The 53,420-nt window shown below is 70.2% G+C and carries 41 protein-coding genes and 3 pseudogenes; 25 read left to right on the top strand and 19 right to left on the bottom strand.

The features are described from left to right. From QMK34_RS28065 to QMK34_RS28050, 4 genes and pseudogenes are all read right to left on the bottom strand, one after another. Window positions 1–1,186, bottom strand: a 1,186-nt coding sequence (locus QMK34_RS28065; protein ID WP_326417487.1) for a glycosyltransferase family 39 protein, incomplete at its 3' end; no start/stop codon positions are given. 3 nt (window positions 1,187–1,189) lie between these two features. Next, window positions 1,190–2,446, bottom strand: a complete 1,257-nt coding sequence (locus QMK34_RS28060) for a dolichyl-phosphate beta-glucosyltransferase (protein WP_326417486.1) — start codon at window positions 2,444–2,446, stop codon at window positions 1,190–1,192. A gap of 148 nt (window positions 2,447–2,594) precedes the next feature. Next, on the bottom strand, window positions 2,595–4,454 hold the full coding sequence (locus QMK34_RS28055; protein WP_442785235.1) for an ArnT family glycosyltransferase: 1,860 nt from the start codon (window positions 4,452–4,454) through the stop codon (window positions 2,595–2,597). Window positions 4,455–4,533: 79 nt separating this feature from the next. Continuing rightward, a pseudogene (locus QMK34_RS28050) lies at window positions 4,534–6,067 on the bottom strand (sensor histidine kinase). A gap of 170 nt (window positions 6,068–6,237) precedes the next feature. Between QMK34_RS28050 and QMK34_RS28045 the strand changes: the two are divergent. Then, complete coding sequence (locus QMK34_RS28045) at window positions 6,238–6,777, top strand: hypothetical protein (RefSeq protein WP_326417485.1); 540 nt, start codon at window positions 6,238–6,240, stop codon at window positions 6,775–6,777. A 132-nt stretch (window positions 6,778–6,909) separates the two neighbouring features. On the opposite strand, the gene QMK34_RS28040 is transcribed toward QMK34_RS28045, so the two are convergent. Further along, the gene (locus tag QMK34_RS28040; RefSeq protein WP_326417484.1) at window positions 6,910–7,089 is read right to left on the bottom strand and encodes a hypothetical protein; all 180 of its coding nucleotides are present in this window, start codon (window positions 7,087–7,089) and stop codon (window positions 6,910–6,912) included. Further along, window positions 7,089–8,825, bottom strand: a complete 1,737-nt coding sequence (locus QMK34_RS28035) for a fatty acid desaturase (protein ID WP_326417483.1) — start codon at window positions 8,823–8,825, stop codon at window positions 7,089–7,091. Before QMK34_RS28035 ends, QMK34_RS28040 begins: the two co-directional genes overlap by 1 nt. 121 nt (window positions 8,826–8,946) lie before the next feature. Between QMK34_RS28035 and QMK34_RS28030 the strand changes: the two genes are divergently transcribed. The 7 genes from QMK34_RS28030 to QMK34_RS28000 all read left to right on the top strand — a co-directional run bounded on the left by QMK34_RS28030 (window position 8,947) and on the right by QMK34_RS28000 (window position 15,507). Next, window positions 8,947–9,534, top strand: a complete 588-nt coding sequence (locus QMK34_RS28030) for a TetR family transcriptional regulator (RefSeq protein WP_326417482.1) — start codon at window positions 8,947–8,949, stop codon at window positions 9,532–9,534. Between the two features lie 150 nt (window positions 9,535–9,684). Beyond that, on the top strand, window positions 9,685–11,085 hold the full coding sequence (tig, locus tag QMK34_RS28025; protein WP_326417481.1) for a trigger factor: 1,401 nt from the start codon (window positions 9,685–9,687) through the stop codon (window positions 11,083–11,085). Window positions 11,086–11,266: 181 nt separating this feature from the next. Continuing rightward, the gene (locus tag QMK34_RS28020) at window positions 11,267–11,872 is read left to right on the top strand and encodes an ATP-dependent Clp protease proteolytic subunit (RefSeq protein ID WP_326417480.1); all 606 of its coding nucleotides are present in this window, start codon (window positions 11,267–11,269) and stop codon (window positions 11,870–11,872) included. 29 nt (window positions 11,873–11,901) lie between these two features. Further along, window positions 11,902–12,555, top strand: coding sequence for an ATP-dependent Clp protease proteolytic subunit (locus QMK34_RS28015; RefSeq protein ID WP_326417479.1), 654 nt, complete (start codon window positions 11,902–11,904; stop codon window positions 12,553–12,555). 220 nt (window positions 12,556–12,775) lie between these two features. Next, window positions 12,776–14,074, top strand: coding sequence for an ATP-dependent Clp protease ATP-binding subunit ClpX (gene clpX, locus QMK34_RS28010; RefSeq protein WP_326417478.1), 1,299 nt, complete (start codon window positions 12,776–12,778; stop codon window positions 14,072–14,074). A gap of 68 nt (window positions 14,075–14,142) precedes the next feature. Next, window positions 14,143–14,520: a hypothetical protein gene (locus QMK34_RS28005; RefSeq protein WP_326417477.1), complete on the top strand. Its 378-nt coding sequence runs from the start codon at window positions 14,143–14,145 to the stop codon at window positions 14,518–14,520. A 60-nt stretch (window positions 14,521–14,580) separates the two neighbouring features. Beyond that, a complete protein-coding gene (locus QMK34_RS28000; RefSeq protein WP_326417475.1) occupies window positions 14,581–15,507 on the top strand; it encodes a sensor histidine kinase in 927 nt (308 codons plus the stop codon). A 147-nt stretch (window positions 15,508–15,654) separates the two neighbouring features. On the opposite strand, the gene QMK34_RS27995 is transcribed toward QMK34_RS28000, so the two are convergent. Then, the gene (locus tag QMK34_RS27995; RefSeq protein WP_326417473.1) at window positions 15,655–16,623 is read right to left on the bottom strand and encodes an alpha/beta hydrolase; all 969 of its coding nucleotides are present in this window, start codon (window positions 16,621–16,623) and stop codon (window positions 15,655–15,657) included. 31 nt (window positions 16,624–16,654) lie between these two features. Beyond that, window positions 16,655–17,404, bottom strand: a complete 750-nt coding sequence (locus QMK34_RS27990) for a TetR/AcrR family transcriptional regulator (protein ID WP_326417472.1) — start codon at window positions 17,402–17,404, stop codon at window positions 16,655–16,657. A 71-nt stretch (window positions 17,405–17,475) separates the two neighbouring features. Here QMK34_RS27990 and QMK34_RS27985 point away from each other — a divergent pair, with 71 nt between their 5' ends. After that, the gene (locus QMK34_RS27985) at window positions 17,476–18,930 is read left to right on the top strand and encodes a carotenoid oxygenase family protein (protein ID WP_326417471.1); all 1,455 of its coding nucleotides are present in this window, start codon (window positions 17,476–17,478) and stop codon (window positions 18,928–18,930) included. Here the strand turns inward: QMK34_RS27985 and fdhD are convergent. After that, window positions 18,927–19,751 (bottom strand): formate dehydrogenase accessory sulfurtransferase FdhD, encoded by an 825-nt coding sequence (fdhD, locus tag QMK34_RS27980; protein ID WP_326417470.1) that lies wholly within the window; start codon window positions 19,749–19,751, stop codon window positions 18,927–18,929. The two genes, QMK34_RS27985 and fdhD, sit on opposite strands and share 4 nt — an antisense overlap. 107 nt (window positions 19,752–19,858) lie before the next feature. Between fdhD and QMK34_RS27975 the strand changes: the two are divergent. From QMK34_RS27975 to QMK34_RS27960, 4 genes and pseudogenes are all read left to right on the top strand, one after another. Next, a pseudogene (locus QMK34_RS27975) lies at window positions 19,859–21,220 on the top strand (L-lactate MFS transporter). Next, on the top strand, window positions 21,217–21,342 hold the full coding sequence (locus tag QMK34_RS27970; protein ID WP_326417469.1) for an MFS transporter small subunit: 126 nt from the start codon (window positions 21,217–21,219) through the stop codon (window positions 21,340–21,342). The pseudogene QMK34_RS27975 and the gene QMK34_RS27970 overlap by 4 nt, the downstream one beginning before the upstream one ends. A 64-nt stretch (window positions 21,343–21,406) precedes the next feature. Continuing rightward, window positions 21,407–21,946: an ArsR/SmtB family transcription factor gene (locus QMK34_RS27965; RefSeq protein ID WP_326417468.1), complete on the top strand. Its 540-nt coding sequence runs from the start codon at window positions 21,407–21,409 to the stop codon at window positions 21,944–21,946. After that, on the top strand, window positions 21,943–23,190 hold the full coding sequence (locus tag QMK34_RS27960) for an MFS transporter (RefSeq protein WP_326417467.1): 1,248 nt from the start codon (window positions 21,943–21,945) through the stop codon (window positions 23,188–23,190). The genes QMK34_RS27965 and QMK34_RS27960 overlap by 4 nt, the downstream gene beginning before the upstream one ends. 39 nt (window positions 23,191–23,229) lie before the next feature. Here QMK34_RS27960 and QMK34_RS27955 read toward each other — a convergent pair whose 3' ends face one another. Further along, the gene (locus tag QMK34_RS27955) at window positions 23,230–23,919 is read right to left on the bottom strand and encodes a GntR family transcriptional regulator (RefSeq protein ID WP_326417466.1); all 690 of its coding nucleotides are present in this window, start codon (window positions 23,917–23,919) and stop codon (window positions 23,230–23,232) included. Between the two features lie 66 nt (window positions 23,920–23,985). Here QMK34_RS27955 and QMK34_RS27950 point away from each other — a divergent pair. From QMK34_RS27950 to QMK34_RS27940, 3 genes and pseudogenes are all read left to right on the top strand, one after another. After that, window positions 23,986–24,415, top strand: a pseudogene (locus tag QMK34_RS27950) (VOC family protein). Further along, window positions 24,412–25,173, top strand: coding sequence for an SDR family NAD(P)-dependent oxidoreductase (locus QMK34_RS27945; protein WP_326417465.1), 762 nt, complete (start codon window positions 24,412–24,414; stop codon window positions 25,171–25,173). The pseudogene QMK34_RS27950 and the gene QMK34_RS27945 overlap by 4 nt, the downstream one beginning before the upstream one ends. Before the next feature lie 55 nt (window positions 25,174–25,228). Then, window positions 25,229–26,641 carry an LCP family protein gene (locus QMK34_RS27940; RefSeq protein WP_326417463.1) on the top strand — a complete coding sequence of 471 codons (1,413 nt, stop codon included), beginning with the start codon at window positions 25,229–25,231 and terminating at the stop codon, window positions 26,639–26,641. 147 nt (window positions 26,642–26,788) lie between these two features. On the opposite strand, the gene QMK34_RS27935 is transcribed toward QMK34_RS27940, so the two are convergent. The 4 genes from QMK34_RS27935 to QMK34_RS27920 form a co-directional block, all read right to left on the bottom strand. Continuing rightward, entirely contained in the window at window positions 26,789–29,101 is a 2,313-nt protein-coding gene (locus tag QMK34_RS27935; protein WP_326417462.1) for an FdhF/YdeP family oxidoreductase, read from the bottom strand. Then, on the bottom strand, window positions 29,091–30,458 hold the full coding sequence (locus tag QMK34_RS27930; RefSeq protein WP_326417490.1) for an MFS transporter: 1,368 nt from the start codon (window positions 30,456–30,458) through the stop codon (window positions 29,091–29,093). The genes QMK34_RS27935 and QMK34_RS27930 overlap by 11 nt, the downstream gene beginning before the upstream one ends. Before the next feature lie 47 nt (window positions 30,459–30,505). Further along, window positions 30,506–30,940 carry a MarR family winged helix-turn-helix transcriptional regulator gene (locus QMK34_RS27925; protein ID WP_326417461.1) on the bottom strand — a complete coding sequence of 145 codons (435 nt, stop codon included), beginning with the start codon at window positions 30,938–30,940 and terminating at the stop codon, window positions 30,506–30,508. Between the two features lie 112 nt (window positions 30,941–31,052). Next, window positions 31,053–31,388: a hypothetical protein gene (locus tag QMK34_RS27920; RefSeq protein ID WP_326417460.1), complete on the bottom strand. Its 336-nt coding sequence runs from the start codon at window positions 31,386–31,388 to the stop codon at window positions 31,053–31,055. Window positions 31,389–31,509: 121 nt separating this feature from the next. Between QMK34_RS27920 and QMK34_RS27915 the strand changes: the two genes are divergently transcribed. Further along, on the top strand, window positions 31,510–34,143 hold the full coding sequence (locus QMK34_RS27915) for a valine--tRNA ligase (RefSeq protein ID WP_326417459.1): 2,634 nt from the start codon (window positions 31,510–31,512) through the stop codon (window positions 34,141–34,143). Window positions 34,144–34,204: 61 nt separating this feature from the next. On the opposite strand, the gene QMK34_RS27910 is transcribed toward QMK34_RS27915, so the two are convergent. Then, entirely contained in the window at window positions 34,205–35,578 is a 1,374-nt protein-coding gene (locus tag QMK34_RS27910) for a sensor histidine kinase (protein WP_326417458.1), read from the bottom strand. Further along, the gene (locus tag QMK34_RS27905) at window positions 35,575–36,276 is read right to left on the bottom strand and encodes a response regulator transcription factor (RefSeq protein WP_326417457.1); all 702 of its coding nucleotides are present in this window, start codon (window positions 36,274–36,276) and stop codon (window positions 35,575–35,577) included. The genes QMK34_RS27910 and QMK34_RS27905 overlap by 4 nt, the downstream gene beginning before the upstream one ends. Before the next feature lie 221 nt (window positions 36,277–36,497). Here QMK34_RS27905 and QMK34_RS27900 point away from each other — a divergent pair, with 221 nt between their 5' ends. Together QMK34_RS27900 and QMK34_RS27895 are read left to right on the top strand one after the other, a co-directional pair. Next, window positions 36,498–37,745, top strand: coding sequence for a glycosyltransferase (locus QMK34_RS27900; protein WP_326417455.1), 1,248 nt, complete (start codon window positions 36,498–36,500; stop codon window positions 37,743–37,745). Beyond that, on the top strand, window positions 37,742–39,838 hold the full coding sequence (locus tag QMK34_RS27895) for an ArnT family glycosyltransferase (protein ID WP_326417454.1): 2,097 nt from the start codon (window positions 37,742–37,744) through the stop codon (window positions 39,836–39,838). The genes QMK34_RS27900 and QMK34_RS27895 overlap by 4 nt, the downstream gene beginning before the upstream one ends. Window positions 39,839–39,966: 128 nt before the next feature. On the opposite strand, the gene QMK34_RS27890 is transcribed toward QMK34_RS27895, so the two are convergent. Next, window positions 39,967–40,848, bottom strand: coding sequence for an SGNH/GDSL hydrolase family protein (locus QMK34_RS27890; RefSeq protein WP_326417453.1), 882 nt, complete (start codon window positions 40,846–40,848; stop codon window positions 39,967–39,969). Between the two features lie 118 nt (window positions 40,849–40,966). Beyond that, complete coding sequence (locus QMK34_RS27885) at window positions 40,967–41,596, bottom strand: class I SAM-dependent methyltransferase (RefSeq protein WP_326417452.1); 630 nt, start codon at window positions 41,594–41,596, stop codon at window positions 40,967–40,969. Window positions 41,597–41,665: 69 nt separating this feature from the next. Here QMK34_RS27885 and folC point away from each other — a divergent pair, with 69 nt between their 5' ends. Beyond that, the gene (gene folC, locus QMK34_RS27880; protein ID WP_326417451.1) at window positions 41,666–43,375 is read left to right on the top strand and encodes a bifunctional tetrahydrofolate synthase/dihydrofolate synthase; all 1,710 of its coding nucleotides are present in this window, start codon (window positions 41,666–41,668) and stop codon (window positions 43,373–43,375) included. Window positions 43,376–43,440: 65 nt separating this feature from the next. Further along, the gene (locus tag QMK34_RS27875; protein WP_326417489.1) at window positions 43,441–43,800 is read left to right on the top strand and encodes a DUF4233 domain-containing protein; all 360 of its coding nucleotides are present in this window, start codon (window positions 43,441–43,443) and stop codon (window positions 43,798–43,800) included. 71 nt (window positions 43,801–43,871) lie between these two features. Here the strand turns inward: QMK34_RS27875 and QMK34_RS27870 are convergent, their stop codons facing one another. Beyond that, window positions 43,872–46,289 (bottom strand): penicillin acylase family protein, encoded by a 2,418-nt coding sequence (locus QMK34_RS27870; protein WP_326417450.1) that lies wholly within the window; start codon window positions 46,287–46,289, stop codon window positions 43,872–43,874. 149 nt (window positions 46,290–46,438) lie between these two features. Here QMK34_RS27870 and QMK34_RS27865 point away from each other — a divergent pair, with 149 nt between their 5' ends. From QMK34_RS27865 to QMK34_RS27850, 4 genes are all read left to right on the top strand, one after another. Beyond that, window positions 46,439–47,995 (top strand): alkaline phosphatase D family protein, encoded by a 1,557-nt coding sequence (locus QMK34_RS27865; RefSeq protein WP_326417449.1) that lies wholly within the window; start codon window positions 46,439–46,441, stop codon window positions 47,993–47,995. Between the two features lie 55 nt (window positions 47,996–48,050). Beyond that, entirely contained in the window at window positions 48,051–48,461 is a 411-nt protein-coding gene (gene ndk, locus QMK34_RS27860; protein ID WP_326417448.1) for a nucleoside-diphosphate kinase, read from the top strand. 67 nt (window positions 48,462–48,528) lie between these two features. Then, window positions 48,529–49,290, top strand: coding sequence for a maleylpyruvate isomerase family mycothiol-dependent enzyme (locus tag QMK34_RS27855; protein WP_326417447.1), 762 nt, complete (start codon window positions 48,529–48,531; stop codon window positions 49,288–49,290). A gap of 450 nt (window positions 49,291–49,740) precedes the next feature. Beyond that, window positions 49,741–53,115 carry a phosphodiester glycosidase family protein gene (locus QMK34_RS27850; protein ID WP_442785234.1) on the top strand — a complete coding sequence of 1,125 codons (3,375 nt, stop codon included), beginning with the start codon at window positions 49,741–49,743 and terminating at the stop codon, window positions 53,113–53,115. Window positions 53,116–53,420: the final 305 nt, after the last annotated feature.

Raw genomic sequence — 53,420 nt, 5'->3', positions numbered from 1 at the left:
GGTTCGCCCTGCCCTGCCACAGCGACCGGGCCGAAATGGCGACCACCGCCGCGATCGCCGGGGCGAGCGCCACCGAGTAGTACGGGTGGACGGTCCCGCTCATGTAGCTGAAAACCAGGCTCGTCACCAGCAGCCAGCCGCCCCAGACGATCAGGGCCGTCCGCGTCCGGTCGGTCCTGGCGGCCCGGCGGGTGAACCAGAGCCCGGCGATCAGACCGATCAGCGCCGCGGGCAGCAGCCAGGAGATCTCGACGCCGAAGCTTGCGCCGAACATCCGGCCGAGGCCTGAGGTGCCGCCGAAGCCGACGTTGCCGCCGCCCGTGACCACGCCGCTTTGGCCGCCACCGAAGATCCGGCCGAGCCCGTTGTAGCCCAGCGCGAGGTCAAGCAGGCTGTCGCCGGTCGAGCCGCCGATGTAGGGACGTGCGCCGGTCGGCCAGAGATCGACGAGTGCGATGAACCAGCCCGCGGACACGACGACCGCCACGACCGCGCCCGCCAGGTGCAGCAAGCGTTTGCGCACCGACGTCGGCGCGGCGATCAGATACGCCAGGCCGAACGCGGGCAGCACCAGGAACGCCTGCATCATCTTGGTCAGGAAGCCGAAACCGATCGCCACTCCGGCGAGCGCCAGCCAGCGCGGGCTCGCCTTTTCGATCGCGCGCACCGTGCAGTAGGCCCCGGCGATCATGAGCAGTACCAGCAGCGCGTCCGGGTTGTTGAAGCGGAACATCAGTGCCGCCACCGGCGTCAGCGCCAAGCCCGCCCCGGCGAACAGCCCGGTCACCGGGCCGGACGTGCGGCGGATCGTGGCGTACAGCAGTCCCACCGAGGCGACGCCCATCAGCGCTTGCGGCGCCAGGACGGTGAAGCTGGAGAACCCGAAGACGCGGGCGAACGCGGTGCCCACCCAGAACGCGGCGGGCGGTTTGTCGACGGTCAGTACGTTTCCGGCGTCGAGCGAACCGAACAGCCACGCCTTCCAGCTCTGTGTCCCGGACTGCACGGCCGCGGCGTAGAACGAGTTTCCATACCCCGAAGCGGTGAGGTTCCAGAAGTACAACACCGCTGTCGCGGCCAGCAGGCCGAGCACCGCCGGGCGGACCCAGCGCGGCGGCGAATCCTGGTCGTTTTCCTTGCGGTGTCCGGGTTCCACGGAGGGTGGCGTGTCGATCACGGCGGTCATATGTCAGCTCTCCTCGACGGATGTGCGCTGCCGGCGCGGGTGGAACACCCAGGCGCGCAGCAGTAGGAAACGCAGGACGGTGGCGGCCAGGTTGGCCAGGACGAGCACGGTGATCTCCAGCGCCAGTCCCGGCGCGGTGAGGCCGTTGAGCAGAGCCAGCGCACCGCTGGTCAGGCCGAGGCCAAGGCCGAAGACCAGTAGCCCTTCGAACTGGTGGCGGCCCGCGCCGCCACGGCCACGGATGCCGAAGGTGATCCGGCGGTTGACGGCGGTGTTGGCGACAGCGGTCACCAGCAGCGCCACCAGGTTCGCCGCCTGCGCGCCGACGATGGTGCGCAGCAGCAGGAACAGCACGAGATACGCGAGCGTGCTGCTGACGCCGACGGCGGCGAACCGCACCAGCTGGGTGGTCAGGCTCGGCGGGACCCCGGGCGCGTGGACGTCGATGGGTTCGCGGCCCAGCTGCTCGCGCAGCCTGCTGACCGGGATCTCGCCGGTCATGGTCGCCTTGGTGAGCCGGACGATGCCCTTGAGATCGGCCGTCGCGGTGGCGACGATGTTCACCGAGGAGTCCGGATCGTCGACCCAGTCCACCGGCACCTCGTGGATCCGCAGCCCGGCCCGCTGGGCCAGCACGAGCAACTCGGTGTCGAAGAACCAGCCGGTGTCGCGGACGTGGGGGAGCAGCCGCTCGGCGACGTCGGCGCGGATGGCCTTGAACCCGCACTGCGCGTCGCTGAACCTGGCGGCCAGCGTCCCGCGCAGGATCAGGTTGTAGCAGCGGGAGATGAACTCGCGCTTCGGCCCGCGCACCACCCGCGCGCCCCTGGCGAGCCTGCTGCCGATGGCGAGGTCGGAGTGCCCGGAGATCAGCGGCGCCACCAGCGGGCCGAGCGCGGCGAGATCGGTCGACAGGTCGACATCCATGTAGGCGAGCACCGCGGCGTCGGAGCTGGACCAGACCGTGCGCAGCGCCCGCCCGCGGCCCTTCTCGTCGAGGTGGTGGACGCCGACCTCGGGGAACTCGCGGGCGAGCCGCTCCGCGACCCGCAGCGTGGCGTCTGTGCTCGCGTTGTCCGCGACGGTGATGCGGAACGGATAGGGGAAGTGTTCGGTGAGGTGGCCGTGCAGGCGGCGGATGCACGGTTCCAGGTCGGTTTCCTCGTTGTAGACGGGGATGACGACGTCGAGGACGGGCTGCGGGCCGAGGGGCGCGACCGGGGCGGTGCCGGGCCGGGTCGCGGGCGCTGTCGCTGTCATGGCTTCAGCTTCCGGGTCCGCGCTTTGGTGATCTTGTGTCCGGGCTGTGTTATCCCTGTGGGCGTTATCCCTGTGGGCGTGGTTCCCTGTGTGCCGAAAAGGCCACCCCGCGCGACGGGGTGGCCTTTTCGGGGGAACCAGTGCCGGGTCAGCTGGTCAGGTCGTAGACGGTGACGCCGTCGACCGTGGTGGCCTGGTAGTTCTGCGCCACCCAGTCGGCTATCTGTGTCGCCAGATCGCTGCCGCTGCCGCCGGTGAGCTGCATGCCCTCGCCGAGGAAGTAGTGGATCTGTCCACTGTGGACGTACTGCTGGAACTGGTCGAGCGTGGGATAGGGGTCGGTGCCGTTGAACCCGCCGACGGCCATCACCGCGCCGTCGCTGCCGAGCTGGTACCCGGTGGCGTTGTTCGAGCCGACGGTCGCCGCGACCCAGGTGTGGCTCCCGCTGTCCTGCTTGAGCAACGCCGTCAGCTCGGGGCCCGGCAATGTCGTTCCCAGCAGTCCGCCCGCCGCGCCGCCGAGCATTACACCGGCAGGCATGCCACCCGCGGGCATCCCGCCACCGGGGAAGCCACCCCGGCCACCGAAGCCGCTGTTCGGCCCAGCCGAAGGAATAGCGCCCGCGTGGGTGGTCGTCGCGGTGGCGAACGTGTACGCGCCACTCCCGGCGAGCAGGGTGACCAGCGCCAGCACCGCCAGCGCACGCCCGGCCGCTTGGGGCAGGTGCGCGGCGAAGAACACCAGCACCGCGCACACCAGCCCGGCCACCAGTACCGTCGGGGCGAGCCACGGCAGCCAGGTGGATCCCTGGGACAGCACCAGATACGTCGTCAACGCGGTGAGTGCGAGACCGCCGCTGAGCAGTCCCGCGGCCGATGGCCGGGCCCGCAGCCGCCACAGCTGCACCGCGGCGGTGCCGACCAGCGCGGCGATGGCCGGGGCCAGCGCGACGGTGTAGTACGGGTGGATGATCCCGCCCATGTAGCTGAAGACCACCGCCGTGACGAGCAGCCAGCCGCCCCACACCACGAGCGCCGCGCGGCCGGGGTCGGTGCGGGGCGTCCGGCGGGTGAACCACAGCCCGGCGACCAGCGCCAGCAGTGCCGCGGGCAGCAGCCAGGCGATGCCGCCCGCCATCTCGCTACCGAACAGCCTGCTCCAGCCCGTCGAGCCCCAGCCTCGCCCGGCGCCACCGCCGACGCTACCGACCTCGTCACCGGTGAGGCGGCCGAAACCGTTGTAGCCGAACACGAGCTCCCACATGCTGTTGGTCTGGGAACCGCCGATGAACGGGCGATCGGCCGCCGGCCACAGCGCGACCACCGCGAGGTACCAGCCCGCCGAGACGACCACCGCCGCGAGCGCGCCGAGCAGGTGCAGCAGCCGCTTGCCGAGAGTGGTCGGCGCCGCGATCAGATAGGCCAGCCCGAACGCGGGCAGGACCAGGAACGCCTGCAGCATCTTGGCGAGGAAACCGAAGCCGACGGCCACCCCGGCCAGTGCCAGCCACCCCGGCCCGGCCTTCTCCAGCGCGCGGACGACGCAGTACGCGGCCACGACCAGCAGCAGCACCAGCAGCGCGTCCGGGTTGTTGAACCGGAACATCAGCGCCGCCACCGGGGTGAGCGCCAGCACCGCCCCGGCGAGCAGCCCGGCGGCCGGGCCGGAAGCGCGGCGCACCGTCGCGTAGAGCAGGCCCACCGAGCCCACGCCCATCAGCGCCTGCGGGACGAGCACGCTCCAGGCGTTGACCCCGAAGAGCCGGGCGGAGAGCCCCATCACCCAGAGCGCGCCGGGGGTCTTGTCCACGGTGATCGCGTTGGCCGCGTCCGTCGAGCCGAAGAACAGTGCCTTCCAGCTTTGCGAAGCCGCCTGGGCGGCGGCCGAGTAGAACGCGTTCGCCCAGCCGGAGGCACCGAGGCCCCACAGATAAAGGACCGCGGTGGCGGCAAGCAGGACGAGCAGCCCGCTCCGCACCCACCACGGGTCGGCCGGGCGGCCGCGCACCAGGCGGGCGGCGAACGGCGGACGGGCCGGAGCCGTCGTTTCGACGGCGGGATCGTGCTGGGCGAGAGAGGTCTTGAGCTCAGTTTCCGGCCCGGACCTGGGGGGCGCTTGTGCCGAGCCTGTGTGCGTGCTGTGTGGGCACGGCTACGGGCAGTCGTACGCTGAACTCCGTCCGGCCCGGCCTGCTGTGCACCTCGACCGTGCCCCGGTGCGCGATCACGATCGCCGCGGCGATCGCCAGCCCGAGCCCGGTGCCGCCCGCCGCGCGCGACCGGGACGAGTCGGCGCGCGCGAACCGCTCGAACACGGTCGGCAGCAGCTCGGGAGTGATCCCCGGCCCGTCGTCGGTGACCGTGACCACCGCGCTGCCGTCCGCGGACCGGGTGAGCGAGGTGGTCCACGGTGGTGCCCGGCGGCGTGTGCGTGCGGGCGTTGGACAGCAGGTTCGCCAGCACCTGGTGCAGGCGCTGGAGATCCCCGCGCACCGGCACCGGCCCGTTCGGCAGCTCGAGCCGCCACCGGTGCCCGGGGCCGGAGACGTGGGCGTCGCTCACGGCGTCGGCGACCAGGCGGGTCAGGTCCACCTCGGCGTCGTGGAGCGGGCGGCCCGCGTCGAGGCGGGCGAGCAGCAGGAGGTCCTCGACCAGCGTCGTCATCCGGTCGGCCTCGGCCTCGATCCGGCTCATCGAGCGGGCGATGTCCGGGGGGACCAGGTCGCGGCCCCGGCCCGCCAGCTCGGCGTACCCGCGGATCGCGGCCAGCGGCGTGCGCAGCTCGTGGCTCGCGTCGGCGACGAACTGGCGCACCCGGGTCTCGCTCGCGTGCCGCGCTTCGAGCGCCTGCGCGATGTGGCCGAGCATGAGGTTCAGCGCGGAGCCGACCTGGCCGACCTCGGTGCGCGGGTCGGTGTCGATCTCGGGGACGCGGACCGAGAGGGCGACGTACCCGCGGTCCAGTGGCAGTTCGGCCACCTGGCCCGCCGTCGCGGCGACCCGGTCGAGCGGGCGGAGCGTGCGCCGCACCGCGAAAGCGCCGACGAACGCCGCGCCGAGCACGCCCGCGGCGGCCACGCCGAACAGGATCATCCCCACCCGGAACAGGGTTTCGTCGACCGGCGCCAGCGGCAGCCCGGTCACCACCACCCCGCCGGGGATCGGGACCGCCGTCACCCGGTAGTCGCCGAGCCCGTCCAGCGAACGGGTGTACGGCCTGCCGTCGACGGCCAGGGCCAGCAGCACGGCCTCCTGGGTCCCGTCCAGGTTCTGCCGCTGCCCGTGCGAGTTCAGGGTGTCCGCGCTGAGCACCTGGCCGTTGGCGAACGACGCGTTCAGCGTGCCCGCGCCCTGTCCCGGCGCGTCGAGCGGATTGTGCCGCAGCTCGCCGTCGGGCGGCGGGTGGGTCGCGTAGTTGCTGGCCCGCGAGGTGGCCGCCGCCAGCTGGTCGTCGATCTGGCCGGTCAGGAACGCGCTCAGCGCGACCTCGCTGACCACACCGATGACCAGGCACACGAACGCGAGCAGCACGACCATCGAGCCGGTCAGTTTGGCGCGCAGCGACAGCCGTCCGGACCGGTGCCACCGGTGCGGGCCCGCGGTGTCCGCCGAGACTGCCATGTCCCCGAGGGTGCGCTTCCCGCGTGTGGACGGGTTGTGTGCCGCCTGTGAGGTGGCTGTGCGCGGGGACGCCGTGGTGTCACAGGGAGGTCTCACGGCCACCACAGTCCCCGCACAGAGTCGGCGTCGACCGTGGTGGCAGTTCAGTAACCACCGCGGAGGAGCCACCCATGACCAGCCCACAGACGCAGACCCCGCCCCCGGCGTCCACTTCGGACGGTGGCTGGGGCGCCCCGGTGCCGCCGCAGACCTGGACCAGGCGCAAAACCGCGACCGCCGGTGCGATCGCGGCGGTGGTCGCGGTCGGCGGCGGTGCCGCCATCTGGGCCGCGTCTTCGTCGACCACGGACACCACCGCCACGGGCCAGGGCGGCCAGTTCGGCGGCCAGTTCGGCGGCCAGTTCCCCGGCGCGACGGGCGGCGCGGCCGCCGGGCTCGGCTCCGCGCTGCACGGGGAATACGTCGTCTCCGACGGCAACGGCGGCTACGTCACTCAGCTCACGCAGACCGGCAAGGTGACCGCGCTCGGCGCGACCTCACTCACCGCGCTCAGCGACGACGGGTTCAGCAAGGTGTACACAATCGACGCCGCCATGGCGACGGGCGTCGCCAGCGGGGACACGGTGACCGTGGTGTCCACGACCTCCGGCGACACGGCGACCGCGAAGACGGTCACCGAAGCCACCACCGCCACCCAGGGCGGCCGCTGACCCTGAAGGTGGCCATCAGGGGCAGTCACCCAGGTGCATCCTCCGTCCACAAAGGACGAAAATGCCGCACTTTAGTCCGTTTGATTCCGACTTGCCCGATTCTAGTGTGCGCTGAAGGCCACCATGAGGGACTTAGACGCCCTCATGGTGGCCTTCAGGGACTTCTGGACCGGACGAGCGCGACCAGGCCACGGCGAACCCGGCGATCACGGCTCGCCAATCGGTTGACCAGGTAAAAAAGAGCCTCGCAACGGACACGGTCAGCTTCTTAAGTCCCTGGGCATGGGCGTAAAACGCCGTGAAGGTGGCCATCAGGGGGAGTCGAAGCCGTTCGCGGCCCGGAAGAGCTCGAAGTGGACGTTCTCGCCGGGCACGTCCTGGGCGGCGAGCGTCGCGCGCGCCATGTCGAGCAGGCCGCCGGGCCCGCACAGGAACCACTCGTCGACCTTCGACGGGTGCAGCCTGCCCTGTAGCAGCGCGCGCAGCCGGGTGCCGTCGAGGCGGCCGCGCTGGTAGCGCTCGTGCGAGATGGCGAGCGCCTCGCCGAGGGTGTCGAACGGCCGGGGGGCCCGCGGTGTGTGCAGGTCCGGATCCCGCTCGTCGGTGCGGTAGTGCACCACGTGCAGGCGCCCGTCGAACTGCCGCGCCAGTACCGTCAGCTCGTCGGCGAACATCGCGCTCTCGCCGGAGGTGTTGACATAGAGCAGGGTCGCTTTGCTGTGCTCCTCGGCGAGCAGCAGCGTGAACAGGATCGACAGGATCGGGGTGATGCCGCTGCCGCCCGCCAGCGCGACGTAGCGCGCCGGGCGGCAGGGCTGGGGGATCGCGATGAACCCGCCCGAAGGTGGCAGCACGTCGAGGGTGTCGCCGGTCTTCAGGACGGTGTTCGCGTAGGTCGAGAACGTGCCGCCGTCGTGGCGCTTCACGGCGATCCGCAGCGGCCCCGAGTCCGCGGGCGAGCACACGGAGTAGGTGCGCCTGAGCTCCTGGCCATCCACAGTGGACCGGACGGTGACGTGCTGGCCCGCGGCGAACCGGAACGTCCCGGCCAGCTCGGCGGGCACGTCGAAGGTCACCGACACCGCGTCCGGCGTCAGCGGACGGACCTCCGCGATCCGCAGCGGGTGGAAGCGGTGCTCCCGGTTCTGCGGGGGAATGACGGGACGCGCCTGCTCGAGGACCCGGTCCGGCGGCTCGGCGACCTCGTGCCTGCCCGCGCCGAGATAGTGGTGGAACGGGATGGCCGGGTGCAGGTGGTGCGCCAGGTGGTAGTCACGGTACGTCGAAAGCGGGCTCGCCAACCGGCCGAGACCCGCGCGCACCCTGGCCGCGCCGAACCGCGCGCGCGGCCGGTGGGTCGCCGCCGGGTCGTGGTGCGGCAGCCAGTCGAACCACCAGGCCACCAGCCCCAGGCCGATCCGCTGGGGGATCAGGTAGACGGCCAGCAGCTCCCCGCCGTGGCCGGTCACCGCCAGCGCGACCATCCCGGCGACCGCGACGGTCACCGTGGCGGTGGTCTCCAGGCGTTCCCAGTCGGGCCGCGCGGGCATGTGCCGGGCGTAGAACCGCACGTACCAGGCGTCGATGGTGAGCCAGCGCAGCGGCAGCTGCCACCACCTGCCGCGGGCCGTCCACTCCTCCGGGCCGGTGTCCGCGGCGAGGTTGTGATGGTGCTCCAGGTGGATGTGGCGCAAGGCCGGATAGGAGCCGTACGCCGCGACGAACGGCATCGAGAGCCTGCCGAGCGTCTCGTTGAGCCAGGTGAGCTTGCCGGCGGCGTGGTGGACCGACTCGTGCAGGACGGTGAACATCCCCCAGGTGACCAGTGCCTGCAGGGTGATGGTGAGCCAGAGCGGCGCGAGACCGGCGAGTGCCAGCCAGGTCGCGCCCGCCCACACGGCCGCGCCGAGACAGAACAGCGCGACGGCGGGCATCGACGCGGCGGGAAGCGGCCGTCTCGGGTTGGGAGTGCCCCGGCGGGCGGCCTCGAAGTCGGCCGCGCGGAAGGCCGTGGCGCGGATGCCGCGGGGGCTATCGACGACGGACATCGAGTGGTCTCCTCGGTCGACGACTCCGGGACAAGGCCGGGACAAGAGCTGTCACGGTAGACAACCGTGACCCGGTTGTAAACGTCCCTGACCAGCCAAACCCACCGGTATGCTCGGTTTCGTGAGTACCGGCACCTCCGTCGCCCCCGCCCTGCGGGAGCGCCTGCTCGCCGAAGCGGCGGAACTGACCCGCGCCGACGGCTGGGCCAGCGTCACCATGGGCAAGCTCGCCGCGCGCGCCGGGGTGAGCCGCCAGACGGTCTACAACGAGCTCGGCTCCAAGCCGGAACTGGCCGAGGCGCTGATGCTGCGCGAGACCGACGGGTTCGCCACGGGGGTGGGCGACGTGCTCGCGCGCCATCCCGCGGATCCGGTCGCCGGGGTGACCGCGGCGGTCCGGTACGCCCTCGAGGCCGCTCAGGCGAACCCGCTGCTGCGAACCGTCCTTTCCGGGTCGTCCGGCGGCCGGGAGAGCCTGCTCCCGCTGCTCACCACCCGGTCCGGCCCGGTGCTGGAGCAGGCTGTGGCGGCTATCGCGCCGATGCTGCGGCAGTGTTACCCGGCCGCCCCGCTGACCCCGGACGAGTGGACCGTGGCGGTCGAGTCACTGGTGCGGCTGCTGCTCAGTCACCTGGTGCGGCCCACGGCCGGGGTCGACGACGCGGCCGAGCGGATGGGCTGGGTGGTCGCCAGGCTGCTCGGCGGCTGAGGGCCCGGTGCGGGCCGCGGGGCGTCTGGAAGAGCCCGGGACCGGGCCTGGCTGTCCGCTGGCCTAGACTCGGTCGTCCCGGTCCGCAGGTGACCAGGGAACAATCTGCCGGATTGTCCAAACACACCGTTACCGCTCGAGGAGATTACGTTGAAGAGCACCGTCGAGCAGCTCAGCCCGACGCGAGTCAAGATCAATGTCGAGGTGCCGTTCGACGAACTCAAGCCGAACTTCGAACGCGCATATCGCAAGATCGCCCAGCAGGTTCGCATCCCGGGCTTCCGTCCAGGCAAGGCGCCCGCTCGCGTACTGGAAAGCCGGATCGGGCGAGCCCCGGTGCTCGATGAGGTCGTCAACGAGGTCATCCCGGCCAAGTACATGGAGGCCGTGCGCGCCGGCGAGGTGCGCACGCTCGGCCAGCCCGAGTTCGAGGTGACCAAGCTCGAGGACCGCGAGGTGCTCGAGTTCACCGCCGAGGTCGACATCCGGCCCGAGATCACCCTGCCCGACTTCGACGGGTTCGCCGTCACGGTCGACGACGTCGACCTGACCGACACCGAGGTCGACGAGCAGCTGGACGAGCTCCGCGCCCGCTTCGGCACGCTCACCGGCGTCGAGCGCCCCGCCGAGAACGGCGACTTCGTCTCGATCGACCTGGCCGCCACCGTGGACGGCGCCGAGGTCGAGGACGCCTCGACCACCGGCCTGTCCTACGAGATCGGCTCCGGCCAGCTGGTCGACGGCATCGACGAGGCCATCGTCGGCGCGGCCGCCGGCGAGACCAAGACGTTCACCACCCAGCTGGTGGCAGGCGAGCACGCCGGCAAGGACGCCGAGGTCAGCGTGACCGTGCAGACGGTCAAGCAGCGCGAGCTGCCCGAGCCCGACGACGAGTTCGCCCAGCTGGCGAGCGAGTTCGACACGCTCGACGAGCTCAAGGCCGACCTACGTGAGCGGCTCGCCAAGGTCAAGAAGATGCAGCAGGGCGTGCAGGCGCGGGACAAGATCCTCGAGGAGCTGCTCGAGCGCACCGAGGTCCCGATCCCGGAGAAGGTCCTCGAGGGCGAGATCGAGAACCGCAAGCACGACGCGATCCACCAGTTCGAGCACGACGAGGCCGCCTTCGCGAAGGCGCTCGAGGCCGAGGGCAAGACCGTCGAGGAGTTCGACGCCGAGGTCCGCGAGGAGTCGGAGAAGGCCGTCCGCACGCAGCTGCTGCTGGACACCATCGCCGACAACGAGAAGACCTCCGTCAACGACGGCGAGCTCACCGAGCGGATCATGTACCAGGCCCAGCGCTTCGGGATCAGCCCGGACGAGTACGTCCAGCGGGCGCAGCAGTCCGGTCAGCTGACCGCGATCTATGCCGACGTCCGCCGGGGCAAGGCGCTCGCCGGTGTCGTCCGCAAGGCCACCGTGACCGACGCGTCCGGCGCCGAGGTCAACCTCGACGAGCTGTTCGGCGCGCCGGAAGAGGCTCCCACCGAGGTCACCGAGGCCGCTGAGGAGACGCCGGTCACCGTAGAGGCCGGCGCGACCGACGGAAAGTAAAGCTCTCAGCGAACTTGGGCGGTGTCAGGCATTCTGCACCGCCCAAGTTCGTTAGTGTCGGTTGCAAGATCTTCAGCACCTGGAAGCTCCAGCACTGAACTCCAGTGCTGAACTCCAGCTCTGAAAAAACCTGGGCGGCCGGTCGCGAGACCGCTCGCCAGCGGCGAAAAGGCAGGCAGACGTGACGCAGCACATGCCCGAGGCGCGGTCCACGACCGCCGGGCTCAATCTGACCGACTCGGTCTCCGAGCGGCTGCTCCAGGAGCGCATCATCGTCCTCGGTTCCGAGGTCAACGATGAGATCGCCAACCGGATCACCGCGCAGCTCTTGCTGCTGGACGCCGATGACTCCGAGTCGGACATCCGCTTCTACATCAACTCGCCCGGTGGTTCGGTGACGGCCGGTTTCGCCATCTACGACACCATGCAGCTCATCAAGCCGGACGTGCAGACGTACGCGATGGGGCTGGCGGCCTCGATGGGGCAGTTCCTGCTCTCCTCGGGCACGCCCGGCAAGCGCTACTCGCTGGCGCACGCGCGGATCCTGATGCACCAGCCGTCGGCGGGTGTCGGCGGTACCGCCTCGGACATCGCGATCCAGGCCGAGGTGTTCGGCAAGTGGAAGCAGGAGCTCGCCAAGATCACGGCGGAGCAGACCGGCCAGACCGTCGAGCAGATCATCAAGGACGGTGACCGCGACCGCTGGTTCACCGCGCAGGAGGCCAAGGAATACGGCTTCGTGGACCAGGTTCTGACCCGGGACAACCCGGCTCCGGGCGCGAACTGACTCCGGCGAAGGGCGACAGGAGACTTTCAATGAGCAACTTCCAGCTTCCGGGTGATTTCCACGCACCCCGCACCCCGCAGTCGCGGTACGTCCTGCCCTCCTATGTCGAGCGCACCAGCTACGGCATCAAGGAGTCGAACCCGTACAACAAGCTGTACGAGGAGCGGCAGATCATGCTCGGCGTGCAGGTGGACGACGCGTCGGCGAACGACGTCATGGTCCAGCTGCTGCACCTCGAACACGAGGACCCGGACCGCGACATCATGATCCTCATCAATTCGCCGGGTGGCTCGTTCACGGCGCTGATGGCGATCTACGACACGATGCAGTACGTCCGTCCCGACATCGTCACCATGTGCATCGGCCAGGCCGCTTCGGCCGCCGCCGTGCTGCTGGCCGCCGGTACGCCGGGCAAGCGCTTCTCGCTGCCGAACTCGCGGGTGCTCATCCACCAGCCGGCCACCGAGGGCACCTACGGCCAGGTCTCCGACCTGGAGATCCAGGCCAACGAGATCCAGCGGGTGCGCCAGCAGATGGAAACCATCCTGGCCAAGCACACGAACAAGGATCCCGAGCAGATCAAGAAGGACATCGAGCGGGACAAGATCCTGACCGCTCAGGAGGCCATGGAGTACGGGATCATCGACGAGGTGCTTCCGTACCGCAAGGGCTCGGCCAGCTGATCCGGCCGGAACCGGTGCGTGTCGGGAGACGACACGCACCGGCTTCCTGGTCTATGGTCGGCTCCCGGCACGCGGTGGAAACCTCGATGGTGCTCCCGCCGGGAGCGTCGGACGGGTACCGTCAGTGTCAGTGTGTGTGCTCCCAGAGGTCATCCGTGACCGGGGCGGGTAAGGCAGTCAGGTGTGTGAAAGCGCACCGGAGGGGACGAGGTCAACGGCCATGGCACGGATCGGTGACGGCGGAGACCTGCTGAAGTGTTCTTTCTGTGGGAAGAGCCAAAAGCAGGTGAAGAAGCTCATCGCCGGCCCCGGGGTCTATATCTGCGATGAGTGCATCGACCTCTGCAACGAGATCATCGAGGAGGAGCTGGCCGAAGCCGGCGAGGTCAAACTCGACGAGCTGCCCAAGCCCGCGGAGATCCACGGGTTCCTCGAGCAGTACATCATCGGCCAGGACGACGCCAAGAAGACGCTGGCTGTGGCGGTGTACAACCACTACAAGCGGGTGCAGGCCGACGACAAGGCCGGGCCGAAGGACGCCAAGGACGAGACCGTCGAGCTGGCGAAGTCCAACATCCTGATGCTCGGGCCGACCGGCTGCGGCAAGACCTACCTGGCCCAGACGCTGGCCAAGATGCTCAACGTCCCGTTCGCCATCGCGGACGCCACGGCGCTGACCGAAGCCGGTTACGTCGGCGAGGACGTCGAGAACATCCTGCTCAAGCTGATCCAGGCCGCGGACTACGACGTCAAGCGCGCCGAGTCGGGCATCATCTACATCGACGAGGTCGACAAGATCGCCCGCAAGTCGGAGAACCCGTCGATCACCCGCGACGTCTCCGGCGAGGGTGTGCAGCAGGCGCTGCTGAAGATCCTCGAGGGCACCACCGCCTCGGTGCCGCCGCAGGGCGGGCGCAAGCACCCGCACCAGGAGTTCATCCAGATCGACACGACGAACGTGCTGTTCATCGTGGCCGGCGCGTTCGCCGGGCTGGAGAAGATCATCAACGAGCGGGTCGGCAAGCGCGGGCTGGGCTTCGGTGCGGAGATCCGCACCAAGGCCGAGATCGACGAGAGCGACGTGTTCTCGGAGACCATGCCCGAGGACCTGATCAAGTTCGGGCTGATCCCGGAGTTCATCGGCCGGCTCCCGGTCGTGGCGACGGTCACCAGCTTGGACAAGGAGTCGCTGGTCAGCATCCTGACGGCGCCGCGCAACGCGCTGGTGAAGCAGTACAAGAAGCTCTTCGAGATGGACAACGTCGAGCTGGAGTTCACGCCGACCTCGCTCGAGGCCATCGCCGACCAGGCCGTGCTCCGCGGAACCGGCGCCCGTGGCCTGCGTGCGATCATGGAAGAGGTCCTGCAGCCGGTGATGTACGACATCCCCAGCCGCGACGACGTGGCCAAGGTCGTGATCACGGAACAGACCGTGCGCGAGAACGTGAACCCGACGATCGTCGCGCGCCAGCCTTCCCGGCGGCAGCGCGGCGGCGAGCGGGGGGAGAAGTCGGCCTGACGGTCTCCTCCGGGCCGCGCTGGCCCGGAGGACCTCCTTGACCGACTGGACAACACAGGATGACTACCGTGTCGCTAACCGCACCCGGCGGTGAGAACGAGGCTCCGGATCTGGACGCCGTGGATCCGGGCGAGACCCGGAGCCTCGGCGACCTGACCGAGCGCATCGTCAACGCCGCCTACCTGGAGCATCCGCGGTTGCACCGCGCTCTGGTGATCGTGCTGGTGGTGCTCACCGGCACCTGCGTGGTGGCGGTGGCGTCACGGTTGTCGCCGTTGCCACTGCTGCCGGTGCCGCTGTTCCTGGTGGCCGGTTTCGCGCTGCACCGGGTCCGTGCGGTTCCCGAAGGTGAGCACCGGCCGCTGCTGGTGTGGTCCGGGTTCTACCTCGCCGCGACGATCGTGGGTTTCTGGCTGATCTCGGTCGTCGGCCGCTGGCTCGAGTGAGTTTCCGGGCTTTGGCTGCCGGAGGGTTTGACCTGCTGCGGTCGGGGGTATGTCCGCCTCGTGGAAGTACCCCTGGAGCCGTTTCGGCATCCGGCTTTGTTCTACCGGGGTGACGCGGAGTACCTGGCCGGAATCATTCCGTTCGTGCTCGAGGGCCTGCTGGCCGATGAGCCCGTGGCAGTGGCCGTCCCCCGGCCGAAACTCGATCTCGTCGAAGCCGAGCTGGGCGAGTTCGCCCCGCGGGTCCGGCTGATCGACATGAACGAGGCCGGCCGCAACCCCGGCCGTATCCTCCCCGGCTTCCTGCTGGCGTTCGCCGACGAGCACCCCGGCCCGGTCCGCCTGGTCGGCGAGCCGATCTGGCCCGGCCGCTCCGGTTTCGAGTATCCGGCCTGCGTGCAACACGAGGCACTGATCAACCGGGCTTTCGCGGGTCGCGACGTGACGGTGCTCTGCCCCTACGACGCCGCCGGGCTCGCCCGATCGGTCCTCGACGACGCGGCCAGGAGCCACCCGGCGCTGAGGAACGCGCAGGGTGAACGGCCCAGCGTCGCCTACGCCCCGGACGCCCTGTTCGCCGAATACAACCTGCCCCTTCCGTCCCCGGAGCATGCTGGGGTCTTCCGCTTCGACCTCGGGAGCCTGGCCGCCGCCAGGACCTTCACCCGCATCCACGCCGAGCGCGCCGGTCTTCGCGGCGACCGCCTGCGTGACCTGGTGCTGGCGGGCGCGGAACTCTGCGCCAACAGCGTCGTCCACGGCGCCGGGCACGGCGTCGTCCAGCTGTGGCGCCAGCACGATCAGGTGGTGTGCGAGGTGGTCGACCACGGCGTTTTCGGCGACCCCCTCGCGGGCCGCCGCCCCGCCCTCCCCGGCCAGCTCGGCGGTCGCGGCCTGCTGCTGGTCAACCAGCTCGCCGACCTCGTCCGCCTGCACCGCAGGCCGGACGGCACCACCACCCGCACCTTCTTCCGCGTGTCGGCGTAGAGACGCGCCCGGTCAGCGCCCGCCCGTTCTTCCGCCTTGCGCACTCGGGCCGCTCCGGGACCGCCACCCGGCCGATGCTGGACGACCCGGCGACAGCAAAGGTCCTTTGCTCCCGTCCGCCCCGCATGGCCTTCTGGCGCCAAGCCGTCAGGCCGTGCGGGGCACGTGCTTCCCGAGGAAGCTGACCACGCTGGGGACGACCGTGCGGTTGAAGGCGTCGCCGTGCTTGCCGTGCGCCATGTGGGCGACAGCCGGGTGGGCCTCGTCGATGAAGCGGCGGACGCCGGTGATGAACGGGTCCTCGGTGCCGCACCAGATGCCCATCGGGACGCTCTTGATCACGTCGACGTAGCTCAGCGGGTCGAGCGAGGTCCACTGGGCCGCGTCGTGGAACGCGTTCCGTTTGCTCATTTCGGCCCAGGACGTGATCAGCGCCGGGGCCAGCGTGGCCACCGCCGCGAGTGGCTGCCGCCGTTCCAGGCGTCGCTTGGCGTAGAGCAGCGCGCCGAAGCCGCCCATCGAGACGCCGGTGCAGGCGAACGGGAGGCCATCGACACCGCCGAGACCCCGTTCCCGCAGCCAGCGGGGGACCTCTTCGAGCAGCATCGCCATCGGGTTGTCGCCGGGGTGGTTCTCGTGCCAGTAGTTGTCGCCGCCGTCGACCGCGACGAAGCCGTACGCGGGCACCGCCTTGCGGGCGACGTCGCTGCTGAGCTGCTTGAGCAGGCCGGACGGCGCCGCGCCGCGGGCGTTGCCGTGCAGGCCGTGCAGCATGAGCGACATCGGCAGGCCACGGGCCGGGGTCTTGGTCGGGAGCATGGTGACCAGGTCGATCTCGCGCCCGCGGGCCGCGGAGTAGACGCGGTCCACGCGCGGGGTGCCGAGTTGGGTCGTCGGGTTGGACGAGGCGACCCCGAGGGCCCGCTGCAGGGGTGCGCTGAACGGCAGGGCACCGGTCGCGGTCCCGGCGGCCAGACCGGCCACGCCCAGGCCGGACGCCCCGGCGATCAGCACGGAACGACGGCTCAGCCATCTGCGGGCGACGCCGCTGCCCGGGATGTGCTCCCGCTCGCGCTCGTCATGCCCGGCGCTCTCGCCGTCTTCGTTGCCGTTCATTCGTCCCCCGTCGTCAAGCGCCCTCGCACGATCAGACGTCGGGAGCCCGCCCGAAGGTTGCCTGGGCAGGCTCACTTGTGACCTGGACATCGCCCGAATGCCCGTTCGCGTTTCGCTGGGCGTCACTCCAAGTGGTCCTCGCCACCGCCGCGGAGCGCTGAGCTGCATCCATAGTGTCCCCGAGTCCGACCGCCAAGGTGACACCGAGTGGCATCAGTATGTGCACGATTCCCTGTTCGTCGTCCCCGAAGTGGCCGGAAGTCTCCAGCGTGACGTAGCCGTGCAGGGCGCTCCAGAGCTGAGCCGCGGCGGTGAACGGCTCGATCGGGTGAAACCGCCCGGCCTCGATCGCCCGCGCGGACGAGCGCTCGAGGTAGCCGAACGCCTCCAGCCCGTCATGCGGCTTCGAGCGGTTCTCCTCGGCGGTCAGGTTCTGCAGGCTCGCGCGTTTGCCGCCGGGCGAGGACTGCCCGAAGGTGACGGCGAACAGTTGCGGGTTCCCCACGGCCGTCGCCCGGTACGCGAGTGCCTGGGCGAAGATGTCAGCGATCGGGTCGGCCGTGACGGGCACCTGGGCCAGGTTCGCGCTGAGCTGCCGGAACCCCTCGCGCGCGACGGCGTCGACCAGGGCACCCATCCCGCCGAAATGGGTGTAGACGGCCATCGTCGACGCGCCCACCTCGGCCGCCAGCTTCCGTGCCTGCAGGGTCTCCGGCCCGCCTTCGGCGAGCAGGCGCACCGCCGCGTCGACCAGTTTGGCCTTCACTTCGGATCCACTCATGCTTGCCAGTCAACCATAACTCTGTTATACCTGGAGCATAACTTCGTTATAGTCCGCTGGGAGGTCCCACCATGGCCAACAGGTTTCTCGAAGACAACCTCGCGCCGATCAGCCAGGAGCACACGATCACCGAGCTCGAGGTGACCGGCTCCATCCCGGCGCACCTCGACGGCCGGTACCTGCGCAACGGGCCGAACCCGCTGTCCGAAGTGGACCCCGAGGCCTATCACTGGTTCACCGGCGACGGGATGGTGCACGGGGTTCGCCTGCGCGACGGCCGCGCCGAGTGGTACCGCAACCGATGGGTCCGCGGCCCGCGCGCCGCCTCGAAGCTCGGTGAGCCGCGCGGCCCGCGGAAGCCGCACGCCGGGTTCGAGGCCATCGGCGCCAACACCAACGTGATCAGCCACGCTGGCAAGACGCTCGCGCTGGTCGAGAGCGGGCTCGCCAACTACGAGCTGACCGACGAGCTCGATACCGTGGGGCCCTGCGACTTCGACGGCACGCTGCGCGGGGGCTACACCGCCCACCCGAAGCGCGATCCGCGCACCGGTGAGCTGCACGCCGTCTCGTACTTCTTCGGCCGTGGCAACCGGGTGCAGTACTCGGTGATCGGCGTCGACGGCCGGGCCCGGCGCACGGTCGACGTCGAGGTCGCCGGTTCACCGATGATGCACGACTTCTCCCTGACCGAGAACCACGTGGTGTTCTACGACCTGCCGGTCACCTTCGACGTCGAGCAGGGGTTGTCCGCGGTCGTGCCGCGGTTCCTGCGCACCCCGGCGAAGCTCGTCGTCTCCGCGCTGCTCGGCCGGGTGCGGGTGCCGGACCCGATCACCGCGATGATCGGCAGGCGGCTCGAAGGCGGCTCGGGGTCGGGCTTCCCGTACAGCTGGACTCCGAAGTACCCGGCGCGGATCGGCGTCATGCCGCGCGAGGGTGGATCGAAGGACGTGCGCTGGTTCGAGGTCGAGCCGTGCTACGTGTTCCATCCGCTCAACGCCTACGACGACGGGGACAGCATCGTGCTCGACGTCGTCCGCCACCCGCGCATGTTCGACGCCGAACGCCGGGGACCCGGCGAGGGCAGGCCGACGCTGGACCGCTGGACTGTCGACCTGGCCGGCGGCAAGGTCGTCGAGGAGCGTCTCGACGACCGCGGCCAGGAGTTCCCCCGCGTCGACGAGCGGCTGGTCGGCAGGCAGCACCGCTACGGCTACGCGATGGCGACCGACGACGGTGCGAGCTCGTCCGGCACGCTGCTCAAGCACGACCTGCGCGACCGCAGCGTGCGGACCAGGTCCTTCGGCCCCGGCGGGCAGCCCGGCGAGTTCGTGTTCGTTCCGTCCGGCGAGGACGCGGCCGAGGACGACGGCGTGCTGATGGGCTTCGTGTTCGACGCCACGACCGGGCGCAGCGACCTCACCCTGCTCGACGCGGGCACGCTGGACACGGTCGCCGCGATCCACCTGCCCGACCGCGTGCCGCACGGTTTCCACGGGAACTGGGCGCCAACGGCGGGCTAGGACAGGACGCGCTGCTCGCCGCTGTAGAGGTTCATGCTGTCGCCGCGCAGGAAGCCGATGAGGGTCATGCCGTTCTCGTCGGCGAGCTCGGCGGCCAAAGAGGACGGTGCCGAAACGGCGGCCAGCAGCCCGACACCGGCCATCGCGGCCTTCTGCACAAGCTCGAACGATGCCCGCCCGGACACCAGCAAACCGTTGTCCCCGGCGGGGATCCGGCCGTTGAGCAATGCCCAGCCGAGCACCTTATCGACCGCGTTGTGCCTGCCGACGTCCTCGCGGACCACGGCCAGCGAGCCGTCGGAATCGAACAGCGCGGCCGCGTGCAGGCCGCCCGTGGTGGCGAACACCTTCTGCTGCGTGCGCAGGGCGCCGGGCAGCCCGGCGAGGACCTCGGTGCGCACCGTGAACGGCGAGTCGCCGGGGGAGAAGCGGCTGCGGAGCTTGACCGCGTCGAGCGCGGCCTTGCCGCAGACCCCGCACGAGGACGTCGTGTAGAAGTTGCGTTCCACGCCCGTTTCCGGCGGTGGGACGCCGTCGGCGAGCGCGACGTCGAGCACGTTGTAGGTGTTGCGGCCCTGGTCGTCGACGCCGTCGCAGAAGCGCGCGGAGGCGACGTCCTCACGGGAGCCCAGCACGCCCTCGGTCAGCAGGAAGCCGTGGGCGAGTTCGACGTCGTTCCCGGGGGTGCGCATGGTCACCGCCAGTGCCTTGCCGTCGACGCGGAGCTCCAGCGGCTCCTCCGCGGCGAGCGCGTCGGGCCTCCTCACGTCGCCGGTCGCCCGGATCATCCGGACCGGACGGCGCACCGTTACGCGGCCCATTCCTCCACCACCTGAAGCCTCCTGTACGACTTTCGACAACCGGAGTGTGCAACGCCGGGGTTTAAGTAATACATTCCCTGCATCACTCCAGCCTACGGAGGCGCTCGATGGCTCTCGGCTTCCTGGACCGTTCCCGTACCGTCGCCCCACCGGGATGAAGCCGCTGGCTCGTCCCGCCGGCGGCGCTCTCGGTCCACCTTTCGATCGGGCAGGCGTACGCCTGGAGCGTGTTCAAACCGCCGCTCGAAAAGACGATGGGCCTGACCGGCACCCAGAGCGCGCTCCCGTTCCAGCTGGGCATCGTCATGCTCGGCCTGTCCGCGGCGTTCGGCGGCACGATGGTCGAGCGCAAGGGACCGCGCTGGGCGATGTTCGTGTCGATGCTGTGCTTCTGCTCGGGTTTCCTGCTGTCCGCGCTGGGCGTCGCGACCTCGCAGTACTGGCTGGTCGTGCTCGGCTACGGCGGCGTCGGCGGGATCGGGCTCGGCATCGGGTATATCTCGCCGGTGTCCACCCTGATCAAGTGGTTCCCGGACCGGCCGGGCATGGCCACCGGGATCGCGATCATGGGCTTCGGCGGCGGCGCGCTCATCGCTTCGCCGTGGTCCTCGTCGATGCTCGGCACGGCGCCCTGGTCGGCGGGCACGGTCGCGACGGCCTTCCTGATCCACGGTCTGGTCTACGCGGTGTTCATGTCGCTCGGGATCCTGCTGATCCGGGTTCCCGCCGACGGCTGGAAACCGGCGGGCTGGCAGCCGAAGACCGATCACGGCAACGTGATGATCACCAGCGCGAACGTTTCGGCGGCCAACGCCATCAAGACGCCCCAGTTCTGGCTGCTGTGGGTGGTGCTGTGCTTCAACGTGACGGCCGGGATCGGGATCTTGGAAAAGGCGTCGCCGATGATCACCGACTTCTTCAAGCAGACCTCCGCCCCGATCGGGGTCTCGGCGGCGGCCGGGTTCGTCGCGCTGCTCTCGCTGACGAACATGCTGGGCCGGTTCGTCTGGTCGTCCACTTCGGACCTGGTGGGGCGTAAGAACATCTACCGGCTCTATCTCGGGCTCGGCGCGCTGCTGTACCTGACGATCGCGCTGACGACGAACTCCTCGAAGGTGGTGTTCGTCCTCTGCGCCATGGTGATCCTTTCCTTCTACGGTGGCGGTTTCGCGACCGTCCCGGCGTATCTGAAGGACCTGTTCGGCACGTACCAGGTGGGCGCGATCCATGGCAGGCTCCTCACCGCGTGGTCGGCGGCCGGGGTGCTCGGCCCGCTGATCGTGAACGCGATCGCGGACAGTCAGAAGCGGGCCGGGAAACAGGGGCCGGACCTGTACTCGACGTCGTTCTTCATCATGATCGGCCTGCTGGCCGTCGGCTTCGTCGCCAACGAGCTGGTCCGGCCGGTGAACCCGAGGTTCCACCAACCGGCGGCCGACGCCGCGGCGGCGGAGAGTGAGGCGCGATGAGCGAGCCGGTCGAGACCAAGCGGTCCGGGCTGATGGTGCTGGCCTGGTTGTGGGTGGGCCTCCCGTTCCTTTACGGGGTGTACGAACTCGTGCTCAAGGTGGTCCAGCTCTTCGGGGGGTAGCCGCGCGAGGCTCAATGGTCAACGACTCTTGACTTATGGTTAAGAGTCGTTGACCATAGCTGTCGTGCCCGACGAACCCGAGATTCCCCCTGACGACGCCGTCCACGTCACGACCGCGGAGCAGCTTCGCGCCGTCAACAGCCTGGTCCGCCACCGGATCCTGGCCGTGCTGCGCGACGGCCCCGCGACCATCACCCAGGTCGCCGCGAAACTCGAGCTGGCCAAGGGCAGCTCGAGCTACCACATGCGGCTGCTGGAGCGGGCCGGGCTGATCCGCGTGGTGAACACCCGGAAGGTCCGGGGCGTGGTCGAGCGCTACTACGCGCATACGGCGCGCCGCATCGTGCTGCCCGAACCGGCCCCCGGCCAGCGGGACGTGGTGCTGCGGCACGCCCTCGACGACCTCGCGACGGCGCGGGAGGACTCGCCGAAGCTCGTGCGGATGCAGCACACGCGCATCAGCGAGGACAGGTTCGTCGAGTTCACCGAGCGGCTCACCGCGCTGCTCGACGAGCTGCGGGACGAACGGTCCTCCGGCGGGCCCGAGGCGACGCTCGCGGTCGCGTTCTTCCGGCCGGGGATCGTCAAGGAGGACGGCGAGTGACTGCCGCGCTTCCGCCCGCGTTCACCCGGCTCTGGACGGCGTCCGCGATTTCCTCGACGGGCGACGGGATCTACTTCGCCGCGTTGCCCCTGCTGGCATCCACGCTGACCGGCGATCCGGTGACCGTCAGCCTGGTCTCCGGCGCGGTTCTGCTGCCGTGGCCGCTGCTCGGTCTGGTGGGCGGCGCGCTGGTGGACCGCTGGGATCGCCGCCGCACGATGTGGATCGCCGACGTCGCCCGCGCGGTCCTGCTGCTGACGCTCTTCGCCGCCGGGACGACGGGGGTCCTGAGCGTGCCGTCGCTGATCGCGATGGCGTTCCTGCTCGGCGTCGGCCAGTTGTTCTTCGACACCGCGGCGCAGGCGTTCCTGCCCGCGCTGCTCGACCGCGACCGGGGCCGCCTGCAGCTCGCCAACACTCGGCTTCGAGGGGTGCAGCTCGCGACGGACGGCTTCCTCGGCCCGCCGGCGGGCAGCGCGTTGTTCGCGCTGAGCCGGATGGTGCCGTTCCTCGCCGACGCCGCGTCGTTCGCGCTCAGCGCGGTGCTGATCCGGAGCCTGCCCGCGACGCCGGTCAAGCCGCGCGAGGTCCGGACCTCGCTGTGGGCCGACGCGAAGGAAGGGGCGAGCTATCTGTTCCGCACCCGTCTGCTGCTCGGCCTGTCGCTGCGGCCCGCGGTCGGGAACCTGGCGTTCGGCGCGGGAAACGCCGTGATGGTCCTGTTCGTCCGCGAGGAACTGCACCTCGGCGCGGCCGGGTACGGCGTGTTCCTGGCCTGCGAGGGTGTGGGCGGTTTGCTGGGGACGTTCCTGGCCGGCCGCGTCGACCGGCTGTTCGGCACCGGCCGCGCGCTCACCGTGACCGCGGTCGTCGAGGCGGGCGCGGTGCTCGCGCTCGGGCTGGCGCGCAACCCGGTCTGGGCCGGGGTGGCGTTCGCGGTGTGCGCCTGCGGGATGGCGGCCACGATGGTGCTCGGGGTGTCGCTGCGGCAGGCGATCGTCCCTGACCAGCTGATGGGCCGGGTGTCGGCGGCGTCGCGGCTCTTGGCGCTCTCGGCGGGCCCGATCGGCGCGGTGTCCGGCGGGGTGCTGGCGACCGCCGCCGGGCTGCGCGCGCCCTACTTCGCGGGCGCCGGGGTCCTGCTCTCGATGACGCTCGTCACCGCGAGCATGACCAGCAACCGCAAGGTCGACGCGGCACTGGCCGAGGCGAAACTCACCCACGCTCCTCAGCACTGCCCCTGAAGGCCACCTTCACGGCGTAAAACGCCGTGAAGGTGGCCTTCAGGGGCAGTCAGAGAGGTCGGAGAGACCGGAGAGCAGGCTGCGGCGGGCGGAGTCGACGTGCTCCTCGGCGACCCGGCCCAGCTCGGTGCGGTCGCCGCCGCGCAGCAGCGTGGCGAGCTCGCGGTGCTCGTCCACCACGCGGGCGCGGTAGTGCTCGTGGCCGAGCGAGATCCGCTGCAGCTGGAAGAGGAAGACCTGGGAGCGCACGGCGAGCCAGGCCTCGGTGAGACGGCGATTGCCCGCCGCGGCGTAGATCTCGTCGTGGAAGGCGATGTCCAGGGCGAGCAGCCGGGGGCCGTCGGCGTCACGGGTCACCTCCGCCGCCATCGCGTCCACCAGCGCGTCCAGCTCGGCCAGGTGCTCAGCGGCCGCCCTGATGAGTGCCGTCGTCGCGGCCAGGCGATCCAGCGCGCCCCGGACCGTGTAGACCTCTTCGACGTCCTCGGTGGTCACCTCGACGACCGTCGTGCCGCGGTGCCAGCCGCCCTGCACGAGCCCTTCGCGTTCGAGCAGCGCGAGTCCCTCACGCACGGAACCCCGGCTGACCTCGAGCGACGCGGCCAGCTCGACCTCGCGCAACGGCGCGCCGGGCGGGAAGTGCCCGGCGAAGATCGCCTCCCGCACGCGGTCGGCGGACTCTTCGGCCAGGCCCCGGCGGGTGGCTTTGCGGAGTGACGAGCTGCTCATGTCCTAATGTTGACATGAACACATCGGTGGCTCAAGGTGGGGACACCGCCGAGTTCGAGGAGCGCCATGACCGCGTCCGTCCGCCCCGCCTTCCATCTCGCCATCCCCGTCGACGACCTGGCGCGCGCCCGCGAGTTCTACGGCGGTGTGCTCGGCCTGGGCGAGGGCCGGTCCGCGGAGGTATGGGTCCGACTGGGACTTCCACGGCCACCAGCTGGTCACGCACGTCGTCCCGGGCGCTCGCGCCGAGGCGGGCCACAACCCGGTCGACGGGCACGACGTCCCGGTGCCGCATTTCGGGCTGGTGCTCACCGTCGACGAGTTCCAGGCGCTCGCGCAACGGCTGCGCACGGCGGGCACGAAGTTCGTCATCGAGCCCTATCGGCGGTTCGCGGGCGAGCCGGGGGAGCAGTGGACGATGTTCCTGCACGATCCGGCGGGCAACGCGCTGGAGTTCAAGGCCTTCCGCGACGAGTCGCGGTTGTTCGCGCGATGAGGGGGGTGCTGGTCACCGGCGCCTCCCGCGGGATCGGCCGCGCCACCGCGGTCGAATTCGCCCGGCGGGGCGACCGGGTCGCCGTCCATTATGGACAAAACCGAGAAGAGGCAGAGAAGACGGTGGCCGTGCTGCCCGGCACCGGCCACGTCCTTGTCCGCGGCGACCTGGCTGATCCCGAAGCGGCGCAACGGATCGCCGACGTCGCCGAGCGGGAACTGGGCGGGGTCGACGTGCTGGTCAACAACGCGGGGGTGGCGCCTTCCCCGGCCAACCGGCACCCGCTCGCCAAGGTGTCCTATGTGGACTGGCAGCGGAGCTGGCGGGAGATGATCGACGTCAACCTGCTGGGTGCGGCCAACCTGACCTACTGCGTGACCCGGCACCTCATCGCCAGGGGCGCCTGGGGCCGGATCGTCAACATCGGCTCGCGCGGCGCGTTCCGCGGCGAACCGGACCACCCGGCCTACGGGGCGACCAAGGCCGCGCTGCACGCGTTCGGGCAGTCGCTCGCGGTTTCGCTGGCGCCGCACGGCATCGCGGTGGCCTCGGTCGCGCCGGGCTTCATCGCCACCGAGCGCCAGGCGGGCAAGCTGGCCGGGGCCTCGGGCGAGGCGCTGCGCGGGCAGAGCCCGTTCGGCCGGGTCGGCACTCCCGAGGAGGTGGCCGCCGCCGTGCTGTACCTGGCTTCGCCCGAGGCGGCCTGGGCGTCCGGCACCATCCTGGATCTCAACGGCGCCTCGCACCTGCGGACTTGAGTGTGAACTGAGTCACTCATGCAGCGGGGCGGGTCGCGGGGGCGTCTGAAGTGTCGTGCACATCCTGGGGAAGATTCTCGTCGCGGGCGTCGCCGCCACTGTGTTCTGCGGCACGGCGTACGCCTACACGACGTACAACTCACTCAACGACGTCTCCAGGTCGGACGTCATCGACGGCGACGTGGCCACCGCGCCCGGTGAGCAGCCTGCCGACGGTTCACTGGACATCCTGCTGGTCGGGCGGGACGCGCGGACCGACAACCAAGACAACCCGCTGCCCAAGGAGGTGCTGCAGGAGCTGCGCGCGGGTCCGAACGGCGACGACCTCACCGACACGCTCATCGTGCTCCGGATCCCGAACGGCCAGGACACGGTGAAGGCGTTTTCCGTGCCGCGGGACTCCTACGTCACGCTGCCCGGCAACGGCGGCAAGGGCAAGATCAACGGCGCGTTCGGGACGGCGAAGCTCGCCGAAGCGTCGCGGCTGCGGGCGCAGGGCGAGACCGACAAGGCCAAGATCGACCAGGCCGCGCTCACCGCCGCGCGGCGCGCCACGCGGCAGGCCGTCGAGGACCTGACCGGCGTCAAGATCGACCATTTCGCCGAGGTGAACCTGCTGAGCTTCTCCGAGATCAGCAAGGCTGTCGGCGGGGTCGACGTCTGCCTGAAGAAGGCGACGAAGGACGAGGACTCCGGCGCGGACTTCCCCGCCGGGCACCAGAAGATCCAGGGCGCCGACGCGCTGGCGTTCGTCCGGCAGCGCAAGAACCTGCCCCGCAGCGACCTTGACCGCGTCCGCCGTCAGCAGGTGTTCCTGGCCGGGCTGGCGAAGCAGGTGCTCTCGCAGGGCACGCTGACCAGCCCGGGAAAGCTCTCCGACCTGGTCGACGCGGTGAAGAGGTCCGTGGTGCTGGACGGGAACTGGGATCTGCTCGACTTCGTGCGGCAGCTCAAGGGCATCTCCGGCGGCGGGATCAACTTCGAGACCGTGCCGGTGGTCAACCCCGACTACCGCTACAGCCGGACGAATCCGGATGCCACCGCGGTGCAGGTGGATCCGGCGCAGGTCAAGGCGTTTGCCGCGAGCCTCATCGGCGCGCCACCGGCTTCGCCGCCGCCCGCCGCGGGGCCGACGGCCGACGTCTCCAACGCCGGCGGCAAGGAAGGTCTCGCCATGAGGGTCGCGGGCTTCCTGGGGGACAAGGGTTTCACGAAGGGCGACACCGGGAACGCGACCGAGCCGAGACGCACCTCGGTGGTGCGCTTCGGCCCGGACCTGGCCGATCGGGGCGCGGAGGTCGCGAAGCTGCTCGGCGGGTTGACCACCCAGCAGTCCTCAGCCGTCCCGGCGGGGCACATCCAGGTCGTGCTCGGGCAGGTCTACACCGGGCCCGGCGCTTCGGACGGCGGCGGCGCCCCGGCCGGGGACACCCCGATCACGCCGGACTCCGCCAACTGCATCGACTGACCCCGCCCGCCGGTTCGCAACTCGTCGACGACTCGTGGTCGTTGCGCGTACAACTACCACAACTCGTCGACGAGTTGCGGTTTCTCGCGCGCAAGAGACCACGACTCGTCGACGAGTTGCGGGTGGGGGTGGGGGTGCGGGTGGGAGTCAGGGTGTGGGTAGGGGTTCGAGGCGGACCACGATCGCCTTGGACACCGGGGTGTTCGACTTGTCCGCCACCGAGTCCAGTGGTACCAGGGAGTTGGCCTCGGGGAAGTACGCCGCCGCGCAGCCGCGGGCCGTCGGGTACGACACCAGCCGGAACCGCGGGGCACGCCGGTCGCCGTCGCGCCATTCCGAGACCAGGTCGACGAACCCGCCGTCGGCCAGCCCCAGCTCGGCCAGGTCGTCCGGGTTGACGAACACCACACGGCGGCCGTCCTCGATGCCCCGGTAGCGGTCGGACAGGCCGTAGATCGTGGTGTTGTACTGGTCGTGGCTGCGCAAGGTCTGCAGCAGCAGCCTCCCTGCGGGCACCTGCGGGAACTCCAGCTCCGAAACGGTGAAATTCGCCTTGCCGTTTTCGGTCCCGCTGAACTGGCGGGAGTCGCGCGGCGCGTTCGGCAGCACGAACCCGTCCGGCTCGCGGACCCGCTTGTTGTAGTCCTCGCAGCCGGTGACCACCCGCGAGATGCGGTCGCGGATCAGGTCGTAGTCGCCCTCGAAGTCCTTCCACGGCACCCGGTGCTCCGCGCCGAGCAGGTGTACCGCGAGCCGCGAGACGATCGCGATCTCCGAGAGCAGGTCCTTGCTCGCCGGGGCCAGCCGCCCGCGCGAGGAGTGCACCTGCGACATCGAGTCCTCGACGGTGACGAACTGCTCGCCCGCCTGCTGGAGGTCCCGCTCGGTGCGGCCGAGCGTCGGCAGGATCAGCGCTGTCTTCCCGTGCACCACGTGCGAGCGGTTCAGCTTGGTGGACACGTGCGCCGTCAGCGAGCACGACCGCAGCGCGCGTTCGGTCAGCTCGGTGTCCGGGGTGGCCGAGGCGAAGTTGCCGCCCATCGCGAAGAACACCTTCGCCGCGCCGTCGCGCATCGCGCGGATCGAGTCGACGGTGTCCAGCCCGTGCGCGCGCGGGACGTACATGCCGAATTCCTCGGCCAGTGCGTCCATAAAGGACTCCGGCATCTTCTCCCAGATGCCCATCGTCCGGTCGCCCTGCACGTTGGAGTGCCCGCGCACCGGGCAGAGGCCCGCGCCCGGCTCGCCGATCATGCCGCGGACCAAGGCGAGGTTCGCGACCTCCTTGATGGTCTGCACCGCGTGCTTGTGCTGGGTCAGGCCCATCGCCCAGCAGTAGATCGTGCGCTTCGAGCTCGCGATCATCCTGGCCACCCGCTCGATCTGGTCGCGAGGCAAGCCGGTCGCGGCGCCGACCTCGGCCCAGTCGATCTCCCGCAGGTGCTTCGCGTAATCCTCGAAGCCCTCGGTCTCGCTGTCGACGAACCGCCGGTCGACGATGGTGCCAGGGGCTTCGCGCTCCCAGCCCAGCAGCAGGTGCCCGATGGCTTGGAACAGCGCCAGGTCGCCGCCGAGCCGGATCTGGGCGAACTCGTCGGCCAGCGGGGAGCCCTTGCCGACCAGCCCGCGCACGTTCTGCGGGTTCTTGAACCGCATCAGCCCGGCTTCGGGCAGCGGGTTGACGGCGATGACCCGCGCGCCGTTCGCCTTGGCCTCTTCGAGCGCCGAAAGCATCCGCGGGTGGTTGGTGCCCGGGTTCTGGCCGACGACCACGATCAGGTCCGCGCGGTGGATGTCGGCCAGCGTCACCGAGCCCTTGCCGATGCCGGTGGTCTCCGACAGCGCGGCGCCGGAGGACTCGTGGCACATGTTCGAGCAGTCCGGCAGGTTGTTGGTGCCGTACGAGCGCGCCAGCAGCTGGTAGAGGAACGCGGCTTCGTTGCTGGTGCGGCCCGAGGTGTAGAACAGCGCCTCGTTCGGGTCGTCGAGCGCGCGCAGCTCGTCGGCGACGATCTCGAACGCGTCGTGCCAGGCGATCGGCTCGTAGTGCGAAGCGCCTTCGCGCAGCACGAACGGCTCGGTGATCCGGCCCTGCTGGCCCAGCCAGTAGTCCGTCTTCCCGCGCAGTTCCTCGATCGAGTGCTTCGCGAAGAACTCGCGGCCCACCCGGCGTTTGGTGGCCTCCTCGGCGACCGCCTTCGCGCCGTTCTCGCAGAACTCCGCGAGCTTGCGGTGCTCGCCGTCGGCCTCGCGGGGCTCCGGCCAGGCACAGCCCGGGCAGTCGAACCCGTCGCGCTGGTTGAGCAGCCGCAGGGTGCGCACGGTCCGCCCGGCGCCCATCTGCTCCATGCTGCGGACCAGCGAGACGGCCACGCCGGGGAGCCCGGCGGCCCAGTCCTTGGGCTTGGAGACCTCGAGCTGGGACTCGTCTACGTCGTCAGTGGGTGCATCACGCGTCACGAGGTCCATCGTGCGCCCCGCTGTCCGTATCCGCACGCGGCGGGGGTGTCCTGAGGCTCCGATCGAACACGGTCACCGCGACGAGCACCAGGCTGACCACCAGCAGTGCCCAGCCCAGCTGGTGCAGCCCGGCGGAGCTCGCGTGGGCGCCGAAACACCGGGCTATCAGCGTCGACGCCACGATCGCGCCGAGATACTGCGCCGAGCGGAACAGCCCGCTCGCGGTGCCCATCTGCTCGGCGGGCGCCTCCCGGTACAGCGTCGTCTGGTTGGTCACACTCGTCAGTCCCTGTGCCAGCCCGAACACCGCGGCCAGCCCCGCCAGCGCGACGATCCAGGTGCCGCGGTCCACCAGCAGGAGCAGCGCCGAGCCGACCGTCAGCGCGACCGCGGTGAGCACCAGGCGCAGCCGGACCCCGGTCGTCCGGCCCGAGGCCGCGGCGGCCGCGACCGCCACCACCGACATCGGCAGCAGCATCGCCCCGGCCGCGGATTCGCCCAGCCCGCGGCTGGTCTCGAGCCATTGCACGTAGCCGAACATGATCGCGTAGATCACCAGGAAGCTCAGCGCCTGGCGGAGATACGTCCGCAGGATCGCCGGGTGCGCGGCGAGCATCCGCAGGTCGAGGAACGGTGTGCGGGCCCGCAGTTCCACCGCGGTGAACGCCGCGCCCAGCGCGAGCACGGCCCCGACGAGCCACAGGTCGCCGACACCGGGGTCCATCACGTAGAACAGCAACGCGAGCAGCAGCAGGGAGAACAGCGCGATCCCGGCGAGGTCGACCGGGGCCGGTTCGGCGCGCGCGGTGCGCCGGTCCTTCGGGACCCAGCGCCAGGCCAGCACCAGCGAGACCGCGGCCAGCGGGAGGTTGACCGCGAAGATGGCGGGCCAGCCGAACAGGGCGATCAGCACGCCGCCCAGCGTCGGCCCGATGACCATGATCGTCTGCGAGGAGATCGACAGCACCGCCAGCACTTTGGCCGGGACGCCCTGGCCGGTGGCTTCGGCGTGGTGGCGCAGCGCGGCCATCGCGGCCGGGAACCCGGCGCAGGTGCCGACGCCGAGTACGACGCGGACGCCGATCAGCCACTCGATCGAGATCGGGAACATCCCGGCGAACCCGGCCGCCATCACCACGGCCGCGCCGGTGAGCAGGACCTGCCGCGCGCCGAACCGGTCGACGAGCAGGCCGACCACGGGCTGGCCGACGGCGGTGGCGAGGTAGAGGGCGGAGATCAGCCAGGCGGTGCGGCCCGGCCCGGCGCCGAAACTCTGCCCGATGGGCACGAGCGCGACGGCGATGAGCGTCGAGTTGATGGGGTTGAGGATCGCGCTGGCGACCAGCGGGGTGACCAGCTTGGCGCCGAAGCGCGCGGATGTCGCGGTGGTGGTCGTGGGAGCTCCTACAGCTGTCCGAGGCGCTGCAGGAGGGGCAACGCCTCCCTGATGGTTTCGAGTTCGTCGGCGGACAGCGTGCTGTGCAGCGCTGTCGCGAGCCATTCCTCACGGTGCTGGTTGACCCCGCGCACGGTCCGTTCGCCCAGCTCCGAAAGCGCGATCACGATGCGCCTGCCGTCTGCGGGGTCGGTGGAGCGGCGCAGGAGGCCGAGCGAGTCGAGCACCCCGAGCGTGGCGCCCATCGACTGCTGGCGGACGTGCTCGCCGGCGGCCAGTTCGGCCTGGGTGGCGGGTCCGTCACGGTCGAGGCGGTTGAGCACGGCGGACTGGGACGGCGTCAGCACGCCCGCGTTGTCCACCTGGCGCAACCGCCGGTGCAGCTGGCCGACGATGCCGCGGAGCCTGCCCGCGGTCTCGGCGACGTGAATGGGAACGACCATATACACAGCCTAGCCTGTGCAGTCGCTCCTGTGGATCTGAGTTACGTCGAGTGGGTGACCCAGCGGCAGGGGTCGTCGGTCGGCATCGGCCGCTTCAGGTCCGCCTTCGCCGTCAAAGCCGCCGAGGTGGGTTCACCGAAGCCGTCGCGGCGCTCGTGGCCGTCGCGGACTGCGCGCTGCCCAGGTCGACGCCGGTGTTGACCCCGCCGCCACCGGAGATCCGCAGGACCACCGCGGCCACGAGGAGTGCGAGCAGCACGAGCAGGGCGACCAGCCCGCCGATCTTCCGGCCCCCGCCGCGGCCCTGCCGCCGCTGCTTGCGCTTCAGTTCCTTCTTGGCGCCGAGCCAGGCGTCGCGCTCGGCGTGCTGCTGCCAATCCGGGTTCATCAGGTCCGGATGGGTCTCGATGCGCCGGTCCTCCGGCTCCTCGCCTGGCTGCTGCGTCACGTGTTGTCTGCCTTCCTCCTGCATCGCCGACGTCGGCTCATCGGGCCGCGGAGGTGAGAAGTCACGGCCGGTGAGGAACGCGGATGAAACCCGCTGGAACGAGTTCGTAGACTTGCTCATTGTGACCGAGAACGCCCCGCAGCAGCAGACCGACCTCCCCGGTGCCTGGAACCCGGCCGACGAAGAAGCCACGCTCTACCAGCGCTGGGTGGACGCCGGGTACTTCACGGCCGACGCGACGTCGGACAAGCCGCCGTTCACGGTAGTCATCCCACCACCGAACGTCACGGGTTCGCTGCACATCGGGCACGCTTTCGAGCACACCCTGATCGACGCGATCACCCGCTACCACCGCATGCTCGGCGACGAGACGCTGTACCTCCCCGGCATGGACCACGCGAGCATCGCCGTCCACGCGCTGGTCGAGAAGCAGCTCCGCGCCGAGGGCACCACCCGCCGGGAGCTGGGCCGCGAGGCCTTCGTCGATCGCGTGTGGCAGTGGAAGAACGAGCACGGCGGCCGCATCCTCGCGCAGATGAAGCGCCTCGGCGAGGGCGTCGACTGGACCCGTGAGCGGTTCACCATGGACGAAGGCCTGTCCCAGGCCGTCAACACCCTGTTCAAGAAGCTCTACGACGACGGCCTGATCTACCGCGCCGAGCGGCTGGTCAACTGGTCGCCGGTCCTGCGGTCGGTGCTGTCCGACGCCGAGGTGAACCACGAGGAGGTCGAGGGCGAGCTCGTCTCCATGCGGTACGGCGACGGCGAGAACTCGATCGTCGTGGCGACCACCCGGATGGAGACGATGCTCGGCGACACCGCCGTCGCCGTCCACCCGGACGACGAGCGCTACGCGCACCTGGTCGGCACCGAGGTCGAGCTCCCGCTCACCGGGCGCCGGATCCCGATCGTCGCGGACAAGCACGTCGACCCGGAGTTCGGCACCGGCGCGGTGAAGGTGACCCCCGCACACGACCCGAACGACTTCGAGATCGGCCAGCGGCACGACCTGCCGATGCTCACGATCATGGACGAGTCCGGCCGCATCGACGGCACGGGCACCGAGTTCGACGGCCTCGACCGGTTCGAGGCGCGCGTCGCGGTACGGGAGAAGCTGCGCGAGCAGGGCCGCATCGTCGCCGAGAAGCGCCCGTACCTGCACAGCGTCGGGCACTCGGACCGCTCGAAGGAGCCGATCGAGCCGCGCCTTTCGCTGCAGTGGTTCGTCAAGGTCGGCCCGCTGGCGAAGGCCGCGGGCGACGCGGTGCGCGAAGGCCGCGTCGACGTGCACCCGCCGGAGCTGGAGAAGCGCTACTTCGACTGGGTCGACAACCTGCACGACTGGTGCATCTCGCGTCAGCTGTGGTGGGGCCACCGGATCCCGGTCTGGTACGGCCCGAACGACGAGGTCGTCTGCGTCGGCCCCGACGAGGAGCCGCCCTCTGGCGAGGGCTGGACGCAGGACCCGGACGTGCTCGACACCTGGTTCTCGTCGGGCCAGTGGCCGTACTCCACGCTCGGCTGGCCGGAGAAGACCGCCGACCTGGCCAAGTTCTATCCGACCTCGGTGCTCATCACCGGCTACGACATCCTGTTCTTCTGGGTCGTCCGGATGATGATGTTCGGCATCTACGCCACCGGCGAGCCGCCGTTCAAGACCATCGCGCTGCACGGCATGGTCCGCGACCAGTTCGGCAAGAAGATGTCGAAGACCGCGGGCAACGGCGTCGACCCGATCGAGTGGATGGATCGCTACGGCACCGACGCCCTGCGCTTCACGCTGACCCGCGGCGCGAACCCCGGCACCGACGTGCCGATCAGCGAGGAGTGGGTCGCCGGTTCCCGCAACTTCACCACGAAGCTGTGGAACGCCACCAAGTTCGCGATGATGAACGGCGCCGACGCCGGTGTCGCGCTGCCCGCTCCCGGGGAGCTGACCGAGGCCGACCGCTGGATCCTCGGCAGGCTCGCCGTGGTGGTCGGCGAGGTGACCGCCCAGCTGGCGGACTACCAGTACGCCAAGGCGACCGACAACCTCTACCAGTTCACCTGGACCCAGCTGTGCGACTGGTACCTGGAGCTGTCGAAGGTCCAGGTATTTCAGGGTGACGAGGCGCGTGTGGCCGCCACCCGCGCGGTGCTGGGCCACGTGTTCGACACCGTGCTGCGGCTGCTGCACCCGTTCATCCCGTTCATCACCGAGAAGCTCTGGATCGCGCTGACCGGCGGCGAATCCGTGGTGATCGCGTCCTGGCCGGTGGCCGACCACTCCTTCGACGACGCCCGCGGCGACGCGCGCATCGCCGACGTCCAGAAGCTGGTCACCGAGGTCCGCCGGTTCCGCGCCGACCAGGGCCTCAAGCCGGGCCAGAAGGTCGCCACCCGGCTCTCCGGCGCCGGGTTCGCCGACCTGACGGGCCACGACGAGTCGATCCGCTCGCTCGTCCGGCTCACCGCGCCGGAGGACGGTTTCGCGCCCAGCGCGGCGATCGAGGTCGCGCTCACGCACGGCGTGGTGACCGTCGAGCTGGACCTGTCCGGCACCGTCGACGTCGCGGCCGAACGCAAGCGGCTGCAGAAGGACCTCGGCGTCGCGGAGAAGGAGCTGACGCAGGCCGAGTCGAAGCTCGGCAACGAGGCGTTCATCGCCAAGGCGCCGGAGCAGGTGGTCGGCAAGATCAAGATCCGTCGCGAGACCGCGGTCTCCGACATCGAGCGCATCAAGGCCCGCCTGGAGACCCTGCCGGTCGCCTGACCCGCGTTGTGACTGCCCCTGAAGGCCACCTTCACGGCGTAAAACGCCGTGAAGGTGGCCTTCAGGGACTTGTGGGCAGCTCGACCCGGACACAGGTGCCGTGCCCGCCGGCCGGGTCGACGAAGCTCACGCGGCCGCCGTAGGTGGCGACCGTGCCCGCCACGATCGCCAGGCCGAGGCCCGAGCCGGGCATCCCGCGAGCCTCTGGCGCGCGCCAGAAACGCTCGAAGGCCTGGTCGCGGAACTCCGGTGCCAGCCCGGAGCCTTGATCGGCGACGGTCAGGACGCCGGGGGCCGACCGGACGGCGATCACCGAGCCGGTGGGGGAGAACTTGATCGCGTTGTCGAGCAGGTTGAGCACGACGCGCTCCAGCGCGGCCGGGTCGCCGGTGAGCGTCCACGGCTCGGTGTCCACGTCGAACTCGTGCTCCGCCGCGCGGGTGCGGGCCCGCCTGAGCGCACGGTCGACGGCCGTCGCCATGTCGACCTCGATATGCAGCAGCTCGCGCTCGTCGGTCGCCAGCGCGACCAGCTCCTGCACCAGGTTGCCGAACTCGATCGCCTGGTGCTGCAGGCTGCCGATGATCTTCGTGTGATGCTCGGCCGGGAGCGGGCGGCCGGTCTGCTCGCTGCGGACCAGCAGGTCGATGTTGGTGCGCAGGCTGGTCAGCGGGGTCCGCAGCTCGTGCGCGGCGTCGGCGACCAGGTTCCGCTGACGCCGTCGGGAGTCGGACAGCGCACTCGTCATCGCGGTGAACGCGCGCCCGAGCCGCCCGACCTCGTCGCGGCCGGTGACCTCCACCGTGGTGCTCAGGTCCTCGGTCCGCGCGATGTACTCGACGCTGGCGGTCAGCCGTTCGATCGGGGCGAGCGCGCGCCTGGTCAGCAGCAGCCCGGCCAGCGCGGCGAACAGCACCCCGAGCACGGTGACCAGCAGCAGCGCGTCGCGCAGCCCGGCGAGCGCGTGGGTGATGTCGGCGAGGCTGCGGCTGAACACCAGTGCCTGGTGATCGCCCACCGGCCGCACCATCACGCGGACGGGGACACCCGAAACGGTGACGCCGTCGCGGAGGGTCTGGGTGGTGACGAGGTTGTCCGCCGGGCTGGTGACCACCTTGTCCACCCCCGGCGGCGCGCAGTTGCCGCCGTCGGGCCGCAGGAGCTGGATGCCCTCGAGAAACCGTTGCAGCGGTTGCCTTTCCGGGCTCCCGCCGCACAGGGACTCGAGCGGGTGGAACCCGGCGGCCTCCTGATCCAGCGGTGTCGTGAGCGGGAAGTCGGGCACCGCTTTCAGTGACTGGTCGAGCTCGGCCCGCAGGTTGTGCTCGGTGACCAGCCAGGCGATCCCGCTCACCCCGGAGATGGCGGTGACGACGACGAGCGCCGTCGCGAGGGCCACCCGGCTGCGCAGGAGCAGCCTACGGCCCGAGCTCACAGCTGGGCCCGGAGCACGAAACCCACACCCCGGACGGTGTGCACCAGCCGCGACCGCCCGTCGGCTTCGAGCTTGCGCCGCAGGTAGCCGACGTAGACGTCGAGCGCGTTCGTCCCCGGGTCCCTCGTCCACAGTTCCCGGTGCAGATGGGCCCTGGTCAGTACGTGGCGGGGAGCGGCCATCAGCAGTGCCAGCAGCTCGAACTCGGTCCTGGTCAACAGGACCGCCCGCCCGGCGCGGGTGACCTCGCGCGTGACCGGGTCGAGCTCCAGATCACCGAAAACGACCTTGGCGGACTGTCCTCTCTTGGCTTGGGCGACGCGGTGGTGGCGCGCCTGCCGGACCATCGCCCGCAGTCTCGCCAGCAGTTCCTCCAGTGCGAAGGGTTTGGGCAGGTAGTCGTCGGCTCCGGCGTCGAGCCCGGTGACCCGGTCACCGAGCGCGTCCCGTGCCGTCAGCATCAGGATCGGCAGCCGCTCGCCCGCCGACCGCAGGCGGCGGCAGACCTCCAGCCCGTCGATGCCCGGCATCATCAGGTCCACGATCATCAGGTCCGGCCGCGTCTCGGCGGCCGGGTCGAGCCGCCGCAGCGCCTGCTCACCGTCCTCGGACTGCTGGACCTCGTATCCCTCGAACTCCAGGCTGCGCACGAGGCTTTCGCGGACGTCGGCGTCGTCGTCCACCACCAGGATCCGCATGACGTCATTGTGGGGCGGCGACCTGTGCGGTCGCTGTGTGTTCATGTCCGCCAGGACAGGCGGCCGGGCTGATTCCCACGATCGAGTGAAATCGATCTTCTCATGCTTTTCTGAGGTTTTCCCGAAGCTCCTTTCACGCGCGACCGGATTACTGACGTCGACGCCGTGCACAGTGCCGTGCCCGCAGCGAATTCGGACAGGTGCGAGCGAACGGAGCGAGGATGTCGCGCAGCGTGGCAGGAGAGGCGGGTCAGGAAGCCGCCGTCCGCCGGTCGACCACGACGGTCGACATCATCATCCCGGTCTATAACGAGGAACGGACGCTACCCGGCTGTATAGCGGTGCTCGGCGAGTACCTCACCGGCGATTTTCCCTTCGAGTGGACCGTCACCGTCGTCGACAACGCCAGCACCGACGGCACCTGGGCGGTCGCGAACTCGCTCAGCGAGCCGGGCGGCCGCATCCGCGCCCTGCACCTGGACCGCAAGGGCCGGGGGCTGGCGCTGCGCGAAGCGTGGGGGCGCAGCGAGGCGGACGTCGTGGTCTACATGGACGTCGACCTGTCCACCGGCCTCGACGCCCTGCTGCCGCTGGTCGCGCCGCTGGCCAACGGGCATTCGGACCTCGCCATCGGCTCCCGGCTCGCCCCGGGCGCGCGGACCCTGCGCGGGCCCAAGCGGGAGTTCATCTCCCGGACGTACAACTCGCTGATCCGGCTCACCCACGGTGCGCGGTTCTCCGACGCCCAGTGCGGGTTCAAGGCGGCCAGGGCGGACGTCATCCGCCCGCTGCTCAAGGCCGTGCGCGACGACGCCTGGTTCTTCGACACCGAACTGCTCCTGCTCGCCGAGCACAACGGCCTGCGGGTGCACGAGGTGCCGGTCGACTGGATCGAGGACACCGACAGCCGCGTCGACGTTGTGAGCACCGCCCGCGACGACCTGCGCGGTCTGCTCCGGGTCGCGCGGGCGAAGGCCTCCGGCGCCGCGCGGGTCGACGACCTGCCGCAGCGCCCGCAGCCACGTGCCATCCATCCCGACGCCGTGCTGGGCCGCCGGGAAGGCGGGCTGTCCTGGCAGGTGCTGTCCTTCGCGGTGATCGGCGTGCTGTCCACTGTGGCCAATCTCGCGCTGTACGCCCTGTTCCGGCAGGCCTGGCCGTTGCTGGTGGCGAACCTGGCCGCGCTGCTGATCACGACGTTGTTCAACACCGAGGCCAACCGGCGGTTCACCTTCACCACCCGGCGCCGCTCGTCCGGCCGGGTGCACGCACAGGGCTTCGTCGTGTTCGCCGCCTACTACGTGTTCACCTCGGGCGCGCTGCTGGTGCTGCACAGCTTCGCGCCCGATCCCTCGCGCGGCCTCGAACTGGCCGTGCTCCTCGTTTCTTCGCTGATCGGCACCGCCGGTCGCTTCCTGCTGCTCCGCGGCTGGGTGTTCCGCGACCAGAACGGAAAGGAAACCGCATGACCGCCGCTACGGACGGCACCCGGCTGACGCCCGCACGGACCGGGGGGACGGCGACCCCGCCGACCGGCGGCGCGAGCCGGGCCCAGGCCTGGGCACTCGTCGTTATCTGCGTGCTGGCCGGCCTGCTCTACGTGTGGGCCATCGGGTCCAGTGAGTACGGCAACACCTACTACTCCGCTGCGGTCAAGTCGATGACCGAGAGCCTCGGCAACTTCCTCTTCGGCTCCTTCGACCCGTACGGCGTGGTGACCGTCGACAAACCGCCCATGTCGCTGTGGCCGCAGGTGGTTTCGGTGTCGGTCTTCGGCTTCCACAGCTGGTCGCTGCTGCTGCCGCAGGCGATCGAAGGGGTGGCCGCGGTGTTCTTGCTGCACCGCACGGTGCGGCTGTGGGCTGGTGAGAACGTCGCGTTGCTCGCGTCGCTGATCTTCGCGATCACCCCGATCACGGTCGCCATCAACCGCGACAACAACCCCGACACGCTGCTGGTGCTCCTGATGGTGGCGTCCGCCTACGCCTTCACCCGGTCGGTCCGCACCGCAGACGCCCGGAACCGGACGAAGTGGCTGCTGCTGTGCGCTTTCTTCGTCGGCTGCGGGTTCGTCACCAAGATGATGGCGGCGTGGATCATCCTGCCCGGCCTGGCACTCGCGTTCCTGATCGGCAGCACGAGCCCGCTCAAACGCCGGATCACCGACCTGCTCGCCGCGGGCGGCGTCGTGCTCGTGTCCTCTTTCTGGTGGACCGCGCTGCACGATTTCTGGCCCGGCGACAAGCCGTACATGGGCGGCAGCACCAACGGCAGCGCGTGGGAACTGATCTTCGGGTACAACGGCTTCGGCCGGCTCTTCGGCGAGGGCGAGCGGCCGGGGGGCGGCGCCCCGCCCGCGGGTGCGGACATCCCGGCCGGGATGGGCACGCTGTTCGGCGGTGGTACCGGGATCACGCGGATGTTCTCCGCGGAGGTGGGCGGCCAGATCTCGTGGCTGCTCCCGCTGAGCCTGCTGGTGCTGGTCTTCGTTTCGGTGACCGGGATCCGGCGGCTGCGGGCGAAGGCGCCCGGCGATCCCGTGCGGCGCGCGGGCTGGTTCCTGTGGGGGAGCTGGCTTGTGGTGACGGCGCTGGTGTTCAGTTTCGCGCAGGGCATCTGGCATCCGTACTACACGACGATGCTGGCCCCGGCGATCGCCGCTCTCGCGGCCGCCGGAATCGTCCTCCTGTGGCGGAAGTACCGTGACGCCAACGGTTTCGAGTGGACCCTGCTGCCGCTGGCGGTCGCGGTCACCGCGGTCTGGGCGTACGTGCTGATCTCTCGCGACACCGCGTGGAACGGCTGGGCAAGGTGGGCCGTCGTCGGCACCACGGTCGTGGCACTCGCCGGGTTGGTGCTCGGCAGGCTCGCCCCGCGACGGCGTCAGGCGCTCGGCCGTCCCGCGTTCGTGGCCGGGCTGGTCGCGATGCTGCTCACCCCGGCGGTCTGGTCCGTGTCGGCGGCCGGTCACACCATCAGCGCGATGCCCTCGGCGGGACCGGCGACCGCGGGCTTCGGCGCGTTGACGCGCGGGGAGCTGCCCGCCGGAATGAGTCTTCCCGGTGGCGCTTCGCGCGCGCCACAAGGGGGCGGCGGTTTTGGTGGCGGTTTCGGCGGAGCCGAGCTGAGCGCGGAGAACCGCAAGATCCTCGACTACGCCATCAAGAACGCCGGCGACGCCGAGATCACCCTCGCCGTCGAGGGCGGCGCGATGGCGGCGTCGCCCTTCATCATCGGCAGCGACGCGACGGTCATCGGCATGGGCGGCTTCCTGGGCTCGGACAACGCGCCGTCGGTCGACCAGCTCCAGCAATGGACGACCGCGGGCAACCTGAAGTTCGTGCTGGCCACCGCACGAGGCACCGGCGGTCGCGGCCGTGCGGCAGGCGGCATGGGCGGCATGGGCGACATGGGCGGCGAGGCGCAGCAGCAACGCTCGGCCTGGATCGAGCAGCACTGCCAGGTCGTCGCCCCCGCCGCCTACGGAGGTGCCCCGGCCGCCCCCGCGGAGCAGTCACCGATCCCGGGCCTCGGCGGCTCGACGCTCTACTCCTGCCACTAGTCCACTGGTCCCTGAAGGCCACCATGACGGCGTTAGACGCCGTCAGGCCCGTCGCCGACGAGGCGACGGGCCTTTGGGGACACAGTGGCCTTCAGGGACACAGTGGCCTTCAGGGCAATTCGCGTGGACTAGCGGAGCTGCGCGTAGAGCACGGCGGCCATCCCGGCCATCCCGACGGCGAACGGGTGGTAGGCCGCGGCGGCGAACACGTTGGTTCGCTGGCCGTTGATCCACGCGGCGCCGTCGCGCGCGCAGGCGTCGTGCCCTGCCGACGGGCCCCAGGTGTCCACATAGGACGAATTACCGTCGGCGGTCACCGCGTTCGCGATCGCGGTGTTCAGCGCTTCCTCGACGCTGTTGAGCCAGGCGTAGTCGCCGTCGGCGAAGGGCAGGACGTCCGGGCAGTACCCCGTCTCCGGTGCGATCCGCGGGTAGCCGACGGCGACCACGGTCGCGCCGGGTGAGCGCTCGTGGATCCCGCGCAGCACCGCTTCGACGTTCTTGCCGGTGGTGACGATGGCGGCCTTCACGGTGTCCACGCCGTTGGTGGTGAAATGCCGCTCGCAGGGGTTGCCGGTCGGATCAGCGGAGCGCAGCGCCGGGCAGGTCGCCACGATGCTGCCGAACACGCTGGAGTCGTTGCCGCCGATGCCGAGCGTCACCAGGTCGGTGTCCACCTTCAAGGCCGTGAACTGCGCGGGGTTGCGGCCGCCGAAGGGCACAGCCTGCGGCTGGGTCATGTTCGTCGTGTCGGCGCCGCCGCAGCTGACGTCGGTGTAGGTGCGCACTCTGAGCGCGCCGGCGAGCACGGACGGGTAGTTGCCGGTCGACCGTCCGCAGCCCAGGGGATTCAGGCGCTGGAACGGAATGAAGGGGCCGGAGGTGTACGAATCTCCGAGTGCGACGTAGGTGCGGTAGCCCTCGGCCGGAGCGGCGGAGGCCGTGAAGGTGGAGGCGGTCAGCAGGACTGCCGTCGAGGCGACGGCGAACAGTGTCCGAGCGGTACGCATGAAAACCCCGTTCTTCCCGAGCTGAAAATTCGTGTACTCCCTTCACGTTGAGCCAGCCGGGATCGCGCTGCCTGCCGCCAACAGAGTGGTCGAAACCACCTTTCACCCATGCGTGGTGTCACAACGGGTGACTGTCATCTTGCTTACGGTAGGTGATCAGGTAGCGCCAGAACAGCAGTGTCCGGACCGTGCTCCCCGGCAGCAGCCGGGCCGATTCCCGGCGTACCTCGGACATCGGCGGGTACTCGTCCTTGATCGGCGGCCGCAGTGCGGGGTCCGCGCCGCCGTTGAGCCGCTCACCGGCGTGGACGACCAGCCTGGCGACGACGTTCACCGGCACCGCGGCGATCCAGCGCGCGTAGTCGGCGGGGCTGCTGGGCCTGGCGAGGCCGAGCACCGCGAGCACCCCGCCCGGGGCCAGCGCGTCACTCAGCGCGGTCACCGTGTCGAAGGGCAGGTGATGCAGGGACGCGATGCAGGAGATGAACTCGTAGTTCCCCTCCACCAACTGCCCGGCGGTGACGTCGGCCTGCCGGTAGGCGATCTTGCCGGGGCCGGGCGAACCCGCCGCCCGCGCGGCCTCGATCATCAGCCCCGAGGCGTCGAGCGCCTCGACGTCCAGCCCCGTCGCCGCGAGCCGACGGGCGAACCGGCCGGTGCCGCAGCCGACGTCCAGCGCCGTGCCCGGCCCCGGCGGCAGGAGCCCCAGCAGCAGCGGGTGGTAGTGGTCGTTGTGACTGAACGGCATGCGTCGAGAGTGCCAGGAAACCCGCACGTAGACTCGGCCTCACAGCAGACTTGACCGAGGGAGTTTTTAGTGCCGCGTGGTGAGTTCGGTGGCTCGGAAGACGAGACCACGGCACCGGAGCCCGTGAAGCGGCCGGATCTGGCCGATCTGGACAGCTTCGCCGGTGTCGACGAGCTCGGTGAACGGTCCTACGACAACTTCGACGACGGCAGCTCGGACGACACCGATCCCGAGCTCGACGCTCCCGACGCCGCGTTCTCAGCTGGTGGCGGTTCGCGTGGCGGCATCGGCGGGATCGGGCAGCTGGGAGACAACCTCGCGACCGGCCCGGTGCCGGACCTGTCCGTGATCCCGGACGAGCAGCTCCACGAGCTCGACGACCAGGGCGAGCAGGCCGAGCAGACCGACCCGAACGGCGGCCAGGCGCGCCGCGAGCTGATGGCCGTCGAGGCGGAGCTCAACCTGCGCTGGCCAGAGACGAAGCTGGAGCCCTCCCTCACCCGGATCGCCGCGCTGGTCACCCTGCTGGGTGAGCCGCACCGCGGATACCCGGTGCTGCACGTGGCCGGGACCAACGGCAAGGGCTCCACCACCCGGATGATCGACGCGCTGCTCACCCGGATGGGTTTGCGCGTCGGCCGTTACACCAGCCCCCACCTGCAGCTCGTCACCGAGCGCATCGCGCTGGACGGCGCCCCGATCTCCGCCGCCGCGTACGTCGACCTGTACCGCGACGTCGCGCCGTACGTGAACATGGTGGACGCCGCGGGCGGCCCGGACGCGGTGCCGATGAGCAAGTTCGAGGTCCTCACCGGCATGGCTTTCGCCGCCTTCGCCGACGCGCCGGTCGAGGCCGCCGTCATCGAGGCGGGCATGGGCGGGGCCTGGGACGCGACCAACGTCGCGGACGGCCAGGTCGCCGTCATCACCTCGATCGGCGTCGATCACGTCGAGTTCTTCGGCAACGACCCGGCGAAGGCCGCCGCCGAAAAGGCCGGGATCATCAAGCAGGGCAGCGTCGCGGTGATCGCGGAGCAGAGCCCCGAGGTGCTGGCCGTCCTGATGGACCGCGCGGTCGAGATGGACGCCAGCGTGGCCAGGGCCGGCAGCGAGTTCGGGGTGCTGGAGCGCGAGGTCGCCGTCGGCGGTCAGCTGCTCAAGCTGCAGGGCCTCGGCGGCGTGTACGACGACATCTTCCTGCCGCTGCACGGTGCGCACCAGGCGGCCAACGCCGCGCTCGCGCTGGCCGCGGTGGAGGCGTTCTTCGGTGCGGGCAAAGACAAGCAGCTGGTCGTCGAGGCGGTGCGCGAGGCGTTCGCCGAGGTCGAGACCCCGGGCAGGCTGGAGCGCGTCCGCGCGGCGCCGACAGTCCTGCTCGACGCGGCCCACAACCCGCTCGGCGCCCGCGCGCTCGCGGCGGCGGTGTCGGACGAGTTCGCGTTCCGCCGGCTGGTGGCGGTCGTCGGCGTGATGGCGGAAAAGGACGCGCGCGGCATTCTCGACGCGCTCGAGCCGGTCGTGTCCGAGGTCGTCGTCACCCGCAACAACTCGGACCGCGCGATGCCGACGGACGAGCTGAACGAGATCGCCCTGTCCCTCTTCGGTGAGGACCGCGTGTTCGCCGAGCCGAGCCTGGACGCCGCGATCGAGACGGCGATCGCGCTGGCCGAGCAGAGCGAGGACCCGGACGAGCCGCTGGCCGGTGGCGGCGTGCTGATCACCGGTTCGGTCGTCACAGCGGGCGAGGCGCGGACCCTGTTCGGGAAGGAGCCGGCGTGAGCGAGCAGCCGGAAACCGAGACCCAGCCCGAGGCCACTGCGGTGCGCCCGCCCGCGAAGGACCCGATGAAGTCCTTCCGCGGGGTGATGTCCGGGACGCTGATCATGGAGGCCATCACGGTCGCGCTCGCGCTGCCGGTGGTCAACCGGATCGGCGGCGGGATCAGCACCGGCACCGGACTGGCGGTGATCGCCGTCGCGGTCGCGTTCATCGGCTGCTGCGTGGTCATCAAGCGGCCGTGGGCGGTGCCCGTGGTGCTGGTGCTGCAGCTGGTGCTGATCGGCTTCTTCGTCACCCTGCCCGCGATCGCGATCCTCGGGTTCATCTTCCTGGCCGTCTGGCTGTGGCTCCTCTGGCTGCGCCGCGACGTCGCCCGCCGGATGGCCGCCGGGACGTTGCCGAGCCAGCAACAGCCGCAACCCTGAGTGTCATGAGTGTCATGAAAGGGTCTTTCAGGGCAATTTTTGCCCTGAAAGACCCTTTCATGACACTTTCGTCAGCGGAGCCGGACCACCCGCAGCGCGGGTGAGCGCAGGATGTCGCCTTCGCAGAACCGCCCCCGCACCCACTCGCCGCGCGAGAACTTCTTCGTCTGGTCGGCGAAGTAGGGCGAGGTCGGGTCCGTGGACTGCGAGTAGGTGAGCAGCGTCGACGTGTCCGGGCAGGACTGCCCCTCGAAGCCGACCACCTGCACGAAACTCGTCCCGTGCACGATCTCGACGTTGCCACCGGGGGACTGCCAGACCGGCGTCGTCACGTTGAGCACGCCGACCGCACCCGGCGCGCCGTGGATCGGGATGCGTTCGCCGTTGCGGGTGACGGCCTGGTTGTCCCGCAGTCGCCCGTCGAGTGGCACGCCCGCCGCGTTCAGTTCCGCCACCGCGTCACCGAAAGCCTGCCGCACAGCCGGGTTCGCGACGTTCAGCGTGTTCGGCGTGGTGACCGGCTTGGCCGGGTCGAAGGGCACCGACCACGGGCCACCCGGAACCGTGCCCAGTTTCAGCACGAACCGTTCGAACAGCAGCGATCCGCGACTGTCCAAAGTGTAGTGATGGTCCCACTTCGCCAGTGCCGCGCAGGCGGGCCCGACGTCGACCGGGCCCTGGGCCGAAGGCGCTTTGCCGCCGGGGAACGCGGCGCACATCTTCGCCGTGTCGGAGGCCGCGAGCTCGGCCGTCCGGCTGCGGTCGCCGAACAGGGTCTGTTTCATCGACGAGGTGGTGAACCCGCCGTCGCGGATGCCCTCCTCCGCGGTGATCAAGGCCTCGCGGGTGCGTGCCGAGCGCGGGGTCCCGATGTCGCCGACGACCCGCGGGTAGCCGGTGATCGGCGCGTCGGCGTTGGCCAGCCACGAGCTGTCGTTGGTGTTGAGCGTGTAGTCGCGTCGTTGCTGCAGCGGCAGTTTCGCCGGGGAGAACAGGCCGGGCTCGATCGAGTCCGGATCACTGCCCCAGCCGCAAGACGTCCTTGAACCGTCCAGAATGGACAGTCCGGTCGAGGGGAACAGGGCGCGGCCCAGCGGGGTCCCGCAGCCCGTTGCCTGCTGGTCGGTGACGTGCGGGACGACCTGGATGTCGCTGTAGAGCGCGTTCCCGGCCCGGTCGGTGCCGATGGTGTTCACCCAGGGCAGGCCTTGGGTGCTCTTCAGCGCGTCGACGAGGTCACCCGTGCTCTGTGCGCGGTTGAGATCGAACCAGGCGTTGAGGACACGCATGTTCGTGGCGTTCGCGTCGCGCAGCGAGTGCGCCGAGGTGGTCGTCCACGGCAGCGGGATCCCGGCGAAGGAGCCGACGATCGGGCCGTACCGCGTCGAGTACAGCGTCCGCCGTTCCTGCTTGAGCTCGCCGCCGGGCTGCTTGACCTCGACGCTGACGGTCTGGCTCGTCATCTTCTCGGCCTTGCCGTCGACGAGGTAGCTGCGCTGGTCGCCGGGCACCAGCGGGACCTCGAACAGGCCGAACGGGACCGAGGTCGACACGGTGTGCGTCCAGGCCGCGTTCGCGGTGTGGCCGATCGAGATCAGCGGGAGCCCGAGCAGGCTGCCGCCCGAGACGTCGAACTCGCCGGGGATGGTCAGCTGCGACTGCCAGAACCGGCGGCCGCCCTGCCACGGGTAGTGCGGGTTGCCCAGCAGCACGCTGCCGTGGCCCGAAGCGGTGCCGTCGGCGCCGACGGCGATCCCGTTGCTGCCCAGCTCGCCGTCACCGTTCCGGCTTTTCATGCCGTCGGCGATCCTGGCCACGGTGCCGGGGGTCGCGGCCACCGGAGCGGCGCCGGGGGAGGGTTTGGCGTCGACGATCTCGTCGGCGGCCCCGCCGACCCCCGCGATCGTGGTGACCGCGTAGACGTTCCGGTAGACGTCGAGGTCGGTGATCGGCCGCAACCACGCGGCGCCGTGGCAGGCCGGGTCGGTGATCCCGTCCGGGCCCTTCTCGGCGAGGTAGCGGTTGTAGCCCTGGACGTATCCGGAGATGATGTCGCGCACCTCGCGGCGCGGGCCCATCGGCGCCGGCTGCGCGACGAGCCGCTCGACCACGCCTGAGTCGTTGATCTGCTGGAAGTGCAGGTCGCTGGTCAGGTTGGTGGAGGCGTCGCTCAACGCGGCGTTCCCGGTGCCGCCCGGCCCGAACTCGGCGGACCGGCGGGCCGCCAGGGTGAGGTAGCCGTTGGCGAGCTCGCAGATGTTGTCCTTCGCGACCGCGTAGCCGTACCCGTAGCCCAGCCCGCCGAAGTCCTTGGCGAGGATGTGCGGGATGCCCTGTTCCGTGTAGCGGAGCAGCGCGCGGGCGCCTTGCAGGCCGTCGGGCGAGTCCCGTGCGGCCGAAGCAGGTGTCGTGCTCAGCGAGGCCACGGCCAGCACCGTCGCGAGCAGCGCGGGCAAACGCTTGCGTGATGACTTCAGGGTGTCCTCCAAGATCGTTCGACCTTTTCCCAAGGTAGTCAGCCGCAGGTCACCGCGGCCAGTGCCGAACGGGCACGGTCGTTGTCGCACGGGGCAAGTCGTTAAGGCCACCGCAATCCGGAGTTGGCCTCCCGGACGTGGCCGCGGGATACAACCGCGCCATGACCGAACCGATCCGTCCCAGCCGCCGCACCCTGCTGCGCGCCACCGCCCTCGGCGCGGGCGCGCTGGCCACCGGGGTGCTGGGGGCCCCCTTGGCCACCGCGGCCCCCGCACTCGTCCGCCGGGATCGGCCGGTGCTCACCCACGGCGTCCAGTCCGGCGACGTCACCACCAGCTCCGGCATCGTGTGGACCCGCGCCGACCGGCCGTCCCGGCTGATCGTCGAGGTCTCCCGCGACGAGTCCTTCCGCCACGCCCGGCGCCTGTGCGGGCCGGTGCTCGGCCCGGACACCGGCGGCACCGGCAAGCTCCGCGTCCCCGGCCTGCCGCCCGGCAGCGACATCCACTATCGCGTCACCGCCGAGGCACTGGACGGCCGCGGCCACAGCGAGCCGTTGACCGGCTGTTTCGCCACCGCGCCGCTCGGCCGCGGCGACGTCCGGCTGGTGTGGTCCGGCGACGTCGTCGGGCAGAACTGGGGGATCAACCCCGAGCACGGCATGACCATCTTCTCCGTGATGGCCGACCGGCGCCCGGACGTCTTCCTGCACAGCGGCGACACCGTCTATGCGGACGGCCCGCTGACCGAGACCGTCGCGCTGCCGGGCGGGCGGACCTGGCGCAACGTCGTCACGCCCGAGAAGTCGAAGGTCGCCGAGACGCTCGACGAGTACCGCGGCCAGCACGCTTACAACCGGCTCGACGAGCACTTCAAGCGCTTCGCCGCCTCGGTGCCGAGCTACGTCCAATGGGACGACCACGAGGTCGTCAACAACTGGTATCCCGGTGAGACCCTCAACGACCGTCCCGAGTACACCGAGAAGCGGGTCGACGTCCTTTCGCCGCGCGCGTTCCAGGCGTTCCACGAGTGGCACCCGATCGACCGCCGCCAGGCCGTCGACGGGCGGGTCTACCGCAACTTCCGCTACGGCGGCCGCGTCGAGGTCTTCGTGCTCGACATGCGCACCTACCGCGACGCCAACACCTCCGACCGGACCAAAGCGGGCCACATCCTCGGCGACAAGCAGGCCCGCTGGCTCGTGGACGCCTTGAGCCGCAGCACCGCGACCTGGAAGATCATCCAGGCGGACATGCCGATCGGGCTGGTCGTGCCCGACGGCAAGGACATCGAAGCCGTCGCGAACGGCCTGCCCGGCAAGCCCGGCGGGCGGGAGACCGAGCTCGCCTGGGTGCTGCGGGAGATCTCGCGACGCCGGGTGCGCAATACCGTCTGGGTGACCGCGGACGTGCACTACACCGCGGCGCACCACTACTCACCGGATCGTGCGGCCGTCGGCGACTTCGACCCGTTCTGGGAGTTCGTCTCCGGCCCGCTCAACGCCGGGGCGTTCGGCCCGAACACGCTCGACCCGACGTTCGGCCCGGAGGCCGTTTTCGTGCACGCGCCGCCCGCGGCGAACACGTCGCCCGCCGACGGCTACCAGCACTTCGGCGAGCTGAACGTCGACGGTGCGAGCGGCGCGCTGACCGTCGATCTCCGCGATGCCACCGGGGCGTCGCTGTGGACCAAGACCCTGCAGGCAGAAGGGCGATAGGTCCGGATAGGCTCGGCCCCCGTTAACACGTATTAACCCGAGGAGAACTACCGTCGTGACTGAACGCACGCTGGTCCTGGTCAAGCCCGATGGCGTCGCGCGCGGGCTGGTCGGCGAGGTCATTTCGCGGATCGAGCGCAAGGGCCTCAAACTGGCCGCGCTGGAGCTGCGCACGGTCGAGCGCTCGATCGCCGAGGAGCACTACGCCGAGCACAAGGAGCGCCCGTTCTTCGGCGACCTCCTGGAGTTCATCACCTCCGGCCCGCTCGTCGCGCTGGCGATCGAGGGCGAGCGCGCGATCCCCGCGTTCCGTCAGCTCGCCGGTGGCACCGACCCGGTTGAGAAGGCCACGCCCGGCACCATCCGCGGTGACTTCGCGCTGGAGACCCAGTACAACCTGGTGCACGGCTCGGACTCGCCGGAGTCGGCCGAGCGCGAGCTGAAGCTCTGGTTCCCCGAGCTCTGATCGCTTACGGGTTCGGGGGCGGCGGGTCCGCCCGTCACCCCCGAACCCCGGCCGCCGGGAGGCACCGTTGACTGCCCTGCCGTTGCCCGCCCCCGACTACCTGCCGCAGCTGAGGCGGTTGACCGGTGAGTTCGCCGAAGTGCTGCGCATCGCCGACGCGGGCGCCCCGGTGCCGTGCTGCGGTGACTGGCGGCTGCGAGACCTCGGCGTCCACCTGGGGAACGTGCACCGCTGGGCGGCCGAGGTCGTCCGCACGGGGGAGGTGCGGCGGCAAGCGTTCGAGGCCGACCCGGCCGACGGCGACCTCGTGAGCTGGTACGACGAGAGCGCGTCGGTCCTGCTGTCCGTGCTGGACGCGGCCGAGCCGTCGGATTCATGCTGGCACTTCGGCGCCACGCCGAAGGAAAAGGCGTTCTGGTTCCGCCGCCAGGTCCATGAGACCGCAGTGCACCTGGTCGACGCCTCCCGCGGCGCCGGGCTCGAACCCGCGCTCGATCCGCTGGTGGCCGCGGACGGCGTGGACGAGGTCATGCGCGCCCTGCTGCCCAAGATCCGCCGCTGGTACGCCCCGCCTGAGCTGACCGCGACGCTGCTGCTGCGCGCGACGGACACCGGTCACGCCTGGCTGATCGCCCCGGCCGAAACCGTGGACGACGTACCGGTGGCACGACTGGTCGACACGGCTGACGCGGCCGCCACGGTCGAGGGCTCCGCGTCGGCTCTCCAGCTCCTGCTGTGGAAGCGGCACACGACCGCCGGTTCCGGCGTCCGGATCAGCGGTGACACGCGAGTGGCGGAAAGCTTCCTCAGCGCCCCGCTCACGCCCTGACGTGCCTTAGAACGCGTCTGAGAACTGACGTAGCAGCCGCCGCTCGAAGCCTCGGGCACCTGTCCTTCAAAGCCGCTTACCCTCCACAAAGGACGGAAAGTCCACCCATTCGCCCGTTTCATACCGCTATGACCGTTTCATGCGTGCCCCTGAAGGCCACCATGACAGCGTTAAACGCCGTGAAGGCTCCCATCAGGGCACACGGCAAACCTGGGGTCGCGACTGAAGGGGACTTACCTCGACTCAACCTCGCAAAAGTCCCCTTCACCAGAACAGACCGTGTGAAAGTCCCCGTCAGTCACGCGGCCCTCGGCGCCAAACTGGACGACATGACATCAGTTTCCGGACGCCTTCTTAGTCCGTTCGGTTCACATTCACCCGCAGGTCTTCTCCCGGTGACGTCCGTGCGTTGTGCTGGACGCAGTCATTCACTGGATACTGGGGTAACTTGTGAGAAATTCACGTTTCGTCGTCCCGCTCGCCGCCGCCGCGCTCTTCGGCGCCCTGCTGACGGCTCCCGTCCACGCCGACCCGCTCGCCGCGCCGCTGGGCCCGCCGCCGGTCGAAGCCGCCCCCGCGGCCTCCTCCGCGCATGAAGGGCCCGTCACCTTCGCCGCCGGCCCTGCCGCCGCCCCCGACGATGGCCTGGTCACGAGCAGCGCGACCTCGGCTGTCGCGCCGGGGCTCAACCTCACCGAGTTCGACCGGTACGACCCGCAGGGCTGGATCCGCGGCGACACCCTCGCCGTCGATCTGACCAGCAAGGTGCTCAAGCCGACCTACCTGACCCCGGGGACGGTCTCGGCCAGGACCCCGCTGTCGCAGCAGGTGGCGCGTGCCGGCGCGGTCGCGGGGGTGAACGGCGACTTCTTCGACATCAACGCCACCGGCGCGCCGATCGGCGTCGGCATCGACCACGGGCAGCTGCAGACCGCGCCCGCGGGCGGGCACAACCTCACCGCGTCGATCACCGACGAGGGCAAGGCCCGGCTGGCGGAGGTCTTCCTCCAGGCCACGGTGACACTGCCGGACGGGCGGGCCGTCCAGGCTTCGAACTTCAACAGCCCGGTGCTCGACGGCGACGCGATCGGTGTGTACACGCCACTCTGGGGCGGGTCCTCACGGCGGACGTCGGTCGCGGGTGCGCGGCGGGTGGCGGAGGTCGAGGTGCGTGACGGCGTCGTGGCGCAGATGCGCACCGACCCCGCGGACGGGCCGATCCCGGCGGGCAGCACCGTGCTGCTGGCCAGGGACGGCGGCGCGGACACCCTCGCCGCACTGCGGCCGGGGGACCGGATCGGCGTCGCGTACGCCCCGCGGACCGACGCGGGCAAGATCGCCGTTGCCGTGGGCGGCAACGAAATCCTCCTCAAGGACGGGCAGGTCCAGCCGGTCGACAACGTGGCGATGCACCCGCGGACCGCGGTCGGCTTCTCCGCCGACGGGACCAGGATGTGGCTCGCCACCGTCGACGGCAGACAGGCCGACAGCCGGGGCATGACCGAGCTCGAGCTGGCGCGGCACCTGAAGTCGCTCGGCGCGGATGACGCGATCAACCTCGACGGCGGGGGCTCCTCGACCCTGCTGGCGAGGGAGGAGGGCGAGCAGGCTCCCGCCGTGCACAACTCCCCTTCGGACGGTGGGGAACGCTTGGTGCCCAACGGAATCGGCGTCGCGACGGTGCCCGGCAGTGGCAAGCTGACCGGCTTCGCGCCGCGTCCCGCGCAGGACACGCGCAACGCGTCGCGGGTGCTGTCGGGGTTGTCGCGCAAACTGGTCGCCGACGGGCATGACGAGACAGGCGCCGCTGTCGCCGCGCAGCCGCGGTGGAGCAGCTCGAACCCGTTCCGCGGTTCGGTGACGAACGGTGTTTTCAGCGCCCACAAGGATTTCCTGCGGCCGGACGCGCGCGCTGACGTCGAAGTCACCGCGAGTCAGGGGCGGGTGCGTGGCAAGATGACGCTGAACGTGCTGGGCGCGCCCGTGCGGCTGGGCACGAGCACCGAGCAGGTGGCGCTGTCCGGCTCGGGCGCGCGCGGCTCGTTCCAGGTGTTCGGCTACGACGCCGACGGGTACGGCACCTGGGTCGAACCGGATGACGTCAAACTCGACTACGACCATTCCGTCGTCCGGGTCGAGCCCGCCGCCGACGGATTCGCCGTGACGGCACTGACCGCGTCGGGCGCGTCGGCGATCACCGCCACGGTCGCCGGTTTCACCACGCACCTTGCTGTTTCCGTCGGCACGGAACGGCGTGTCGCCGCTTCGCTGGACGGACCGGCGGGGTGGGCCGCGAGCGTGTTCCCCGCTGTCGTCGGTGGCGCGCTTTCCGAGGCGCCGGGCCATGATGGCGGCAAGGGACTCGCGCTGGACTACCGTCTCACCGGCACCAACGCGACGCGTGCCGCGTACGTCAACGCCGCGACCCCGCTCGCTGTCCCGGCCGGGACGCAGAAGATCGGGCTGTGGGTCAACGGCGACGCCAAGGGCGCCTGGCTGCGGGCCGAACTGCGGGATCCGGCGAACGTACCGTCTATTGTGGACTTATCGCTGAGCGTGGACTGGACCGGCTGGCGCTACGTCACGGCGTCGATTCCGGCCGGACTGGCCGCCGGTCAACGACTCAGCCGGTTCTACGCCGTGGAGAACGTGCCGGACCAGCAGTACGAGGGGCGGCTCGTCTTCGACGACCTCACCTTCGAAGTGGCTCCCTCGACGCCCGTTCCCGCGGACCCGGCCGTGCACGACCCGGCGTTGATCACCGACGGGACGGCGACGGGCGGCCTGCGGATCGCGGTCGTCAGCGACGCGCAGTTCACCGCCGACGATCCCGCCGGGCCCCTGGTCGCGCAGGCACGGCGCGCGCTGCGTGAGGCCGTCGCCGCGAAGCCGGATCTCGTGCTGATAAACGGCGACTTCGTCGATCGTGGCACCACCGCCGACTTCGTGCTGGCGCGTTCGGTGATCATGGACGAGCTCGACGGCAAAGTGCCGTGGTACTACGTGCCCGGCAACCACGAGGTCGACGGCGGGCATGGCATCACCGAGTTCCAGGCTGCTTTCGGCCCGACGCACCGGGTGGTCGACGTGCACGGGATCCGGCTGGTGCTGATGGACTCCTCCCGAGGCACGCTGCGTGGCGGCGGGTTCGATCAGATCCGGATGCTTCGGGACGCGCTCGACGGTGCCAAGGCCGACAGCTCCATCCGTGGTGTCGTGGTGGCGATGCATCATCCGGTGCAGGATCCGAGTCCCACCGGGAATTCGCAGCTGGGTGATCGTAAAGAGGCCTCGCTGCTGACGGACTGGTTGACCGGGTTCGAGCGGGATTCCGGCAAGTCCGCTGCTTCCATCGCTTCTCATGCCGGGGTTTTCTCACTGTCGCGTGTGGATGGTGTTCCTTATCTGGTCAACGGGAACTCCGGTAAGGCGCCTGCCGCCGCTCCTGGGGATGGGGGGTTCGTGGGGTGGACTCTGGTTCGGGTTGATCCTGGTGATCGGGCTCAGCCTGTTCGGTTCGAGACTCGTCCCAACGTCGATTCCCTTGTTGTGACTGGGCCTTCGGAGGTTGCTCGAGGGGGTTCAGTGGATGTTCGGGCTGCTCTTACTCAGGGTGGGCGGGTTGTTCCGGTTTCCTATCCGGTCAGTGCTGACTGGGTTGGTGGTTGGGGTACTCATATTGCTGGGGTTTTTCCTTCTGCTCCTTGGGATGTTGCTTCTTATGATCCTGCTTCTGGGGTGCTTACTGGGCTTCGGGTTGGGGTTGCTCGGTTGAGTGTTGTTGTCAATGGGGTTGCTCGGGGGTTGGTTGTTCGGGTTCGTTGATCTCTCGTCCTCCCTCGTTTCCCTCGGTTCCCTCGTTTCAAACGCGGCTTCGCCGGGGCGTGGGAGATCAGCGCTCCAGTGGTCACGTGCCGCTTCTCTTGGCAGCGCCGATCCCCCACGCAGCGGGTTCCCTTGGCAGGCTTGGGTTTCTGGTCGGTTGTTCTTTGTGGACTTGGGTGGATTTCACCCGATTCAGCGATGACCTCGAACACATGTTCGGGTATTCTGAACCCTATGACCTACTCCACCCACATCGCCGCCATCGGGAACATCCGGGCCGCGATCGCTCGGCTGCAAGCCGACGA

The organism is Amycolatopsis sp. H20-H5 (genome assembly GCF_035828755.1).
Lineage (GTDB): Bacteria > Actinomycetota > Actinomycetes > Mycobacteriales > Pseudonocardiaceae > Amycolatopsis.
This window is presented reverse-complemented; position numbering and strand designations above follow the sequence as displayed.

Coding starts and splice junctions, on each gene's coding strand:
- QMK34_RS27890 (WP_326417453.1), bottom strand. CDS start 40,848: ATGCGTACCGCTCGGACACTGTTCGCCGTCGCCTCGACGGCAGTCCTG.
- QMK34_RS27865 (WP_326417449.1), top strand. CDS start 46,439: ATGACCGAACCGATCCGTCCCAGCCGCCGCACCCTGCTGCGCGCCACC.
- QMK34_RS27875 (WP_326417489.1), top strand. CDS start 43,441: ATGAAGTCCTTCCGCGGGGTGATGTCCGGGACGCTGATCATGGAGGCC.
- QMK34_RS27990 (WP_326417472.1), bottom strand. CDS start 17,404: ATGAGTGGATCCGAAGTGAAGGCCAAACTGGTCGACGCGGCGGTGCGC.
- QMK34_RS27985 (WP_326417471.1), top strand. CDS start 17,476: ATGGCCAACAGGTTTCTCGAAGACAACCTCGCGCCGATCAGCCAGGAG.
- fdhD (WP_326417470.1), bottom strand. CDS start 19,751: ATGGGCCGCGTAACGGTGCGCCGTCCGGTCCGGATGATCCGGGCGACC.
- clpX (WP_326417478.1), top strand. CDS start 12,776: ATGGCACGGATCGGTGACGGCGGAGACCTGCTGAAGTGTTCTTTCTGT.
- QMK34_RS27925 (WP_326417461.1), bottom strand. CDS start 30,940: ATGGTCGTTCCCATTCACGTCGCCGAGACCGCGGGCAGGCTCCGCGGC.
- QMK34_RS27885 (WP_326417452.1), bottom strand. CDS start 41,596: ATGCCGTTCAGTCACAACGACCACTACCACCCGCTGCTGCTGGGGCTC.
- QMK34_RS27970 (WP_326417469.1), top strand. CDS start 21,217: ATGAGCGAGCCGGTCGAGACCAAGCGGTCCGGGCTGATGGTGCTGGCC.
- QMK34_RS28060 (WP_326417486.1), bottom strand. CDS start 2,446: ATGACAGCGACAGCGCCCGCGACCCGGCCCGGCACCGCCCCGGTCGCG.
- QMK34_RS27995 (WP_326417473.1), bottom strand. CDS start 16,623: ATGAACGGCAACGAAGACGGCGAGAGCGCCGGGCATGACGAGCGCGAG.
- QMK34_RS28040 (WP_326417484.1), bottom strand. CDS start 7,089: ATGGCCACCTTCACGGCGTTTTACGCCCATGCCCAGGGACTTAAGAAG.
- QMK34_RS28045 (WP_326417485.1), top strand. CDS start 6,238: ATGACCAGCCCACAGACGCAGACCCCGCCCCCGGCGTCCACTTCGGAC.
- QMK34_RS27905 (WP_326417457.1), bottom strand. CDS start 36,276: ATGCGGATCCTGGTGGTGGACGACGACGCCGACGTCCGCGAAAGCCTC.
- QMK34_RS27945 (WP_326417465.1), top strand. CDS start 24,412: ATGAGGGGGGTGCTGGTCACCGGCGCCTCCCGCGGGATCGGCCGCGCC.
- QMK34_RS28015 (WP_326417479.1), top strand. CDS start 11,902: ATGAGCAACTTCCAGCTTCCGGGTGATTTCCACGCACCCCGCACCCCG.
- QMK34_RS27895 (WP_326417454.1), top strand. CDS start 37,742: ATGACCGCCGCTACGGACGGCACCCGGCTGACGCCCGCACGGACCGGG.
- QMK34_RS27955 (WP_326417466.1), bottom strand. CDS start 23,919: ATGAGCAGCTCGTCACTCCGCAAAGCCACCCGCCGGGGCCTGGCCGAA.
- QMK34_RS28035 (WP_326417483.1), bottom strand. CDS start 8,825: ATGTCCGTCGTCGATAGCCCCCGCGGCATCCGCGCCACGGCCTTCCGC.
- QMK34_RS27900 (WP_326417455.1), top strand. CDS start 36,498: ATGTCGCGCAGCGTGGCAGGAGAGGCGGGTCAGGAAGCCGCCGTCCGC.